The 56,288-nt window shown below is 72.9% G+C and carries 51 protein-coding genes and 5 tRNA genes (1 of these 56 running past the window's edge); 27 read left to right on the top strand and 29 right to left on the bottom strand.

Features of this window, described 5'->3' with window-relative positions; all coding sequences use genetic code 11:
* Positions 1-120 precede the first annotated feature (120 nt).
* Both ACZ58X_RS31070 and ACZ58X_RS31075 read right to left on the bottom strand, forming a co-directional pair.
* Positions 121-939 carry an ABC transporter permease gene (locus ACZ58X_RS31070; RefSeq protein ID WP_470336903.1) on the bottom strand — a complete coding sequence of 273 codons (819 nt, stop codon included), beginning with the start codon at positions 937-939 and terminating at the stop codon, positions 121-123.
* Positions 936-2,015, bottom strand: a complete 1,080-nt coding sequence (locus tag ACZ58X_RS31075; RefSeq protein WP_470337020.1) for an ATP-binding cassette domain-containing protein — start codon at positions 2,013-2,015, stop codon at positions 936-938. Before ACZ58X_RS31075 ends, ACZ58X_RS31070 begins: the two co-directional genes overlap by 4 nt.
* A gap of 462 nt (positions 2,016-2,477) precedes the next feature.
* Here ACZ58X_RS31075 and ACZ58X_RS31080 point away from each other — a divergent pair, with 462 nt between their 5' ends.
* Both ACZ58X_RS31080 and sbnB read left to right on the top strand, forming a co-directional pair.
* Positions 2,478-4,709 carry an MMPL family transporter gene (locus ACZ58X_RS31080; protein WP_470336904.1) on the top strand — a complete coding sequence of 744 codons (2,232 nt, stop codon included), beginning with the start codon at positions 2,478-2,480 and terminating at the stop codon, positions 4,707-4,709.
* A gap of 72 nt (positions 4,710-4,781) precedes the next feature.
* Positions 4,782-5,789 carry a 2,3-diaminopropionate biosynthesis protein SbnB gene (gene sbnB, locus ACZ58X_RS31085; RefSeq protein ID WP_470336905.1) on the top strand — a complete coding sequence of 336 codons (1,008 nt, stop codon included), beginning with the start codon at positions 4,782-4,784 and terminating at the stop codon, positions 5,787-5,789.
* Between the two features lie 170 nt (positions 5,790-5,959).
* Here the strand turns inward: sbnB and metG are convergent, their stop codons facing one another.
* The 5 genes from metG to ACZ58X_RS31110 form a co-directional block, all read right to left on the bottom strand.
* Positions 5,960-7,681 carry a methionine--tRNA ligase gene (gene metG, locus ACZ58X_RS31090; RefSeq protein WP_470336906.1) on the bottom strand — a complete coding sequence of 574 codons (1,722 nt, stop codon included), beginning with the start codon at positions 7,679-7,681 and terminating at the stop codon, positions 5,960-5,962.
* A 133-nt stretch (positions 7,682-7,814) separates the two neighbouring features.
* Positions 7,815-8,015: a DUF397 domain-containing protein gene (locus tag ACZ58X_RS31095; RefSeq protein ID WP_360242465.1), complete on the bottom strand. Its 201-nt coding sequence runs from the start codon at positions 8,013-8,015 to the stop codon at positions 7,815-7,817.
* Positions 8,012-8,860: a helix-turn-helix domain-containing protein gene (locus ACZ58X_RS31100; protein ID WP_470336907.1), complete on the bottom strand. Its 849-nt coding sequence runs from the start codon at positions 8,858-8,860 to the stop codon at positions 8,012-8,014. Before ACZ58X_RS31100 ends, ACZ58X_RS31095 begins: the two co-directional genes overlap by 4 nt.
* Before the next feature lie 534 nt (positions 8,861-9,394).
* Positions 9,395-9,997, bottom strand: coding sequence for a GNAT family N-acetyltransferase (locus tag ACZ58X_RS31105; RefSeq protein ID WP_470336908.1), 603 nt, complete (start codon positions 9,995-9,997; stop codon positions 9,395-9,397).
* A gap of 125 nt (positions 9,998-10,122) precedes the next feature.
* Complete coding sequence (locus ACZ58X_RS31110) at positions 10,123-11,406, bottom strand: adenylosuccinate synthase (protein ID WP_470336909.1); 1,284 nt, start codon at positions 11,404-11,406, stop codon at positions 10,123-10,125.
* A 126-nt stretch (positions 11,407-11,532) separates the two neighbouring features.
* On the opposite strand from ACZ58X_RS31110, the gene ACZ58X_RS31115 reads away from it, so the two are divergent.
* The 3 genes from ACZ58X_RS31115 to purM all read left to right on the top strand — a co-directional run bounded on the left by ACZ58X_RS31115 (position 11,533) and on the right by purM (position 15,365).
* Complete coding sequence (locus tag ACZ58X_RS31115; RefSeq protein ID WP_470336910.1) at positions 11,533-12,372, top strand: diacylglycerol kinase; 840 nt, start codon at positions 11,533-11,535, stop codon at positions 12,370-12,372.
* Between the two features lie 240 nt (positions 12,373-12,612).
* Entirely contained in the window at positions 12,613-14,196 is a 1,584-nt protein-coding gene (purF, locus tag ACZ58X_RS31120; RefSeq protein WP_470336911.1) for an amidophosphoribosyltransferase, read from the top strand.
* A gap of 83 nt (positions 14,197-14,279) precedes the next feature.
* Positions 14,280-15,365: a phosphoribosylformylglycinamidine cyclo-ligase gene (gene purM, locus ACZ58X_RS31125; RefSeq protein WP_470336912.1), complete on the top strand. Its 1,086-nt coding sequence runs from the start codon at positions 14,280-14,282 to the stop codon at positions 15,363-15,365.
* 155 nt (positions 15,366-15,520) lie between these two features.
* Here the strand turns inward: purM and ACZ58X_RS31130 are convergent, their stop codons facing one another.
* Positions 15,521-15,778, bottom strand: coding sequence for a DUF3073 domain-containing protein (locus ACZ58X_RS31130; RefSeq protein WP_049654080.1), 258 nt, complete (start codon positions 15,776-15,778; stop codon positions 15,521-15,523).
* 407 nt (positions 15,779-16,185) lie between these two features.
* Entirely contained in the window at positions 16,186-17,343 is a 1,158-nt protein-coding gene (locus ACZ58X_RS31135) for a Glu/Leu/Phe/Val dehydrogenase dimerization domain-containing protein (RefSeq protein ID WP_470336913.1), read from the bottom strand.
* Between the two features lie 208 nt (positions 17,344-17,551).
* Here ACZ58X_RS31135 and ACZ58X_RS31140 point away from each other — a divergent pair, with 208 nt between their 5' ends.
* On the top strand, positions 17,552-18,448 hold the full coding sequence (locus ACZ58X_RS31140) for a DUF8083 family protein (RefSeq protein ID WP_470336914.1): 897 nt from the start codon (positions 17,552-17,554) through the stop codon (positions 18,446-18,448).
* A gap of 487 nt (positions 18,449-18,935) precedes the next feature.
* Positions 18,936-19,142, top strand: a complete 207-nt coding sequence (bldC, locus tag ACZ58X_RS31145) for a developmental transcriptional regulator BldC (RefSeq protein ID WP_014137253.1) — start codon at positions 18,936-18,938, stop codon at positions 19,140-19,142.
* Positions 19,143-19,490: 348 nt separating this feature from the next.
* Here the strand turns inward: bldC and ACZ58X_RS31150 are convergent.
* Positions 19,491-19,564 (bottom strand) — tRNA-Asp (locus ACZ58X_RS31150).
* Between the two features lie 132 nt (positions 19,565-19,696).
* A complete protein-coding gene (hrpA, locus tag ACZ58X_RS31155; RefSeq protein ID WP_470336915.1) occupies positions 19,697-23,677 on the bottom strand; it encodes an ATP-dependent RNA helicase HrpA in 3,981 nt (1,326 codons plus the stop codon).
* A gap of 185 nt (positions 23,678-23,862) precedes the next feature.
* Between hrpA and ACZ58X_RS31160 the strand changes: the two genes are divergently transcribed.
* Positions 23,863-24,384 carry a SigE family RNA polymerase sigma factor gene (locus tag ACZ58X_RS31160; RefSeq protein ID WP_470336916.1) on the top strand — a complete coding sequence of 174 codons (522 nt, stop codon included), beginning with the start codon at positions 23,863-23,865 and terminating at the stop codon, positions 24,382-24,384.
* Entirely contained in the window at positions 24,381-25,430 is a 1,050-nt protein-coding gene (locus ACZ58X_RS31165) for a hypothetical protein (RefSeq protein WP_470336917.1), read from the top strand. The genes ACZ58X_RS31160 and ACZ58X_RS31165 overlap by 4 nt, the downstream gene beginning before the upstream one ends.
* Positions 25,431-25,458: 28 nt before the next feature.
* Here ACZ58X_RS31165 and ACZ58X_RS31170 read toward each other — a convergent pair whose 3' ends face one another.
* Positions 25,459-26,424, bottom strand: coding sequence for a LysR family transcriptional regulator (locus ACZ58X_RS31170; protein WP_470336918.1), 966 nt, complete (start codon positions 26,422-26,424; stop codon positions 25,459-25,461).
* A 401-nt stretch (positions 26,425-26,825) separates the two neighbouring features.
* Between ACZ58X_RS31170 and ACZ58X_RS31175 the strand changes: the two genes are divergently transcribed.
* Positions 26,826-27,746 (top strand): zinc-binding dehydrogenase, encoded by a 921-nt coding sequence (locus ACZ58X_RS31175; RefSeq protein WP_470336919.1) that lies wholly within the window; start codon positions 26,826-26,828, stop codon positions 27,744-27,746.
* Positions 27,747-27,769: 23 nt separating this feature from the next.
* On the top strand, positions 27,770-28,816 hold the full coding sequence (locus ACZ58X_RS31180) for an alpha/beta hydrolase family protein (RefSeq protein ID WP_470336920.1): 1,047 nt from the start codon (positions 27,770-27,772) through the stop codon (positions 28,814-28,816).
* Positions 28,817-29,169: 353 nt separating this feature from the next.
* Here the strand turns inward: ACZ58X_RS31180 and ACZ58X_RS31185 are convergent, their stop codons facing one another.
* From ACZ58X_RS31185 to ACZ58X_RS31200, 4 genes are all read right to left on the bottom strand, one after another.
* On the bottom strand, positions 29,170-29,727 hold the full coding sequence (locus ACZ58X_RS31185) for a hypothetical protein (RefSeq protein WP_470336921.1): 558 nt from the start codon (positions 29,725-29,727) through the stop codon (positions 29,170-29,172).
* 23 nt (positions 29,728-29,750) lie between these two features.
* Positions 29,751-31,397 (bottom strand): alpha/beta hydrolase, encoded by a 1,647-nt coding sequence (locus ACZ58X_RS31190; protein WP_470336922.1) that lies wholly within the window; start codon positions 31,395-31,397, stop codon positions 29,751-29,753.
* Positions 31,394-31,705 (bottom strand): hypothetical protein, encoded by a 312-nt coding sequence (locus ACZ58X_RS31195; RefSeq protein ID WP_470336923.1) that lies wholly within the window; start codon positions 31,703-31,705, stop codon positions 31,394-31,396. The genes ACZ58X_RS31190 and ACZ58X_RS31195 overlap by 4 nt, the downstream gene beginning before the upstream one ends.
* Positions 31,706-32,230: 525 nt before the next feature.
* Positions 32,231-32,446 carry a hypothetical protein gene (locus ACZ58X_RS31200; RefSeq protein WP_470336924.1) on the bottom strand — a complete coding sequence of 72 codons (216 nt, stop codon included), beginning with the start codon at positions 32,444-32,446 and terminating at the stop codon, positions 32,231-32,233.
* Positions 32,447-32,515: 69 nt separating this feature from the next.
* Between ACZ58X_RS31200 and ACZ58X_RS31205 the strand changes: the two genes are divergently transcribed.
* Entirely contained in the window at positions 32,516-33,406 is an 891-nt protein-coding gene (locus ACZ58X_RS31205) for a hypothetical protein (RefSeq protein WP_470336925.1), read from the top strand.
* 110 nt (positions 33,407-33,516) lie between these two features.
* Here the strand turns inward: ACZ58X_RS31205 and ACZ58X_RS31210 are convergent.
* From ACZ58X_RS31210 to ACZ58X_RS31225, 4 genes are all read right to left on the bottom strand, one after another.
* Positions 33,517-33,590: transfer RNA gene (locus ACZ58X_RS31210), tRNA-Phe, on the bottom strand.
* Between the two features lie 27 nt (positions 33,591-33,617).
* A tRNA-Asp gene (locus ACZ58X_RS31215) sits at positions 33,618-33,691 on the bottom strand.
* Positions 33,692-33,746: 55 nt separating this feature from the next.
* Positions 33,747-33,819: transfer RNA gene (locus ACZ58X_RS31220), tRNA-Glu, on the bottom strand.
* 128 nt (positions 33,820-33,947) lie between these two features.
* Positions 33,948-34,289 carry a metallopeptidase family protein gene (locus ACZ58X_RS31225; RefSeq protein WP_470336926.1) on the bottom strand — a complete coding sequence of 114 codons (342 nt, stop codon included), beginning with the start codon at positions 34,287-34,289 and terminating at the stop codon, positions 33,948-33,950.
* 70 nt (positions 34,290-34,359) lie between these two features.
* Between ACZ58X_RS31225 and crcB (ACZ58X_RS31230) the strand changes: the two genes are divergently transcribed.
* The 6 genes from crcB (ACZ58X_RS31230) (at position 34,360) to ACZ58X_RS31255 (ending at position 39,729) form a co-directional block, all read left to right on the top strand.
* A complete protein-coding gene (gene crcB / locus ACZ58X_RS31230) occupies positions 34,360-34,833 on the top strand; it encodes a fluoride efflux transporter CrcB (protein ID WP_470336927.1) in 474 nt (157 codons plus the stop codon).
* Entirely contained in the window at positions 34,830-35,234 is a 405-nt protein-coding gene (locus ACZ58X_RS31235) for a DUF190 domain-containing protein (protein WP_470336928.1), read from the top strand. The genes crcB (ACZ58X_RS31230) and ACZ58X_RS31235 overlap by 4 nt, the downstream gene beginning before the upstream one ends.
* Positions 35,231-35,605: a fluoride efflux transporter CrcB gene (crcB, locus tag ACZ58X_RS31240; protein WP_470336929.1), complete on the top strand. Its 375-nt coding sequence runs from the start codon at positions 35,231-35,233 to the stop codon at positions 35,603-35,605. Before ACZ58X_RS31235 ends, crcB (ACZ58X_RS31240) begins: the two co-directional genes overlap by 4 nt.
* 133 nt (positions 35,606-35,738) lie before the next feature.
* Positions 35,739-36,389: a hypothetical protein gene (locus tag ACZ58X_RS31245; protein ID WP_470336930.1), complete on the top strand. Its 651-nt coding sequence runs from the start codon at positions 35,739-35,741 to the stop codon at positions 36,387-36,389.
* Between the two features lie 195 nt (positions 36,390-36,584).
* Entirely contained in the window at positions 36,585-38,672 is a 2,088-nt protein-coding gene (locus ACZ58X_RS31250) for a DEAD/DEAH box helicase (protein ID WP_470336931.1), read from the top strand.
* A 223-nt stretch (positions 38,673-38,895) separates the two neighbouring features.
* Positions 38,896-39,729: a TIGR02452 family protein gene (locus ACZ58X_RS31255; protein WP_470336932.1), complete on the top strand. Its 834-nt coding sequence runs from the start codon at positions 38,896-38,898 to the stop codon at positions 39,727-39,729.
* Between the two features lie 82 nt (positions 39,730-39,811).
* Here the strand turns inward: ACZ58X_RS31255 and ACZ58X_RS31260 are convergent, their stop codons facing one another.
* A complete protein-coding gene (locus tag ACZ58X_RS31260) occupies positions 39,812-40,147 on the bottom strand; it encodes a hypothetical protein (RefSeq protein ID WP_470336933.1) in 336 nt (111 codons plus the stop codon).
* Between the two features lie 89 nt (positions 40,148-40,236).
* Positions 40,237-41,331, bottom strand: coding sequence for a hypothetical protein (locus tag ACZ58X_RS31265; protein WP_470336934.1), 1,095 nt, complete (start codon positions 41,329-41,331; stop codon positions 40,237-40,239).
* 58 nt (positions 41,332-41,389) lie between these two features.
* On the opposite strand from ACZ58X_RS31265, the gene ACZ58X_RS31270 reads away from it, so the two are divergent.
* Positions 41,390-41,854: an RICIN domain-containing protein gene (locus ACZ58X_RS31270; protein ID WP_470336935.1), complete on the top strand. Its 465-nt coding sequence runs from the start codon at positions 41,390-41,392 to the stop codon at positions 41,852-41,854.
* A 21-nt stretch (positions 41,855-41,875) separates the two neighbouring features.
* Here the strand turns inward: ACZ58X_RS31270 and ACZ58X_RS31275 are convergent, their stop codons facing one another.
* The 3 genes from ACZ58X_RS31275 to ACZ58X_RS31285 form a co-directional block, all read right to left on the bottom strand.
* Positions 41,876-42,571: a tyrosine-protein phosphatase gene (locus ACZ58X_RS31275; RefSeq protein WP_470336936.1), complete on the bottom strand. Its 696-nt coding sequence runs from the start codon at positions 42,569-42,571 to the stop codon at positions 41,876-41,878.
* Positions 42,572-42,679: 108 nt separating this feature from the next.
* Positions 42,680-43,441: an SDR family oxidoreductase gene (locus tag ACZ58X_RS31280; protein ID WP_470336937.1), complete on the bottom strand. Its 762-nt coding sequence runs from the start codon at positions 43,439-43,441 to the stop codon at positions 42,680-42,682.
* 10 nt (positions 43,442-43,451) lie between these two features.
* Positions 43,452-44,669 (bottom strand): DNA glycosylase AlkZ-like family protein, encoded by a 1,218-nt coding sequence (locus ACZ58X_RS31285; protein ID WP_470336938.1) that lies wholly within the window; start codon positions 44,667-44,669, stop codon positions 43,452-43,454.
* 112 nt (positions 44,670-44,781) lie between these two features.
* On the opposite strand from ACZ58X_RS31285, the gene ACZ58X_RS31290 reads away from it, so the two are divergent.
* From ACZ58X_RS31290 to ACZ58X_RS31305, 4 genes are all read left to right on the top strand, one after another.
* Positions 44,782-45,552: a nucleotidyltransferase domain-containing protein gene (locus tag ACZ58X_RS31290; RefSeq protein ID WP_470336939.1), complete on the top strand. Its 771-nt coding sequence runs from the start codon at positions 44,782-44,784 to the stop codon at positions 45,550-45,552.
* A gap of 48 nt (positions 45,553-45,600) precedes the next feature.
* Positions 45,601-45,673, top strand: a tRNA-Lys gene (locus tag ACZ58X_RS31295).
* A 1,010-nt stretch (positions 45,674-46,683) separates the two neighbouring features.
* Positions 46,684-47,451 (top strand): AfsR/SARP family transcriptional regulator, encoded by a 768-nt coding sequence (locus tag ACZ58X_RS31300; RefSeq protein WP_470336940.1) that lies wholly within the window; start codon positions 46,684-46,686, stop codon positions 47,449-47,451.
* A 328-nt stretch (positions 47,452-47,779) separates the two neighbouring features.
* The gene (locus ACZ58X_RS31305) at positions 47,780-48,358 is read left to right on the top strand and encodes a flavodoxin family protein (RefSeq protein ID WP_470336941.1); all 579 of its coding nucleotides are present in this window, start codon (positions 47,780-47,782) and stop codon (positions 48,356-48,358) included.
* A gap of 113 nt (positions 48,359-48,471) precedes the next feature.
* On the opposite strand, the gene ACZ58X_RS31310 is transcribed toward ACZ58X_RS31305, so the two are convergent.
* From ACZ58X_RS31310 to ACZ58X_RS31325, 4 genes are read right to left on the bottom strand one after another with little or no spacing between them, the layout of a single operon-like run.
* Positions 48,472-49,395, bottom strand: a complete 924-nt coding sequence (locus tag ACZ58X_RS31310) for an alpha/beta hydrolase (RefSeq protein WP_470336942.1) — start codon at positions 49,393-49,395, stop codon at positions 48,472-48,474.
* Positions 49,392-49,835: a lipocalin-like domain-containing protein gene (locus tag ACZ58X_RS31315; protein WP_470336943.1), complete on the bottom strand. Its 444-nt coding sequence runs from the start codon at positions 49,833-49,835 to the stop codon at positions 49,392-49,394. The genes ACZ58X_RS31310 and ACZ58X_RS31315 overlap by 4 nt, the downstream gene beginning before the upstream one ends.
* Positions 49,832-50,995 carry a DUF6081 family protein gene (locus ACZ58X_RS31320; protein WP_470336944.1) on the bottom strand — a complete coding sequence of 388 codons (1,164 nt, stop codon included), beginning with the start codon at positions 50,993-50,995 and terminating at the stop codon, positions 49,832-49,834. Before ACZ58X_RS31320 ends, ACZ58X_RS31315 begins: the two co-directional genes overlap by 4 nt.
* Before the next feature lie 44 nt (positions 50,996-51,039).
* Positions 51,040-52,188, bottom strand: a complete 1,149-nt coding sequence (locus ACZ58X_RS31325) for an acyl-CoA dehydrogenase family protein (RefSeq protein ID WP_470336945.1) — start codon at positions 52,186-52,188, stop codon at positions 51,040-51,042.
* Between the two features lie 248 nt (positions 52,189-52,436).
* On the opposite strand from ACZ58X_RS31325, the gene ACZ58X_RS31330 reads away from it, so the two are divergent.
* From ACZ58X_RS31330 to ACZ58X_RS31345, 4 genes are all read left to right on the top strand, one after another.
* Positions 52,437-52,913, top strand: coding sequence for a flavin reductase family protein (locus tag ACZ58X_RS31330; protein WP_470336946.1), 477 nt, complete (start codon positions 52,437-52,439; stop codon positions 52,911-52,913).
* Positions 52,914-52,930: 17 nt separating this feature from the next.
* Positions 52,931-54,856, top strand: a complete 1,926-nt coding sequence (locus ACZ58X_RS31335; RefSeq protein WP_470336947.1) for a flavin-containing monooxygenase — start codon at positions 52,931-52,933, stop codon at positions 54,854-54,856.
* Positions 54,857-54,924: 68 nt separating this feature from the next.
* Positions 54,925-56,064 carry an acyl-CoA dehydrogenase family protein gene (locus ACZ58X_RS31340; protein ID WP_470336948.1) on the top strand — a complete coding sequence of 380 codons (1,140 nt, stop codon included), beginning with the start codon at positions 54,925-54,927 and terminating at the stop codon, positions 56,062-56,064.
* 93 nt (positions 56,065-56,157) lie between these two features.
* On the top strand, positions 56,158-56,288 hold the start of the coding sequence (locus ACZ58X_RS31345) for a methyltransferase (protein ID WP_470336949.1). It continues 889 nt past the right edge of the window; 131 of the gene's 1,020 nt are visible here — the first part of the coding sequence; the start codon lies at positions 56,158-56,160; its stop codon lies off the right edge, out of view.

Below are 56,288 nucleotides of genomic sequence, written 5' to 3' on the forward strand. Positions count from 1 at the left end.
CGCCAACACAAAAAAGAGAAAGCACCCCACCCCCCCCCCCCCCCCCCCCCCCCCCCCCCCCCCCCTTCCCCCCCCCCCCCCCCCCCCCCCCCCCCCCCCCCCCCCCGGCCGGGTGGTGCGTCAACGCGTCACCGCGGTGCGGTAGACCCGCAGGTTGACCGGGATCAGCACCGCGAGCAGGGCCGCCACCACGATCACCGCGAGCAGCACCGGGTGCCGGTCCGGCAGGCTGCCGCCGACCACCGTCGGGGCGTTGCCCCACAGCTCGCGGCAGGCCGAGGCCACCAGGCTGACCGGGTTCCACTCGGCCACCGCGCGCAGCCAGGCGGGCAGCCCGGACAGCGGCATGAACGAGTTGGACAGGAATGACAGCACGACCAGGAACAGCGCCGAGATGCCGTTGATCGCCTCGGCGTTGCGCATCAGCATGCCGACCAGCGCGCCCAGCCAGAGCATCGCGTAGGCGAAGGCCAGCACCAGGACGAAGCCCAGCGCCGCCGAGCCGACGTCCTTGTGGATCCGCCAGCCGACGCCCAGGCCGGCCAGGGTGACCGCGAAGGTGGCGGCCGCGGCGGTCAGCAGGTCGGCCGCGGTGTGGCTGACCAGCACGGCGGAGCGGCCCATCGGCAGCGAGCGGAAGCGGTCGATCAGCCCGGTGCGCAGGTCGGTGGCCACGCCCAGCGCGGCCACGCCGACGCAGGTCAGGCCGACCTGGGCGAACACCCCGGCCATCACGTAGTCGTGGTACTCGCCGGAGCCGGTCACGGTCACCACGCTGGCGAACAGGTAGCCGAGCACGACCACCATGGTCACCGGGGTCAGGGTGATCGCGATGATCTTCTCCGGCGTGCGCCGCAGGTGCCGCAGGTGGCGGCCGATCAGCGCGGCCGTGTCTCCGAGGGCCGTGCCGAGGCCGGCCGAGGCGCCGATGTCGCTCACTGCTCGTCTCCCGTCCGTCCGGCGGCGGCCGCCACCGGTTCCCGTTCGTCCTGCTCGCCCGCTTCGCCCTGTCCGGCCCGCGGCTGCGGTGCGCCCGGTGCGAGCGCCGGCGCGGCCTCCTCGGGGGCCCGGCCGACCTGGGTGCCGCGCCCGGTCAGGTGGAAGAACACGTCGTCCAGCGAGGGACGGCGCAGCGCGAAGTCCGTCACCGGCACCCGGGCCGTCTCCAGGGCGACCGCGGCGGCGGCGATGGTGCCGATGCCGTCGGCCAGTTGGACGGTGATCCGGCGCCCGGTGCGGTCCACTTCGGGCTGGGCGGCGGCCACCGGGGCGAGCACGGCCAGGGCCTGGGCGATGGCCGCGTCGGTGCCGACGCCCACCTCCAGCCACTCCTCGCCGACCTTGCGCTTGAGCTCGTCCGGGGTGCCCTCGGCGATCACCGTGCCGCTGTCGATGACCAGGATCCGGTCGGCCAGGAAGTCGGCCTCCTCCAGGTACTGGGTGGTGAGCAGCACGGTCACCCCCTGGGCGACCTGTTCGCGGACCATCTCCCAGAGCACCAGCCGGCTCGCCGGGTCCAGCCCGGTGGTCGGCTCGTCCAGGAACAGCACCTCGGGCCGGCCGATCAGCGCGGCGGCCAGGTCCAGCCGGCGGCGCATGCCGCCGGAGTAGGTCTGGGCCGGCTTCTCGGCGGCGTCCTCCAGCTCGAACCGGGCGAGCAGCTCGGCCGCCCGCTCCCGGGCGCCCTTGCGCCCCAGGTGCAGGAGCCGGCCCAGGAGTTCGAGGTTCTCGCGACCGGTGAGCAGCCCGTCGACGGCGGCGTACTGACCGGCCAGGCCGATCCGCCGGCGCACCTGGCGCTGCTGGCGCACGACGTCGAAGCCGGCCACCTCGGCCCGCCCCTGGTCCGGTTCCAGCAGGGTCGCCAGCAGCCGGACGGTGGTGGTCTTGCCGGCGCCGTTGGGGCCGAGCAGGCCGAGCACGGTGCCGGCCGCGACCTCAAGGTCCACGCCCCTGAGCGCGTGGTGCTCGCCGTATCTCTTGCCGAGTCCGGTCGCCCTGATTGCGGTGTCCATCATTCATTCCCCCTTCCACGGAGGTCTGTGGATCGTTCGGAAAGCAGACGCCGGAGCACATTCCGGCGCGGAATCGTGAAATTCAGTGGAATCGTTCGGAGTCGGCCCTCGGGCCCGGTCGGGTACTCGCGCACTCGACGACCGGTCGGTCGCACGGGGCGGTCGGCCGACTTTCCCGAATCATCGGCCCGGCGTCACTCGAATGTGGTCCGCTCGAATGGTTGTCCCTCAACGAGGACCGACCGTAGCACCGGGGAAACGGGGCCGGTAAGGGGCTCCGGCCCGGCTCCGCTGGCAGCAGCTTGCCACCGCAGGATGCTGCAACTCCCAGGGGCTCCACAGCCGTTCGCGAGGGCCTACGGTCATGGGTATTCCCCCGGTCCCCCTCAAGCCGGTGAGGACACATCCAACCCGTCTGTCGCCACCGCGGCTTGATCATTGCCGCCGATCGCAGGAGAGGTAATGGCACGTCAAAGCAATTTCGCGGCCCGGCTGGGCGAGTGGAGTGCCCAGCACCGCAAGACCGCCGTCTTCGGCTGGATCATCCTGGTCGTCCTGGTCACCGTGCTCGGTGGCATGGTCGGCCAGAAGAGCCTGACCCAGGCCGACTACGGGACCGGGGAGTCCGGCAGGGCCGCCCAGGTCCTCAAGGACGCCGGGATCAACGACCCGGTCAACGAGCTGATCCTGGTCCACAGCGACGCGCTGACCGCGGACTCCGCGGAGTTCCGCGGCGCCGTCCAGGCCACCGCCGACGCGGTCAACAAGACCGGTCTCGCGGAGAACCTGCGGGACCCGTACACCACCCAGGCCTTCTCGGCCGACAAGCACTCGGCGCTGATCATGTTCGCCGTCATCGGTGACCCGGACACCGCGGCCGACCGGATCGACCCGGTGATCACCGCCGTCCAGGACACCGCCAAGGCCCACCCCCAGGTGACCCTTGGCGAGTTCGGCGGCGCGACCGCCCTCAAGGGCATCAACGACAGCCTCGGCGACGACTTCACCCGCGCCGAACTGACCGCCCTGCCGGTCGCGTTGGGCATCCTGCTGGTGGTCTTCGGCGCCTTCGTGGCGGCCGTGCTGCCGGTCGCCCTGGCGGTCACCGCCTGCATCGGCGCGCTCGGGCTGCTCGCGCTGAGCAGCCAGGCGGTGCCGGTGGACGGCATGACCAACTCGGTGATGTTCCTGATGGGCCTCGCCGTCGGCGTCGACTACTGCCTGTTCTACCTGCGCCGCGAGCGCGAGGAGCGGGCGGCCGGCCGGGACAAGGCGACCGCGCTGCGGATCGCCGCCCACACCTCCGGCCACTCGGTGATGGTCTCCGGCCTCACCGTGATGATCGCGATGGCCGGCATGTTCCTCTCCGGGCTGACCGTCTTCGAGGGCTTCGCGATGGCCACCATCGAGGTCGTCGCGGTCGCGGTGGTCGGTTCGATGACCGTGCTGCCGGCCCTGATGTCGATGCTCGGCGACAAGGTCGCGGCCGGCCGGATCCCGTGGATCAGCAAGCGCCGGCAGGCCGCCGCGGCGAGCCCGAAGCCCGCCAACGCCCTGCTGCGCGGTGTGCTGGCCCGCCCGGGGATCTTCGCGCTGCTGTCCGCCGCGGTGCTGCTGGTGCTGGCCCTGCCGGCGCTCGGCATGAAGACCGAGAAGCTCGGCATGGACAAGCTGCTGCCCTCGGACAACCCGCTGGTCTCGGTCTCGCAGCGGATCGACCGCGAGTTCCCGGGGTCGCCCTCGCCCGCCACCGTGGTGGTCAAGGCCGACAACATCGACTCGCCGCAGGTCGCCAAGAGCATCGAGGACTTCAAGCAGGCCGCCCTGGCCTCCGGGAAGACCGGCAACCAGATCGACGTGCGGTACTGGAAGGACAAGAACATCGCCCAGATCAGCGTTCCGCTGGCGGGCAACGGCACCGACGCCACCTCCAAGGCGGCCCTGTCGGCGCTGCGCGGGCAGATCGTGCCGCAGACCTTGAAGACCGTTCCGGGCACCACCGCGCTGGTCGCCGGTGACCTCGCCTTCTCGGTCGACTACAACGACCAGCTGGACCGCAGCATCGTCCCGGTGTTCGCCTTCGTCATGGGCGTCACCTTCCTGCTGATGCTGTTCTCCTTCCGCTCGCTGACCATCTCGATCACCTCGATCCTGCTCAACCTGCTCTCGGTGGCGGCCGCCTACGGCGTGATGACCGCGGTGTTCCAGCACGGCTGGGGCGCCTCGCTGGTGGGCACCAAGGCGCCGGGGGCGATCGAGTCCTGGATGCCGCTGTTCGTCTTCGTGGTGCTCTTCGGCCTCTCGATGGACTACCACGTGTTCGTGGTCTCCCGGATCCGCGAGGCGTACCTCTCGGGCAAGTCCAGCCGGGAGGCGGTCGGCCTCGGCATCCGCAACACCGCCGGGGTGGTCACCAGCGCCGGTCTGATCATGGTCGCGGTGTTCGCGGTCTTCGGCACCCTGGGCATGCAGGACTTCAAGCAGCTCGGCATCGGCCTGGCGGTCGCGGTCCTGCTGGACGCCACCCTGGTCCGCGCGGTGCTGCTGCCCGCGGTGATGGCCCTGCTCGGTGACGGCAACTGGTACCTGCCGCGCTGGCTGGGCGGCGGCCGGACCAACCGCGCCGCGCACGCCGCCGGGGCGAACCCCGTCGCCGGCCAGCACGAGCCGGCCGGTAGCGCCTACGTCGGCTGACCCGGCCCCGCCCGCCCCTCCGCACCGCCCGATCCCCGCCCGCACCGGGCGGACCCGACTGGAGCCACCACCGTGTTCGAGTTCAGAGTCATCGACGGCACCACCGCCCGCGAGGTCATCGCGGGAGCCCGCCCGCGGATCGTCCAGGAGGTCCGGGAGACCTACCTGACCCACGGCGCCGGCGAGTCCGTGAACCCCGACAGCTACTTCCTGCGGTTCCCGGCCAAGCCGGACGCCCGGATCATCGCCCTGCCGGCCTACCTCGGCGGCGGCGTCGGAGTGGCCGGGATCAAGTGGATCAGCAGCTTCCCGGCCAACATCGAGCGGGGCTTCCCGCGCGCCTCGGCCGCCCTGCTGCTGAACGACTACGAGACCGGCTACCCGTTCGCCGTCCTGGAGGCCTCGCAGATCAGCGCGGCCCGCACCGCGGCCTCCGCCGTGCTCGCCGCCGAGGTGCTCAGCGGCGGCCGTACGGCGGGCCGGCTGGCGGTGATCGGCGCCGGCATCATCGCCCGCAACATCCTGGAGTTCTTCGGCGCCCAGCAGTGGGAGATCGACGAGCTGGTGGTGCACGACCGCAAGGCCGAGTACGCCCGGGCGCTGGTCGACCACGCCGACGCCGAACTCGGCTACCCGGCCAAGGTGGTGGAGAGCCTGGACGAGGCGCTCAAGGGCGCCGACGTGGTGGTGCTGGCCACCACCGCGGGCGAGCCGTACATCCTCGACCCGGAGACCTTCGCCCCCGGGCAGCTGGTGCTCAACATCTCGCTGCGCGACCTCGCGCCGGAGATCATCGGCGGCGCGTACAACGTGCTCGACGATGTCGAGCACTGCATGAAGGCGAACACCTCTCCGCACCTGGCCGAACAGCTCTACGGCAACCGGGAGTTCGTCACCGGCACGCTGGCCCAGGTGATCGAGGGCGAGGTCGCCGTCGGCACCGACCGTCCGGTGGTCTTCTCGCCCTTCGGCCTCGGCGTGCTCGACCTGGCGGTCGGCGCGCTGGTGCACGACGAGGCGGTGGCGTCCGGCCGGGCGACCGAGATCCCGGGCTTCTTCGCGGAGACCACCCGCTGGTAGCCCCCCACCCCGGGCCCGCCCCACCGGGCCCGCCGACCCCCGGGCCCGCCCCCCACGAAGGGCCCGGCACCACCGACGAGGGCCCCGACCGCCGACCGGCGGCCGGGGCCCTCGCGGGGTTCCGCCCTCGTGGTGTTCCGCCCGCGCCGGGGCTCAGCCTGCGCCGGGGCTCAGCCCTCGGAGCCGCCGAAGCGCGCCGTCCAGGCCGCCAGGTCCTCGTCGGTGATCTTTGCGAACAGCACCGGCGGCACGGTGAACGGCGTCCCGGCGGGGACGAGGTCCAGCGCCCGGGCCTGGTCCGCGGTGATCCAGGTCCGGGTGTCCCCGTCCAGCGCGAAGGCGCCGCGCATCGCGGCCGCCGCGGTCGGGATGAACGGCTCGGACACCACCGCGTACAGGTGGATCAGGTTCATCGCCGTCCGCAGGGTCAGCGCCGCCGCCTCCGGGTCGGTCTTCACCTGGAGCCAGGGCGCCTTCTCGTCCAGGTAGGCGTTCCCGGCGCTCCACAGCGCGCGCAGCGCCTGCGCGGCCTTGCGGAAGTTGAGCGCCTCCAGCTGGGCCTCGTACTCGGCCAGCAGGCCGGCGGTCTGCTCGCCGAGCCGCTCCTCGGCGCCGCCCGGCGCGGCCCCGGCCGGGACGTCGTCGCCGAAGCGCTTGCGGCTGAACGAGAGCACCCGGTTCACGAAGTTGCCGAGGGTGTCGGCGAGGTCCTTGTTGACCACCGAGGCGAAGAGGTCCCAGGTGAAGCTGGAGTCGTCCGACTCGGGGGCGTGCGCCATCAGGAAGTAGCGCCAGTAGTCGGCGGGCAGCAGCTCCAGCGCGACGTCGGTGAAGATGCCGCGCTTCTGGCTGGTGGAGAACTTCCCGCCGTAGTACGTCAGCCAGTTGAAGGCCTTGACGTAGTCGACCTTCTTCCACGGGCGGCGCGAGCCGAGGATCGTGGCCGGGAACATCACGGTGTGGAACGGGACGTTGTCCTTGGCCATGAACTCGGTGTAGCGGACGGTGTCGTCGGCCTCGTACCACCAGGACTTCCAGTCCCGCGGCTGCCCGGCCGGGGCGGCGTCCGCCCACTCCTTGGTGGCGCCGATGTACTCGATCGGGGCGTCGAACCAGACGTAGAACACCTTGCCCTCGGCGGCCAGTTCGGGCCACACGTCGGCCGGCACCGGGACGCCCCACTCCAGGTCGCGGGTGATCGAGCGGTCCTGGAGGCCCTCGGTCAGCCACTTGCGGGCGATCGAGGAGGCCAGCACCGGCCAGTCATCGCCGTGCGCGGCGATCCAGGCCTCGACCTCCTCGGTCAGCTTCGACTGGAGCAGGAACAGGTGCCTGGTCTCCCGGACTTCGAGGTCGGCGCTGCCGCTGATCGCCGAGCGCGGCTCCAGCAGGTCGGTCGGGTCCAGCACCCGGGTGCAGTTCTCGCACTGGTCGCCGCGCGCCTTGTCGTAGCCGCAGTGCGGGCAGGTGCCGACGATGTAGCGGTCCGGCAGGAAGCGGCCGTCGGCGTTGGAGTACACCTGGCGGATCGAGCGCTCCTCGATGAAGCCGTTGCGCTGCAGCTCGCGGGCGATCTCCTGGGTGATCTCCCGGTTCTGCGGCGAGGAGCTGCGGCCGAAGTGGTCGAAGGACAGTCCGAAGCCGTCGTACACCGCCTTCTGGGCGTCGTGCGCCCGGGCGCAGAACTCGGCGACCGGCAACCCGGCCTCCTGCGCGGCCAGTTCGGCGGGCGTGCCGTGCTCGTCGGTGGCGCAGATGTACAGCACCTCGTGCCCGCGTTGGCGCAGGTAGCGGGCGTGGACGTCCGCCGGGAGCATCGACCCGACCATGTTGCCCAGGTGCTTGATCCCGTTGATGTACGGAAGGGCGCTGGTGATCAGGTGCCGAGCCATCCTCGGATGCTCCGATTTCTCCCGCACGCGCACCCCACCCGGAGTGCGGTGCCAGGCGCAGGGGTCCACTGTGGGCTGCCCAGCCTACCGCCGCCCGTCCCGGCGCCGGGCCCGTGACGGGGGCGCCGCGGCCTCACGGACGGGTGAAGTCGGCGTACCGGTCGAACTCCCCGGCCTTGACCCCGCGGACGAACGCCGCCCACTTGCGCGGCGTCGTCCGCACGACCACCTCGGGCAGGTCCGACTCGCGGATCTCCACCATGCCGCCCGACGCCCTGACCTCCACGCAGTCGGTGCTCTCGCCGCTGGCCGACGCCTTGCGCCACACGTTCATGCGAAATCTTTCAGTATGACCTGGATGAAGTCCCGGGAGTCGTCTGCCCCGAGCGCGATCGCCGCGGTCTTCTCCTTGATCTGTCGGTAGGACGACAATTCCGCCTCGGAGTGCACGAACTTCGGCCCGTGCACGAGCTCGATCTGGACGGTGTCGAGCTCCGGGACGGGCCCGCGCGCGAGATACGGGCTCTCCGAGGAGCCGGTGTACGTGGGCACACTGAACGGGATCACCCGGATCTCCAGTCCGGGCCGTTCGGAATTCGCCAGCAGGCTCCGCAACTGGTCGCGCAGCACGGCGGGGCCGCCGAACTGCATCCGCAGCGCGGATTCGTGCAGGATCGCGCTGTACGGCTTCGGACGGTCGACGAAGATCTGCTGGCGTCGAATCCGGAATTCCCTCCGGACCTGCGCCTCCTGGCGGTGCTGGGCGGGGAGCCGCTCGAACACCGCGGCCGCGTAGTCCGGGGTCTGCAGCAGCCCGGGGATGAAGGTGCTGTTGAGGATGGAGAGCGACGTGGCGTGGTGCTCCATCTCGGCGATGTCGATGATCCCGCTGGGCATCCGGCCCCGGTAGCCGTCCCACCAGTACTTGCGGCGGTCCTGGGTCATGGCGAGCAGCGCGTCCAGGTACGGTCCGTCGGGGCAGCCGCAGGTGCGCGCCCAGATCCGGAGCCGTTCGGCGCTGATGCCCGACTTCCCGTTCTCCATCTGGGAGATCTTGGGCAGGTCGGTGCCGATCGTGGCGGCCAGGCTCTTGGGCGTCACGCCCACGCGTTCGCGCATCTTGCGCAGCTCGATCCCCAGGCGCTGCTGGCGGACGGTCGGCGACAAGCGGGGTGGCATGACTCTCTTCTCCGGATCGCGGCTTCGGTCGATGCTTCCGGTGAAGTGTGACGTGCACACCGGGCCCTAGCTAGCGAATTGGGGGATACCCCACGATGGAGTGAACGTCCAGTCCCTCGGTAGCAACTCTGGCACCCTGACCCTATGGTCGTCCGTGTCACTCGCTGACTTGTTGTCCCCTAAACAGTCGCCAAGTCGCCTATCGGCCCTGCCAATCAGCCGTAAATACACCCAGATGCACGGTCAGGGCGTTCGGCATCACCGACCGGAGACAGCCGTGCCCCTTCCTCCCCCTCCCGGCCCTGCGCACCTGCGCCCCCACCGCGCCCACCTCCCCCAGCGCATTTCCGCACCCCGGTGAATGCCCTTCTGGTCGCCGGATTGTCCGCCCTCCTCCTCGCCGTCCTATTCGTCGGCTGGCTGGTCTGGCTGGTCAACATGCAACCCCGGGAACTCCGCGCGACAAAACGGGAGTTGATCCCCCGCCATTCCACCCCGGCCGAGCACGAATAACCCCCGGCCCGGGGCCCGCCGTCAGCCGCGGGCGAGGCGGGCGGTCAGGCGGGCCTTGGCGGGGGGCCACTCGTCGGCGAGCATCGAGAAGTAGGCGCTGTCGCGCCAGGTGCCGGTGGGGCGGAGGCGGTGGCGGCGCAGGACGCCCTCGAACCGGGCGCCGAGGCGCAGGATGGCGTTGCGGGAGCGCTCGTTGAGGGCGTCGGTCTTCCAGTAGACGCGGCCGGTGCCGAGGTCCTCGAAGGCGTGGGTGAGCAGCAGCAGCTTGGCCTCGGTGTTGACCGCGGTGCGCCAGACGGCGCGGCCGTACAGGGTGCCGCCGATCTCGACGGACTCGTCCGCGGGGTTGATGTCGTGGTACCCGGTGATGCCGACGGCGGTGCCGGTCGCGAGGTCGACTGCGGCGAACCACACCGAGTCGCCCCGCTCGGCCCCGGCGATGCGGGTGTCGAGGATGCGGCCGAGCTCCTCCTCGGAGGCCGGCGGGAGGTCCATGGTCCAGCGCCAGACCTCGGGGTCGGGGCCGACGGCGGCCCAGAGGCCGGCGAGGTGGTGGCGCCCCAGCGGCTCCAGGCGGAGGTGGCGGCCGGTGAGGGTGGTGGCGGTGGGCGGCTTCGAGGTCATGCCCCCGAACGTAGCGCGACTCTGCACTAGATGCAATGGATTTATGTACTAGTGCAATGAGGGGAGGGCAAAGGGAAGGGCCCCGCGGGACGGTGCGTCCCGCGGGGCCCTCCGGAGGAACCGGCTCAGATGAACGAGTTGATCTGGATCGTCTCGTCCCGGCCCGGGCCGACGCCGATGGCGGAGATCGGCGCGCCGGACATCTCCTCCAGCGCCTTCACGTAGGCCTGGGCGTTCTTCGGCAGCTCGGCGAAGGTCTTCGCCTTGCTGATGTCCTCGGTCCAGCCCGGCAGCGTCTCGTAGATCGGCTTGGCGTGGTGGAAGTCCGACTGGTTGTAGGGGAGCTCCTCGACCCGACGGCCGTCGATCTCGTACGCGACGCAGACCGGGATCTGCTCCCAGCCGGTCAGCACGTCGAGCTTGGTGAGGAAGAAGTCGGTGAGGCCGTTGACCCGGGTCGCGTAGCGCGCGATGACGGCGTCGAACCAGCCGCAGCGGCGGTCGCGGCCGGTGGTGACACCGCGCTCGCCGCCGATCCGGCGCAGCGCCTCGCCGTCCTCGTCGAGCAGCTCGGTCGGGAACGGGCCGGAGCCGACGCGGGTGGTGTAGGCCTTGAGGATGCCGATGACCCGGTCGATCTTGGTGGGGCCGATGCCGGCGCCGGTGCAGGCGCCGCCCGCGGTCGGGTTCGACGAGGTCACGAAGGGGTACGTGCCGTGGTCGACATCGAGCAGGGTGCCCTGGCCGCCCTCCAGCAGGACGACCTTGTCGGCCTTGAGGGCCTCGTCCAGGACCAGGGTGGTGTCGGCGAGGAAGGGCCTGATCTTCTCCGCGTAGCCCAGGTACTCCTCGACCACCAGGTCGGCCGGGATGGCGCGGCGGTTGTAGAGCTTGACCAGGATCTGGTTCTTGTCGTGCAGCGCCGCCTCGATCTTCTGGCGCAGGATCGACTCGTCGAACAGGTCCTGGACGCGGATGCCGACGCGGTTGATCTTGTCCGCGTAGGTCGGGCCGATGCCGCGGCCGGTGGTGCCGATCCGGCGCTTGCCGAGGAAGCGCTCGGTGACCTTGTCGATGGTCCGGTGGTACGGGGTGATCAGGTGGGCGTTGCCCGAGATCAGCAGCTTGGAGGTGTCGATGCCGCGCTCGTTCAGGCCGGCCAGCTCGGAGAGCAGCACGCCCGGGTCGATGACGACGCCGTTGCCGATGACCGGGGTCACGTTCGGGCTGAGGATGCCGGAGGGGAGCAGGTGCAGGGCGTACTTCTGGTCGCCGATGACCACCGTGTGACCGGCGTTGTTGCCGCCCTGGTAGCGGACGACGTAGTCGACGGAGCCGCCGAGGAGGTCGGTGGCCTTCCCCTTGCCCTCGTCCCCCCACTGAGCGCCAACGAGCACGAGTGCCGGCACAGGCGTACACCCCTTCCGGTTGGGGCATCCTGCGTAGGCCGCAGTCTGCCCCGAGATAGACGAAGCCCCTGGCGCAATGGCGCAAGGGGCTCTTGCACCGAGAGATTACCTGAGGAAGGACCGGTCGTGTCGTCCCTGTCCACGCCTGGAACCGGCGGTCCCGAGCCCCTGCTGCTGCTGCTCGACCCGGTGGCCCGGCAGACCGACGGGGAGTCGGTGCGGATCGCGAAGGACGTGCTGTGCGGGGGTGCGGACGTCAAGGTGGCCTATCCGGACAACCCGACCGAACTCGACCGGATGCTTTCGCACCGGGGTCGTCGGCGACCGGTGGTGATCGGTTCCGATCTCGCCCTGCAGCGGGTGCTCCAGGCCCTGCACCGCCAGCGTGAGCTGGGCGCGGATCCGGTGGGCATGGTTCCGGTGGGCCGGGCGGAGGAGCTCGCGGCGGCCCGCGCGCTGGGCGTGCCGGAGGAGCCGGTGCGGGCCGCTCGGGCGGTGCTGTCGGGGGCGCCGCGCACCTTCGACCTGCTGGTGGACGACGGCGGCGGGGTGGCGCTCGGCGGGGTGCGGATCACCGGCGGCGGTGCCCGTCGCTCCGGGGGCCGTCCGGGTGGTTGGCGTTCGCTATGGGCGAAACTGGCTGCGGCCGAGCAGGCGAACGCACTCACCTCCGACGCGGTCGACCACAGCCCCCGGGTCCGGGTCGAGGCGGACGGCCGGCTGCTGGCCGACGTGCACCGCCCGGTCCGGCTGGTGGAGCTCACCCTCACCGGCGCCGACGGCGTCGGCGTGCTGGAGGTGGTGGTCCGCGCGCCCGGCGCGCTGGTGCGGGTCCGGGCGGCCAGCGTCTCGGTGGTCGGGCGCGGCTTCGGCTACGAGGCGGACGGCCATCCGGTCGGCCCGGTCCGGGCCCGGACCTGGACGGTGCACCCGGGCGCCTGGGGCCTGCTGCTGCCCGCCGCGTGACCTCCGGGTGAACCCCGGGTGAGCAGGCTCACGTTCGGAGCCGCCCGGCGACCACCGCTGCGCACACGGAGAGCCCCAACAGGCGCGAACCGCAAGGCCAACCGCCGCTCGCCGGAATTCCCCCACCCGAATTCCCGGCTCCGTAAGGGGTTTTGTCTACGCGCGTTACTCCGCGATCGCCGCCCGGAGCGGACCTCCCGGGTACCGGAAGCCCTGGTCAACTGCCCTAGACTCGAAGGCGTGCCACGTGGTGACGGAAGACTCAACCACGATCTTCTTCCCGGTGAGAAAGGCCCCCAGGACGCTTGCGGCGTCTTCGGTGTCTGGGCTCCCGGCGAGGAGGTCGCCAAGCTCACGTTCTTCGGCCTTTACGCCCTGCAGCACCGCGGTCAGGAATCCGCGGGCATCGCAGTGAGCAACGGCTCCCAGATTCTCGTCTTCAAGGACATGGGACTCGTCTCCCAGGTCTTCGACGAGGCCTCGCTGGGGTCGTTGCACGGGCATATCGCCGTCGGACACGCCCGCTACTCGACCACCGGGTCCTCGGTCTGGGAGAACGCCCAGCCGACCTTCCGCGCGACCGTCCACGGTTCGCTGGCCCTCGGGCACAACGGAAACCTGGTGAACACCGCCGAACTGGCGGCCATGGTCGCCGAACTGCCCGGCGAGGAGCACGTCTCGCGCTCCGGCCGGACCGCCGCGACCAACGACACCGACCTGGTGACCGCCCTGCTGGCCGGCCACCCGGACCTCTCCATCGAGGAGACGGCCAAGGTCGTGCTGCCGAAGGTCAAGGGCGCCTTCTCGCTCGTCTTCATGGACGAGCACACCCTCTACGCCGCCCGTGACCCGCAGGGCATCCGCCCGCTGGTGCTCGGCCGGCTGGAGCGCGGCTGGGTGGTCGCCTCCGAGACGGCGGCGCTGGACATCTGCGGCGCCTCCTTCATCCGCGAGGTCGAGCCCGGCGAGCTCATCGCCATCGACGAGAACGGCATGCGCACCTCGCGCTTCGCCGAGGCCAAGCCCAAGGGCTGCGTCTTCGAGTACGTCTACCTGGCCCGCCCCGACACCTCCATCGCCGGCCGCAACGTGCACCTCTCCCGGGTGGAGATGGGCCGTCGGCTCGCCGTGGAGGCCCCGGTCGAGGCCGACCTGGTGATAGCGACGCCCGAGTCCGGCACCCCCGCCGCGATCGGCTACGCCGAGGCCAGCGGCATCCCGTACGGCTCCGGCCTGGTGAAGAACGCCTACGTGGGCCGCACCTTCATCCAGCCCAGCCAGACGATCCGCCAGCTCGGCATCCGGCTCAAGCTGAACCCGCTGCGCGAGGTCATCGCCGGCAAGCGCCTGGTGGTCGTGGACGACTCGATCGTCCGCGGCAACACCCAGCGCGCGCTGGTGAAGATGCTGCGCGAGGCGGGCGCCGCCGAGGTGCACATCCGGATCTCCTCGCCGCCGGTGAAGTGGCCCTGCTTCTTCGGCATCGACTTCGCCACCCGCGCGGAGCTGATCGCCAACGGCATGACCATCGAGGAGATCGGCCGCACGCTCGGCGCCGACTCGCTCGCGTACATCTCGATCGACGGCATGATCGAGGCCACCAAGCAGCCCAAGGACAAGCTCTGCCGGGCCTGCTTCGACGGCGAGTACCCGATGGAGCTGCCCGACCCGGCGCTGCTCGGCAAGCTCCTGCTGGAGGCCGAGATCAAGGGCGGCCAGCAGCAGCCGGCCGTCCGCGGCAAGCCGACCAGCGGCAGCGACCTGGACGGCGTCCAGTCGCTGCTCGGCGGGGCGGGCGCGGCCGACGCGCTGCGCCGCCCGTAGCGAACGCACGGTGGGGTCCCGCGAACCGGGGCCCCACCGCTGTTTCCGAACCACCCCCACCTGACCCGAAAGGGCCGCACGCAGTGACCAGCAACCAGAACGGCGCCACCTACGCCGCCGCCGGTGTCGACATCGAGGCGGGCGACCGCGCCGTCGAGCTCATGAAGCAGTGGGTGAGGAAGGCCAACCGCCCCGAGGTGGTCGGCGGTCTCGGCGGCTTCGCCGGCCTCTTCGACGTGTCCGCCTTCAAGAACTACGAGCGGCCGCTGCTGGCCTCGGCCACCGACGGCGTGGGGACCAAGGTGGCCATCGCGGCCGCCATGGACAAGCACGACACCATCGGCCACGACCTGGTCGGCATGGTCGTGGACGACATCGTGGTGTGCGGCGCCGAGCCGCTGTTCATGACCGACTACATCTGCGTCGGCAAGGTCGTCCCGGAGCGGGTCGCCTCGATCGTCAAGGGCATCGCCGAGGGCTGCGCCCTGGCCGGCTGCGCCCTGGTGGGCGGCGAGACCGCCGAGCACCCGGGCCTGCTCGGCCCGGACGAGTACGACGTCGCGGGCGCCGGCACCGGCGTGGTCGAGGCCGACGCGCTGCTGGGCCCCGAGCGGGTCCGGGCCGGCGACGTGGTGATCGCGATGGCCGCCTCCGGCCTGCACTCCAACGGCTACTCGCTGGTGCGCCACGTGCTGCTGAACGAGGCCGGCTGGAAGCTGGACCGCAAGGTCGAGGAGTTCGGCCGCACCCTCGGCGAGGAGCTGCTGGAGCCGACCCGGATCTACTCGCTGGACTGCCTGGCGCTCACCCGCGCCACCGAGGTGCACGCCTTCTCGCACGTCACCGGCGGCGGCCTGGCGGCCAACCTGGCCCGGGTGATCCCGGACGGCCTGCACGCCCGCCTGGACCGCGGCACCTGGACCCCGCTGCCGGTCTTCCGGACCGTCGCCGAGGTCGGCAAGGTGGCCACCCTGGAGATCGAGAAGACGCTCAACATGGGCGTCGGCATGGTCGCCGTCGTCCCGCCGCACTCGGTGGACGTGGTGCTGTCGATCCTGGAGGACCGCGGCGTCGAGGCCTGGCTGCTCGGTGACGTGGTCGAGCGCACCGACGAGCACGGGGCCGGCGCGGCCCTGTACAACGCCTACGAGGGCTTCACGACGGGCTGACGGCCGGTCGGACGCGAAGAGGGCCCCTCCGGCGCACCGGAGGGGCCCTCTGCACGTTCCGGCGGCCCCGGCCCGCGCCGAGCGGGCGAACAGCGAGAACGCCGAAGACCGGTCCGGCGCCCGGGGGCGTCAGGACCGGTCAGGCGAAGCTGCGGTTACGAGCGGCGGGAGGCCTGCGACGGCCCGGTGCCCGGCTCGGTGTCGCCGTCGTCGTCGAGGTCGGCGTAGCGGGCGGCGTACTCCGCGTACGGGTCGTCGTCCTCCTCCTCCTCGATCGGCTCCGGCTCGATCGAAGCGGTGGACGGCGATACGCCCAGCTCGTTGGACAGACGGTTAGCGTCGAACCCGCCGCTGTTGTACTTCAGCTCGCGGGCGACCTTCGTCTGCTTGGCCTTGGCCCGGCCGCGCCCCATGGGTCGACCCCCTCAACGATGGGGCTCACGGCCCCGAGTCTGACACGTGTTCATGATCAGGACCGGCCTGCCCGAATGGGAGGACCGTCCCTTGGAGCATTAACGGTACCTGTTTCCGCCGCTGGACGGTACGTCGTGGTTGTGACGTGGCGCGCACCGACTGCACCCGAGACCAGGTCTTCCCAGGTCAGGGGAGGTTTTGCGGCGTGCTTCGCGCTGTCCGGAGGTGTTCGGGGTCCGTCGTTCCAGGACCGATTATCCCCCCTAGGGGGACCTCGGATCACCCGTTCGGGCGGAGAAGTGAGAATCCGGTTCCACATCGTGATGCGCGGGGGGCCGAAGGTGTCGGCCCCCCGCGCGTCCTCCGCCCGGAGGGGGTCCGGGCGGAGCCGGACCGGGCCGGCGGATCAGCCGCGGCGCGAGCCCGGCAGCAGGACCGTGCGCAGCGCGCTGATCTCGCGCATCCGCTTCTCGGCCAGGCGGTCCGCGGCGACGGCCGGCGGGATGCCGTCGGAGGCGGCCCGGGTGAAGATCTCCAGGGTGGTGTCGAAGATCTTGGTGGCCTTGTTCTTGGCCCGCTCGAAGTTGAAGCCGTCGATCTCGTCGGCGACCTGGATCACGCCGCCGGAGTTCACCAGGTAGTCGGGGGCGTAGAGGATGCCGCGGTCGGCCAGGTCCTTCTCGACGCCCGGGTGGGACAGCTGGTTGTTGGCCGCGCCGCAGACGATCGAGGTGCCGAACCCGCCGAGCGCGGCGACCACGTCGTCGGTCAGCGCGCCGCCGAGGGCGCACGGGGCGTAGACGTCCAGTTCGGCCTGGAGCAGGGCGGTGGTGTCGGCGACCACCTCCACCTCCGGGTGGGCGGCGCGCACCCGGTTGACGGCCGCCTCGAAGGGGTCGGTGACGACGACGGTGGCGCCGTCCGCGACCAGGTGGCCGACCAGGTAGTGGCCGACCTTGCCGACGCCCGCGACGCCGACCCGCTTGCCGCGCAGGGTCGGCTGGCCCCAGCGGGCCTGGGCGCTGGCGCGCATGCCCTGGAAGACGCCGAAGGCGGTCAGGATGGAGGAGTCGCCGGCGCCGCCGTGCTCCGGCGAGCGGCCGGTCACGAACTCGGTCTCGCGCGCGACGACGTCCATGTCCTGGACGTAGGTGCCCACGTCGCAGGCGGTGATGTAGCGGCCGCGCAGCGACTCGACGAAGCGGCCGTAGGCCCGCAGCATCGCCTCGTTCTTGTCCTTGTTCGGGTCGCCGATGATGACGGCCTTGCCGCCGCCGAGGTCGAGCCCGGCCAGCGCGTTCTTGTAGGACATGCCGCGGGACAGGTTGAGCGCGTCCTCCAGGGCCGCCTCCTCGGAGGCGTACGGGAAGAAGCGGGTGCCGCCGAGGGCGGGGCCGAGCGCGGTGGAGTGGATGGCGATGATCGCCTTGAGGCCGGAGCTGCGGTCGTGGCAGAGGACGACCTGCTCGTGGCCGTCGCCGGGGGCGCCGTCCTGCTCGGTCCGGAAGATCCTGCTGAGCACACCGGGTGCGGGGTGCGTGGCGGGGGTCTGTACGTCGGTCACTGTGGTGACTCCAGTATCGAGGGCCCGCTGCTGTGGTGCGGGCGTCTGGGGCGAAAGCGTAGTCGCGCGCGCGGGCCTGATCAGCCCTCTTGTCCGAGCTTGTGCCCATTGTCCGAGGAGTGAGACGCCGGGGGTGTGTCAGTGCGGGCGCGAACGGTTCGGGGTCGCGCCCTCCCCGGGCCGGGCGGCGCGTGCGACCATGCAGGACGTGACCGTCGTACGCACCTCCGTACTGCCGCCCTACGCGGCCCACCTGCGGGTCTACGAGCCGCTGGCGGCCTACCCGGAGCCCGAGCGGGCGCACTGGCAGGCCTACGCCGCGGAGCACGGGCCGGACGCCGCGGCGGCCGAGCAGTCGGTCGCGGCGGCGGTGCTGGAGGAGCAGCGGGCCGCCCTGGTGGAGCTGGCCGCCCGCACCCCCCGGGCGCTGCCGGAGCAGGAGAGCGGCCGGGCGTACCTGCGGACCGTGGACGGCGTACTGTACGTGTGCCCGTGGGCGACCAGGCTGCGCAGTTGGCAGGCCCTGGAGGAGCTGCGGGCGGGGGCCCCGGTGGCGCTGGTGGACACCGCGGTGCCGCCGGTGACCCGGGCGGCCGCCGAGGCGGACCGGGAGCGCTGGCTGGCCGGGCACCCGGACGCCCGGCCGTGGATCCTCACCAGCCGGTGGGAGGTCCCGGTGCGCTGGTTCCTGCCGTTCGGGGACGAGGACCGGTGCTTCGTTCCGGGGGGAGCGGGCACGGAGGAGGGGGAGCGGGGGAGGCCGGCGGCGCTGTTCTACCTGGTGCCGATGGCCCAGGCCCGGCGCCGGGTGGCGCGCGCCTACCGGGCGCTGCGCGAGGCGGTGCCGGACGGGGAGCTGGTGCGCGGGGCGGAGCGGGTCGGGCGGTGGCTGGAGGAGTTCCACCCGCGCTCGCTGGTGGAACTGGACTACGGGGGGCTGGTGCATCTGCTGGGGCCGGAGCGGTTGTTGGCGGACCGTTCGGCGGGGGAGCTGGAGGAGGGGCTGCGCGCGCTGCGGGCGGGGGACACCGCCGAGGCGCTGCGGGCGTACGGGGAGCTGACGGGGCGGTGGCAGCGGGTGCTGGCGCTGCGGCACGCGAACTGAGGTCCGACCGCCCGTGTATGACTGTCAGAGGTCTTTGGTCCACAACGGCGCCGACCAAGGTCCCGGTTCGGGTCAATAGCTGTCGAACGTGACACTACTCACCGTTGACGCGAACTTACCCCTATGTGCAAAAATGGGACAACCAGCCCAACTTCACGTGAGCGTGCCCACTTTTGGGTGGTTCTGGAGTCGATGCGTGCTTTGCGGGGAAACGGAGGGTCTGGTCCCCTCGTAACCGGATGTCACGGCCGCGTGACTGTCCGTTATGGGGTGGTCCATCGCCATCCGTCGGCCTTGAACCCGTGAGGGGTCAATTTTGGCGGTTTGGTCGATAGGGCTGGACGGATGGTGTAGTTGTAGACACCAGGACAAGCCGTTCGTCCTATAACCGACTCGGCCCGTCTATGCCATTTCGGGCATCGCGGGCCAAGGTGCAGAATTTGAAGGATAGAACCGCCCTGGTTCGGTTCTCCCGAGGAGGCCGCTCATGACCGCTCGTACCCCTGATGCTGAGCCGCTGCTGACGCCGGCAGAGGTTGCCACCATGTTCCGCGTGGACCCGAAGACGGTCACCCGCTGGGCCAAGGCCGGCAAGCTCACGTCGATCCGCACGCTCGGTGGTCACCGCCGCTACCGTGAGGCGGAGGTGCGCGCTCTGCTGGCGGGGATTCCCGCTCAGCGCACTGAGGCCTGATAGGCCAAAGGCTCTTTCGAAGGGGCTGCTTACCGGACTCCGCCGGGTCCGGTAAGCAGCCCCTTTGTCGTACCCGGCGACGACCCCCCGGTGGTCGGAATGCTGAACTCCGGATAACGATTCGGTGCGCATGGTGCGGGGGGGATTTACAGTGAATAACAGTGCAATTTTACATATTAAATTAGTGGAGTCCGGAACGGGTCGTTTCAGGGCCGGTTTCCGGGGGGCGCGAGTGACGACCGTCACGCGTTCAACCACTTGTGGTCTAGACCTAGTGCGGAGTAAGGGCCGTACGGCCAAACGCGAAAGGCCCGGAACCTTGACGGTTCCGGGCCTCTCGCACTGCGGCGATCCCGACGGGACTTGAACCCGCGACCTCCACCTTGACAGGGTGGCGAGCTAACCAACTGCTCCACGGGACCAGAGTTTTCTGATCTCGTTCACTCGCTTGCTGCGCTGCGAACAAGACAGACTGTAGCCCATGGTGGGCCCCCAGGTCGAACTGGCTCCTGAGGGCCCCACGGCGCACCCGCAGCTCAGCGGTGCCGCCCGGGTCACAGCGTGGCCCGGGCCGCCTCCATCGCCTTGGTGATCCGCTTCTCCGAGACCGGGCTCGGCGTGCCCAGCCCCTGGGCGAAGAAGCTGACCCGCAGCTCCTCGATCATCCAGCGGATCGCCCGCACCTCCTCGGAGGGCTGCTGCCCGGCCGGCACGGCGGCCAGCAGCTCCCCGTACGCCTGCTGCACCTGCTGGACCTTCAGCAGCTGCTGGGCGTCCCGCTGCGGGTGGTTGGGCAGCGCCTCCAGCCGGCGGTCCACCGCCAGCAGGTAGCGCTTGAGGTCCGGCAGCCGCTGCCAGCCGGTGGCCGTCACGAAGCCCGGGTGGACCAGCGAGGCCAGGTGCAGCCGGACGTCGTTCACCGCGTTCAGCAGCACCGGGCTGCTCACCGACTTCAACCGGGTCGAGGCCTTGTGGAAGGCGATCAGCGCGGTCGCCGTCTTGAGCGTGGTGTCCGCGGACAGGTCGTACAGGTCCGCCCGCACCTTGTCGTGCAGCTTGCCGAACGCCGCCTCGTCCCAGGCCGGGCCGCCGGACAGCGTCATCAGCCGGTCCGTCGCGGCGGCCACGACGTCCTCGAACAGGGCCGCGATCGAGCCGTGCGGGCTGTGCGAGAGCGCCAGCTTCGCCTGGTTGCCCAGCCGGCCCTGGATCGACTTGGCCGGGGAGGTGGTGGTCAGCATCAGCAGTCGGCGGGTGCCCTCCCACATCGCCTGCGCCTGCGCCTGCGGGGTGTCGAACAGCTTCACGCCGACCGTGGCGCCCTCGTCCACCAGCGCCGGGTAGGCGCGCAGCGAGTGGCCGCGGGAGCGCTGCTCGAAGGTGCGCTGGAGCACCGGCAGCCCGGCCGGCCAGGCGGTCAGCCCGCCCTGCTCGATGCCCCGGCCGGAGGCCGCCGAGGAGAGCGTCTCCTTCAACTTGGGCTTGAGCCCGATCCGCAGCTCCTCCAGGTCCTTGGACTCGGCGAGCCGGCGCTTCCCGTCCACCACCCGGAAGGTCACCTTGAGGTGGTCCGGGACCCGCTCGTCGTCCCAGGCCTCCGGGGGCACCGTGACGGCCGTCAGGCGCTTGAGGGCGTGCTCCAGGGACGGCAGCAGCGGCTCCTGGCGGTCCTTCACCGCGCGCAGCGCCGCCCGGGCGAAGTCCGGGGCCGGCACGAAGTTGCGCCGGATCGCCTTCGGCAGCGACTTGATGTACGCGGTGACCAGCTCCTCCCGCAGACCGGGGATCTGCCAGTCGAAGCCCTCCGCGGTGACCTGGTTGAGCACCGGCAGCGGGATGTGGACGGTGACGCCGTCCGCGTCGCTGCCCGGCTCGAACTGGTAGGTCAGCTTGAAGCGCAGCTTGCCCTGCTGCCAGTGGTCCGGGTAGTCGGCCTCGGTGACGCCGTCCGCGGCGTCGTTGATCAGCATCGACTTCTCGAAGTTCAGCAGGTCCGGCTGGTCGTGCCGGGCCTTCTTCCACCAGGAGTCGAAGTGCCGGGTGGAGACGACGTCCTCGGGCAGCCGGGCGTCGTAGAAGTCGAACAGGGTCTGGTCGTCCACCAGGATGTCCCGGCGGCGGGCCCGGTTCTCCAGCTCCTCGACCTCGCCGAGCAGCTTGCGGTTCTCGGCGAAGAACTTGTGGTGGGTCTCCCAGTCGCCCTCGACCAGCGCGTTGCGGATGAACAGCTCGCGACAGAGCTCCGGGTCGATCCGGCCGTAGTTGATCTTGCGCTGGGCGACGATCGGCACCCCGTAGAGGGTCACCTTCTCGTAGGCCAGCACGGCACCGGACTTCTTCTCCCAGTGCGGCTCGCTGTAGCTGCGCTTGATCAGGTGCGCGGCCAGCGGCTCGACCCACTCGGGCTCGATCTTCGCGTTGATCCGGGCCCACAGCCGGGAGGTCTCCACCAGCTCGGCCGACATCAGCCAGCGCGGCGGCTTCTTGAACAGGCCGGAGCCCGGGAAGACCGCGAAACGGGCGCCGCGGGCGCCGCCGTACTCGCGCTTCTCGACGTCGAACAGGCCGATGTGGGAGAGCAGCCCGGCCAGTAGCGACTGGTGGATCCGGTCCGCGTCCGGCTCGGCGTCGGGATGGGGCTCCTCGATCGTCACGCCCAACTGCTTGGCGACGGTGCGCAGCTGGGTGTAGACGTCCTGCCACTCCCGTATCCGCAGGTAGTTGAGGAACTCGGACTTGCACATCCGGCGGAACGCCGAGGAGGACAGCTCCTTCTGCTGCTCCCGGACGTAGCGCCACATCGCCAGGTAGGACAGGAAGTCGGAGGTCTCCGAGTGGAACCGGCGGTGCCGCTCGTCGGCGGCCTGGCGCTTCTCGGCGGGGCGCTCGCGCGGGTCCTGGATGGACAGCGCGGCGGCGATCACCATGACGTCCCGGACACAGCCGTTCCGGTCCGCCTCCAGCACCATGCGGGCCATCCGCGGGTCCACCGGGAGCTGGGCCAGCTTGCGGCCGAGCGCGGTCAGCCGCTTGCGCGGGTCCTTCTCCTCCGGGTCCAGCGCGCCCAGTTCGTGCAGCAGGTGGACGCCGTCCTTGATGTTGCGCGAGTCCGGCGGGTCCAGGAACGGGAAGGCGGAGATGTCGCCCAGACCCGCCGCGGTCATCTGCAGGATCACCGAGGCCAGGTTGGTGCGCAGGATCTCGGCGTCGGTGAACTCCGGGCGGGAGAGGAAGTCCTCCTCCGAGTAGAGCCGGATGCAGATGCCGTCCGAGGTGCGGCCGCAGCGGCCCTTGCGCTGGTTGGCGCTGGCCTGGCTGATCGCCTCGATCGGCAGCCGCTGCACCTTGGTGCGGTGGCTGTAGCGGGAGATCCGGGCGGTGCCCGGGTCGATCACGTACTTGATGCCGGGGACGGTCAGCGAGGTCTCGGCCACGTTGGTGGCCAGCACGATCCGGCGGCTGTTGGAGCGCTGGAACACCCGGTGCTGCTCGGCCGAACTGAGCCGGGCGTACAGCGGGAGGACCTCGGTGTTGCGCAGTTTCAGCTTGGTGAGGGCGTCGGCGGTGTCGCGGATCTCGCGCTCGCCGGAGAGGAAGACCAGGATGTCGCCCGGGCCCTCGTCCTGCAGCTCCTGGGCGGCCTCGCAGATCGCCTGGATCTGGTCGCGGTCGCGGTCCGCCTCGTCGGTCTCGTCGTCGCCGTCCTCCAGGACCGGGCGGTAGCGGACCTCGACCGGGTAGGTGCGGCCGGAGACCTCGATCACCGGGGCGTCGCCGAAGTGCCGGGCGAAGCGCTCCGGGTCGATGGTCGCGGAGGTGATCACGACCTTGAGGTCGGGGCGGCGGGGGAGCAGCTGCTTGAGGTAGCCGAGCAGGAAGTCGATGTTGAGGCTGCGTTCGTGCGCCTCGTCGATGATCAGGGTGTCGTACTGGCGCAGGTCCCGGTCGGTCTGGATCTCCGCCAGCAGGATGCCGTCCGTCATCAGCTTGACCAGGGTGTCCCGGCCGACCTGGTCGGTGAACCGGACCTTCCAGCCGACCGCCTCGCCGAGCGGGGTGTCCAACTCCTCCGCGACGCGATCCGCCACCGTACGGGCGGCGATCCGGCGCGGCTGGGTGTGGCCGACCAGACCGCGGACGCCGCGGCCCAGCTCCAGGCAGATCTTCGGGATCTGGGTGGTCTTGCCGGAACCGGTCTCACCGGCGACGATCACCACCTGGTGGTCCCGGATCGCCGCCAGGATGTCGTCCTTCTTCTGGCTGACCGGGAGCTCGGCGGGATAGGTGATCTTCGGCACGGCGGCCCGGCGCTGCTCGACCAGCAGCTCGGCGCGGTCGATCTCGGCGGCGATCTCGGCGGCGATCTGCTGACGGGCCTCCGGCTTGCGGACCCGGCGGGCCCCCTCCAGCCGGCGCCCGATCCGCACCTCGTCGCGCAGGGTCAGCTCGGGCAGGCGGGCGGCCAGCTCACCGATTCCGGGACCCTCGGCGGGAACGGAGGCGGACTGGACTGCGGGAGAACTCACTGCGGGCATCCCTCTAGGTTCGCAAGGAGGCACGGCGGAGCGCACCTCGGTTTTCGAGCCCCTCCAGTGTCACAGCCGCCGGTGCGGAATCGCGAACGCCGGGCGCCCCGGTGGCGCGGGCCGCGCGGAACGCGTCCGGCGGGCCAGGCAACGATCTACGGCGGTTCCGGACTCTGGAGGGAGAGGAGGTGCTCATGGGAGCCCACGAGACCGCACGGGACGACGAGTTCCGGGCGTTCACCGGCAGTGCGTGGTCACGGCTGCTGCGGACGGCCTACCTGCTGGCGGGGGACCGGCACGGCGCCGAGGACCTGGTCCAGCAGGCGCTGGAACGGGCCTACGTGCACTGGAACAAGGTCCGGGCGGCCGACGACCCGAACGCCTACGTGCGCCGCATCCTGATCAACGAGCACGCCCGGCGGTACCGGCGCAGACCGGCCGAGTACCTGGTCGAGGCCTTCCCCGACCGGCCCGCCCCGGCCGGCCCCGACCCGGACGACCGGGCCGTGCTGCTCACCGCCCTCGCCGCCCTGCCGCCGCGCCAGCGGGAGGCCGTCGTGCTGCGGTACTGGGAGGACCTCAGCGAGTCCCAGACCGCGGCCGCGATGAACTGCTCGGTCGGCACGGTGAAGAGCCAGGCCGCCCGGGGGCTGGCCAAACTGCGGGAGTCCTCCTCACTCAACGGACTGACCAGCATCGGAGGTAGCAGCAGATGAGCACGGAGTCCATGCCCGGGAACGAGGACGTGGAGGTGGCCGAGGCCGCGGTCTCGTGGGAGCTGGGCGAGCTGGCCGAGAGCGTCGAGGCCGGGCCGGTGCCGTACGACCGGCTGCTGGCCGGCGGGCAGCGGCGGCTGCGGCGGCGCCGGCTGCTGACCGGGGCGGCGGTCGCCGGGCTGGTCGTGGCGTTCGGCGGGGCGGGGACGCTGCTCGGCGGCCCGGGCACGGTGTTCGGCGGGTACGGGCGGGGCGCCGGCAGCGCCTCGGTGGCGGCCGTCCCGCCGGCGGCCGTCTCCCCGGCGGCTCCGGGGGCGGGTGCTCCGGAGGTCGTCGCTCCGGGGGCTCCAGGGGCCCCGGGGGGGTCGGCGGCCGCGGGGGCTGCGGGGCCGTCGGCGGGCATCCCGACGGCCACCCCGACCGCTTCGGTCTCCCCGGTGGCCTCGGCCGTTCCGTCCCGGGCCGGCCGGGATCCGTTCACGCCGGTCCGGGTCAAGGTCGGCGAGGGCACGGCGAAGGGCCACGCCCTGGAGGCCTGGGTCGCCCTGTGGCCGGCCGCCCCCACCGCGGAGGACGGCCTCCGGCAGGGCCGGCTGATCGGCGAGGAGCGGCTCGCCGCCGACCCGCGCCTCCCGCCGACCCCCCAGCAGGGCGCCGGCCAGGCCTGGAACCCGGCCACCGACCGGGCCGACGTCTACCTGGTCGTGGACGGCAAACGGCAACCGGGCGACTACGTGGATCCGGTCCCCGCCCCGGGCGGGGTGGAACCGACCGGCACCGACGGCGTCATCGGCGGACTCATGCTCAACCGCGTCGTCGGGACGGCCGGCAGCCCGGACATGGTGGTCGTCCCGGTCCGGCCCGAGGTCGCCAGGGTCGTGGTCGACTGGAGGACCGGCGGCTCGGTCGAGGCCGAGCCGGTCGCGGTCGGGGACTCCGCGGTCCGTTGGTACGCCGTCGTCCGCAGACCGGGCTCCACCGACAACACCGTCGTCTCCTACGCCGCGGACGGGTCGGTGCTGCAGACCCAGAAGACCTGGTGGTGAGCCGGCCCCCGGCACCGGACCGGGGGACTCACGGCTGGAGCGCGGCCTCGTCGGCGTCGGGGAGCCAGTCCCGGGCCGGGTCGTACTCCAGCCACCGGCTGCGGGCCGCCTCCGCCGTGAACGCCCTTAGCAGGAAGTCCAGTTGGCCGTCCCGGTCGGCCTCCCGGCCGGAGCGCCAGAGCAGCGACCAGGCGTAGAGGGGGGTAGGGCCGGCCAGCGGGACGGTCCGCACGCCCGGGCGGTCGGGCAGCGGGCCGTCGGCCGGCACGAGCGAGAAGCACGTCGGATCCGCGGCGACCTGGTCCAGGAAGTGCTCCAGGCCGAGGTTGGTCGAACCGACCCGGCCGTCGATGCCGAACCGGGCGGCGAAACGGGTCAGGAAGTCCAGGCGGTCCACCGCCGCCGGGTAGCGCAGCACGCTGCCGCGCAGGTCCGTCGGGGCCAGGGTGTCGCGGCCCGCCAGCGGATGGTCGACGCTCAACAGCGCGTCCACCGGCTCGAGTCGGACCAGGCGGTGCGTCAACCCGGCGTCGGCGCCGTCCGGCAGGGCGTGCACCCGGCCGAACCCGGCATCCGACTCGCCGCGCAGCAACGCCGCCGCCACCGAGGGCAGGTCCCGGCCCGGCACCGGCTCCACCTCCAGCCCCGGCGCCGCGTCCACCGCCTGGGCGAGCGTGCGCATCGGCGCGTACAGATGGCCCCACACGTCGATCCGCAGGGGCCGTCCGGCCCCGGTGCCGGACACCGTCGCCACCGCCCGCTCGCCCTGCGACAGCAGCCGCCGGGCCGGCTCCAGGAACCGTGAACCGGCGGCGGTCAGGGCCACACCACGGGCGTCCCGCTCCAGCAGGCGCACGCCGAGGGCGGCCTCCAGGCGGGCCACACGCTTCGACAGGCCCTGCTGGGTGATGCCCAGGCGGGCGGCGGCGCGGCCGAAGTGGAGTTCTTCGGCGGTCGCGGTGAAGGCTCGTACCTGTGCCAGATCCAGATCCACCTCGGCACCTTAACGGGGGGCCGCTGTGCGGGGGCTGGGGTTCGGGGTGGGCTTTCGGGAGGGTGGGTGACGCCGGGGGCGGTTCCGGGGGTGGGCGCTCCGGGGGCTGGATGATTTTCCGACCGCCGACCCTCATCGAGGGGGGCTGGGCGCCGTTGGCGGTCTGAAAATCACCCGTCACGCCCCCTTCCGCACCCACCCCCTCCACCGCCCCCTCCCGCAGCGCGTCCCTCTCGCCTTGGTCGGGTGAGGGGTGAGGGGGAGGTGGGTGGGTGGTGGAGGTGGGGGCGGGGGCTCGTGGGGTGACAACTGGTGGTTGTGGGCGGGGGCGGGGGGTTGTTGGACCGGGTGGGGGTGGGCGGGGTGGGGTGGGGGTCTGCCGAGTGGATGGGAGTGCGGGGATGAAGGCGCTGGTGGCGACGGGGGAGTCGGGGGAGTCGGTGCGGTTCGCGGAGGTGGCGCAGCCGCAGCCGGGGCCGGGGGAGGTGCTGGTGAAGGTGGAGGCGTTCTCGGTGAACCGGGGGGAGACGTTTCAGCTGGAGGCGCCTCAGCCGGGGTGGCGGCCGGGGAAGGACGTCGCGGGGCTGGTGGTGCAGGCTGCGGCCGACGGGTCGGGGCCCGCGGTGTGTCGGCGGGTGGTCGCCCATCCTCCGGCGGGTGGGTGGGCCGAGTACGTGTGCGTGCCGGTCGGGTCGGTGGCCGAGTTGCCGGACAGTCTGGACGCGGTGCGGGCGGCCGCGTTGCCGTTGGCGGGCCTGACCGCGCTGCGGTTGCTGCGGGCGGTGGGGGCGGTGGCCGGGCGGCGGGTGCTGATGACCGGGGCTTCCGGTGGGGTCGGGCACTACGTCACCGAGTTGGCCGCCGCGGCCGGGGCCGAGCTGACGGTGGTCACCGCCTCGCCGGAGCGCGGTCGTCGGCTGGCCGAGCTGGGGGCGGCCGAGGTGGTGCACGACGTCGGGGCGGCGCGCGGGCCGTACGACCTGGTGCTGGAGTCGACGGGGGGTGCGAACCTGCCGGCGGCGCTGGCCCGGCTGGCCCGGCGGGGCACCCTGGTCTGGTTCGGGCAGGCCTCGCGGACGCCGGTGACCCTGGACTTCTTCGACTTCTTCAAGGGCCCGGAGTCGGCCACCCTGCGGCACTTCCACTACGCCGACTCCGACGTCCCGTACGGCCCGGACCTGGCCACCCTGGTGCGCCTGGCGGCGGCCGGCCGGCTGACCCCGGAGATCGGCCGGATCGCCCCCTGGGGCGACACCGCGACCACCCTCACGGACCTGCGCGACCGCCGGATCCGCGGCAAGGCCGTGCTGACCCTCGCCTGAAACCTGAACGGAGAAAACCCATCGTGTCCTTCTTCGAGACCCCCGGCCTGCTGCCCGCGTACGTGGCGGACGCCCGCCCGCGGGCCCACGGAGCCGGTATCGACCTGTACGAGTACGACCGGGTGACCGCCGGGCTGGCCGCGCTGGAGGAGTGGCCGGACGCGTTCGGCGGCACCGGCCGCCGGTACGTCGCCGAGGCCGAGCGGGCCGCGGCCGAGGGGCGGACGGTGACCGCCGGCACCGCCTACCGCTGCGCCGCCCGCTGGTTCCACGCGGCCGGGCTGATGCCGCACCCCGACCGGGCCGCCGCCGCGCGGCTCGCCGCCGAGGCCGACGAGGCGATGCGGCGGTCGTTGGCGCTGCTGGAGCCGGACGCCCGGCGGGTCGAGGGCGAGGGCTTCGCGGGCTGGCTGCGCCGGCCGGCGGCGGTCCGGGGAGGGGCCCCGGTGGTGCTGGTGGTGCCGGGCATGGACTCCTCGAAGGAGGAGTTCCACACCCTGGTCGAGGCCCTGCTGGCCCGGGGGGTCGCCGTGCTGGCGATGGACGGGCCCGGCCAGGGGGTGCTGGCGGCCACCAGCGCGCCGGAGCCGGACTACCACCGGGTGGTGGGCCGGGCCCTGGACGCGCTCGCCGACCAGGAGGGCCTGGACCTCGCCCGCACCGCCGTGATCGGCCTCAGCCTGGGCGGCTACTACGCGGCGCGGGCCGCCGCCCACGAGCCCCGGCTGCGCGCCGCCGCGACGGTCAGCGGACCGTACCGGCTGGACTGGGCGGAGCTGCCCCCGTTCGTCACCGAGACGTTGGTCCAGCGCTGCGGGAGCCCCGAGGCGGCCCGCGCCTTCGCCGACCGGCTGGACCTGACCGCGCTCGCCCCGACGATCACCCTCCCGCTGCTGGTGGTCGAGGGCGGCGAGGACCGCATCCCGGGCGTCACCAACGCCACCGTCCTCGCCGAGCACGCCCCGAACGCCGAACTGCTGCTCGTCCCGCACGGCAACCACCTGCTCGGCACCGCCCTGCCCGACTGGCTCCCGGCCACCGCCGACTGGCTCGCCACCCGGCTGGCCTGACGCTCAACCGGCTTCCCGGGCGGGCGAGTTCGGGAAACGCGAGAGGCCCCGGAGAGTGAACTCTCCGGGGCCTCCACTGGCTGTGGCCAGGGCCGGGGTCGAACCGGCGACCTTCCGCTTTTCAGGCCACGCCGGGGCGGTGGGATGCCCCAGTTTGGGTGATTCTGCCGTCCGTGGACGGCTGACCCTGGACGCCGCCATCCGAGCCGGTTGGCGTCAGCGCCGGCGTCAACCGGCGCTCGACTCAAGTCGCTCATTCCTCCAGGGTGCGGCTGTGCAGTCGCACAGCCGCACCGCACCGGAGGGACGGGAAGCACGTGCTTGCGGATGGGCGTTGCAGCTGGCGGGACCCATCAGGGGGCGGGGGCGGGCGATGCGGACGGGGGCATCAGGCACGGGGTGGTGACGCTCAGGACCATGCGGTCGTTTCCCGCGGTGCTGGCGACGTCGACGACGTACCGGCTGTTGGGGTGGCGTGCGCTGACGGTGGAGTCCGGTTCCGAGCCTTGGGTCTCCTGATACTCGGTGATCTTGAGGCCCTCGCTCGTGAGCCGGTCGCGGACCTTGCGGACGACGTCGTTGTGCTGGGCGTCGGGGACGTTGCTGTGGACGCCGTAGATCAGGATGTAGCGGTCGTCGGGCGCGGTCTCGCCGTTCTTGCCGATGCACGAGGTGAAGACGGGGTCGGCGGGTTCGTCGTTGATCCGGATCCCGGCCGTCTGGGCCAGGTGCTCGGTGAGCTGCTTCGCCCAGTCGAGCGTCTCCTGGCGGGATTTGACGGGCAGGGGATCGTTCTTCCCTGTTCCGGGGCTGGACATGCAGGCTCCGAGGGTCGTGGCCATCAGCGCCGTCGCCAGGAGCCGCTTCAGCCGGGTACCGGTGACTGGCGGATGGGTGGTCAGGTTGCGCATGGGGGCTCTTTCCGGCTGGCGGTTCAGTGGGGTATCGAACCCCAGATCGGATCCTCCTTCCATGCGGTGTGGGGCGGCTTTCCAGCGATGATCTTGCCCTGGTTCTTCAGGCTGTCCGAGCCCTCGTCCCAGTAGCCGCCGTGTCCGGACGTGTCGATGTGGATGTTGTTCCCACCGAATCCCGCGATGTGCGGGCTGGGGCCGAGCGAGAAGCCACCGACCGCGCGGGTGGGGTCGTCGGTCGCCTCGCCGATCCAGAGGTGATCGGGGTTGACGTTCAACTGCTCGGCGGTGAGCACGCCCATGCCCGGGCTGCCGAGGGTGACGATGTCGTCGGCGTCCAGGCCATGGCTTCCTCCGCTGTCGGCGACGCCCACGGCGAAACTGCCGTAGCTGTGCGCGATGTAGCTGAGGTGGGTCCTCGGCTCGCCGTGCGCCACCCTGAGGCCGTTGGAGAAACGGCGCATGTCCTCGGCGCCGTCGAGTCCGCGCATGGGGCTGGACGCCCCTGTGAGGCTCTCTGGGGCGTCGTAGCCGAGGTAGGAGATGACCGAGACGGTTTCGCCGGCCTTGGCGTACTGCTTGCCGTAGCCCTGCAACTGCCGGATGCGGTCGATCTGGCCCGGCACCCCGTTGATGTCGGTGTTCGTCCCGGGCACGAACACCGAGGTGTGGCTCGCCTTGTCGGGGTTGCCGGTCGCAACGATCGCGCGTCCGTCTCCCCCGTACGCCTCGGGGGCGATCGCGAGGAGGAACAGCTGGTGTTCCTCGTCCTTCGCGTCGGCGTTCTCCTCCAGCTTCTTCTTGATCTCCGTCAGCGCGGCCTTGCGCTTGTCGTACGTGGTCTGGTCGAGGCCGAAGGAGGCGGGCGTCCCGGCCTGGAGGGCGTCGAGCTTCTGGTCGAGGACGAGGCGGTTGGCCTCATCGCGGGCACTCGCCGGAATGCCGTCCAGGTTTCCGACCTGGGCCGCGTTCAGGGCGAGGTAGGTCTCCTGCTGGTCGGGCGTGAGGCCCTTCCACCAGTCGGCGTTCTTCTGCGGGTCCTTGCCGTCGGGGATGTACGGATCGGCCAGCCCGAGGTCCTTCATGACGTCGGCGACGTCGGTGCGGGTCTCGGCCATGGCACCCTTTCCCCGCTGGTCGCCGAGGATGTCGGCGCCAAGGTGGCCGAGGGCCTTGTTGCCCTGGTCGCTGGCCGTCTGGGCGTCCTTGATGGCCGCGTCGATCCGCTGCTGGAAACCGGCTTTGAGATCCGCGAGGCTGCGGCGCGCGGCCTGCGCGTCGGGGTCGTTGTGCTCGCCTGGACCCTCGGGCGGGAGGTCGACGATCCCCTCGGCGGACACCGTCAGCTTGGCGTCCTGGGCGCGGTGTACGGCGTTGATCAGGTTGGTCTGCGCCTGGTACATCCGGTCCGCGACCGTGTTCAGGGCCAGCGCGGCGGCCTCCGCCTCGACCCGGACGATGCCGAGCCGCTGCTCGGTCAGGTCCATGAACGGGAAGGCAGCCTCGGCGTCCGCGCCCTTCCACCCCCGGCGCAGCGGGCCGTTCACCTGGTTGCGGTGCCGGGTGGCCGTGGTCTCCATGCTGTGGGCGAGCGCCTTCCACGCCTTCGCGGTGTCGCGCAGCCCGTGCGGGTCGAACGCGACCAACAGTTCGTAGACACTGCTCACTGCGTCGCCTTTTGCTGGCTCCAAGCGCCTGCGGTTGCCTGCTCGTTGTGCGCGTGGGCGTTGGCGTTGGTCTGCAGGTTGGCGCTGGTGTCGGTGAGTCGCTTCCGGAGCGCGTCAAGCGGCGCTGCCCAGTCGCTGCCGAGCTTCCCGAGCCCTGGGGCTATCGACCAGCCGGTGAGCCGACCAGAGGCGGTGGTGGCTGAAGTCAGCGCGTCTTGAACAGGTTTGGCGACCTCCTTGGCGAGGTCCTTCGCCACCCCTGAGGAGGCGGTGAGCGCTTGTGGATCAACGGTGACTGTGTCGGCCATGGTGATTCCCCCCGAATCAGATGACGAGTGTGCGCACGGACCGGTCCGACGGTACTTCGTTGGTGTGGCGTTAAGCATCCATGCAGACACTCAGATGATATGAGCACTATGGGGATGGTGTGGTACGGCACCAGCCTTCTGCCCGCTCATCCCGAGGCCTGCCGCCCTCACCCGGAGGAGGGGAACGGCGAAGGTGCCTGCCTGGCCTCAGCCCGAGGTGCGGCCCGGGCTGACCGCAAGGAGGGCGGAGAGCCAGACGACCAGGGCGATGGCGGCGAACAGGGTTGACCCCGATCACCGCCGCCCGCACCGCCGACCTTGCCCCCGCACTTCTTCACCCACGGCCTCGAACTCGACCGCGCCGCCGTCGACGCCAGCCCTGAGCCGCCTCGGGAGGTCTCATAGCCTCGCGTTCTGTGCATCAGTCCGCTCGGTGCCCGGCAAGACCCAATGGGTCTCGCCGGGCACCGGTTTACGCGGCTTCCCCGGAGTCGACACCGTCTGCGATCGGCACTGGGTGGGCGACTACCCCTCGCGGCTGCTACAGCACCTGGACTTGGTCTTGAAGATCCTGCCACCGATGGCCGGGTCGATGGTGTCGCCGATACCCAGGAGCCCGACCAAGGCCCGCGCGTCCGCGAGGGTCACCTTCCCCGTCTGGGTGAGTTTGCACCCCAAGCCGATCCAGCTGGCGAGACCTCGGATCTGCTCGACAGCTCGTGGCCGCTCGGCGTCCGTCATCGCTTCCTGTCCGTCCTGGGCTTGGCGGATTTCATCATCGGGATCGGCATTCCCGCTAGGGTCGCAGCGATGAGCGAGTACCAGTACTACGAGTTCCTGGCGATCGACCGGCCGCTGACCGGCGAGGACCAGGAGCAGCTGCGGTCGCTGTCCACCCGGGCCCGGATCACCGCGACCAGCTTCACCAACGAATATCACTGGGGTGACTTCCGCGGAGACCCTCGGCGGATGGTGGAGCGGTACTACGACGCTCACCTCTACCTGACCAACTGGGGCACTCACCAGGTGATCCTGCGCGTGCCCAAGGGACAGCTCGGCCTGCGGGCAGTGGAGCCGTACTGCTTCGACGAGTGCGTCGAGGCATGGACGACCAAGACCCACCTCGTCCTGGACCTGCGGAGCGAGGACGAGGGCGGGGACTGGGAGGAGGTCGCCGAGGACTCGCTCGGTGCCATCGCCGGGGTGCGGGCCGAGCTGCTCTCCGGGGATCACCGCGCTCTCTACCTTGCATGGCTGTCCGCCATCGGCGCCTGGGCACTCCAGGACGACGACGAGGAGGCTTACCAGGCAGCGGTCGAGCCCCCGGTCCCGGCCGGGCTCGACCGGCTCACCGCACCGCAGCGGGCGCTCGCGGACTTCCTGCGTGTCGACACCGACCTGCTGGCGGTCGCCGCCCAGGCCAGCCCGCCCGCCCCCGCACCTCGGAAGAGGCCCGGCAAGAAGGAGTTGGCGCCGCTGATCGCCGCACTTCCCGAGAAGGAGAAGGACGACCTCCTGCTGCGCCTCGCGCTGGGGGATGAGCCTCAGCTGGGAGCCGAACTCCTGCGCCGACTGCGCGGCGAACCGTCTGCCGTGACTGTGCCGGGCCAGCGCACCGCCGCCGAACTGCTGGACGCAGCGCACGCCAGCGCAGCGGTGCGGCCAAGTGCACCATCGAGGTCTTTGCCCAGCCGCCGGTGAAGGCGGGCCGGAGCAGAGCAGCGACCGTCCGCTGTGCCGTTGGCGTCGAACGGCACGAAAATGCCCCCGAAGCTGTCTGCTTCGAGGGCATCGTGCCTGGTCAGGCGATGTGGCCAGGGCCGGGGTCGAACCGGCGACCTTCCGCTTTTCAGGCGGACGCTCGTACCAACTGAGCTACCTGGCCGTACTGCACCGTCTCTTGCGAGACGAGCGATCCCGACGGGACTTGAACCCGCGACCTCCACCTTGACAGGGTGGCGAGCTAACCAACTGCTCCACGGGACCTTGTGGTGGCGGACCACCAAGGTCTTGCGGCACTGCACTTTACTACGGTACTGCGTGCCCCCAACGGGATTCGAACCCGTGCTACCGCCTTGAAAGGGCGGCGTCCTGGGCCACTAGACGATGAGGGCTTGTGGTCCGTTCGGCTGTTTCCAGCGTTCCGGGGACGTCGAGAAGCATATGGGATGCGGGGCGGATCGCCAAAACGGGTTTGGGCCGGGTGGGGGCGGGGCGTCCGGAGGGGCCCGCGGCGGCGGGGTCAGGACCAGCCGAGTTCGTCCAGCTCGTGGTCGTCGAAGCCGAAGTGGTGGGCGACCTCGTGGATGACGGTGGTGCGGACCTCCTCGACCACCTGCTCGCGGGTCTCGCAGTGGCGCAGGGTGGGGCCGCGGTAGATCAGGATGCGGTCGGGCAGGACGCCGGCGTACCACTCGCCGCGCTCGGTGAGCGGGGTGCCCTCGTAGAGGCCGAGGAGTTCCGGGTCGGCCGGGTCGGGTTCGTCCTCGACGAAGACCGCGACGTTGTCCATCATCGCCGCGAGCTTCGGGGGGATCTGGTCGAGGGCGTCGGCGACCAGCGTCTCGAACTCATCCCGGGTCATCTCCACCGGATCATTGTCGGGTCTGGGGTGACGGTGTGCCAGGCGGCGGACAGCGGTGTTTGATGGGCCCGTGACGACCTCGGAGGACGCGTTGGACGACACCGCGGCGGCGACACCGACGCTCCCGCGTCCGTCGGTGCTGCGCGGGCAGGGGCCGGCCGTGGCGGTGGTCGCGGTGGGCGGGGCGATCGGGGCGCTGGCGCGGTACGGGGCCGGGCTGGGCTGGGGGACCGGCCCGTCGGCCTTCCCCTGGACGACGCTGCTGATCAACGTGGTGGGCTGCGCGGTGATCGGGGTGTTCCTGGTGGTGGTCACCGAAGGGCGGCCGGCGCACCCGCTGCTGCGCCCGTTCTTCGGCACCGGGGTGCTGGGCGGGTTCACCACCTTCTCGACGTACGCGGTGGACGTCCGCCGGCTGCTGGAGGCCGGGCGGCTCGGGCCGGGGCTGGCGTACCTGGGGCTGACCCTGGCGGGCGCGCTCGGCGCGGTGTGGGCGGCCGCGGTGCTGACCCGGCGCGTGATCCACCGCGGCGGTGCCCGGTGAGCCGGCTGGGCGGGCCGGCGCTGCGGCTGACCGCCCTGGTCGGCGAGAGCGACACCTGGCACCACCGGCCGCTGTACAGCGAGATCGTGCACCGGGCGCGGGCGGCCGGGCTGGCCGGGGCGAGCGTGTTCCGGGGGATCGAGGGCTTCGGGGCCTCCTCGCTGGTGCACACGGCGCGGCTGCTGTCACTGAGCGAGGACCTGCCGGTGGCGGTGGTGATCGTGGACGAGGAGGAGCGGGTGCGGGCGTTCCTGCCCCAGTTGGAGGAACTGGTGGCGGAGGGGCTGGTGTTGCTGGACCGCTGCCAGGTGGTCCGGTACGCGGGGCGGGCCGCGGGCCCGGGTGCGGGCACGGGCACGGAGGCGGGCCCGGGTGCGGTCGCGGGGGAGTCGGGGGAGTGAACTGGCTGCTGGTGGTGGCGGGCGCGGTGGTCGGCGCCCCGCTGCGGTACCTGACCGACCGGGCGGTGCAGTCCCGGCACGACTCGGTGTTCCCGTGGGGCACCTTCACGGTGAACGTGTGCGGCTGCCTGGTGCTCGGCCTGCTGACCGGGGCGGTGGCGGCCGGCGCGGCCTCCTCGCACGTCCAACTGCTGGTCGGCACGGGCTTCTGCGGGGCGCTGACCACCTACTCGACCTTCTCGTACGAGACGCTGCGGCTGGCCGGGTCCGGCGCCGGGCGGTACGCGGTGGCGAACGTGGCCGGGAGCCTGGCGGCGGGGCTGGGCGCGGTGTACGCGGGGGCGGAGCTGGCCTCGGCGCTCTGGGGCTGAGCGGGCTCCCGAGGGGGCGGTCGCCGAGAACCGCGCCACCCACCCGTGTCCCGCCGCGCCCGGCGCGCGTTGGGCACCGAAAGCGGCCGCGCGCCAGTGGGCGGCCCGGGTGGGGCGATGGAGAGGGAGCTCGGTGGCTTCGGTGCGGGCGGCGCGTTCGGGCGCGGTGGTACGGGCGGCGGCGGTGCTGGCGGTGGCCGGGCTGGGGCTGACCGGGTGCATGTCGGTCGGTCCGGCGGCGGAGGAGAAGCACGGCGTGGCGCCGGTCGGGCAGGCCGGTCCGGCGGGCCGGCCGGGGGCGACGGGCGGCCCCTCGACGCCGGCCGGCAGCGGGCACCCGGGGGGTGCGTCAGGGCGCTCGGAGCACCAGGGGGGCTTGCAGGCCGAGAACGCGCCGGCCGGGGCGACGAGCGCCACACCGGGTGAGCTCGCGCCCGGCGCGAACGGCGCGGTGGCCGGGGTGGTTCCGGTGCCGGGGGCGGCCGCTCCCGAGGGCGCGCCGGGCGGCAGCGGTGCGTCGGGCGGCGCGAACACCAGCCCCGCGCCCCACCCGGGCGGTGCCTCGACCGGCGGCTCGGCGGGCACCGGCGGGACCGCCGGCACCGGGGAGGGCCGTTCCGGCGGCGGCACGGCCGGAACCCCGTCGGCCACCCCGAGCGGCCACCCGTCCGACACCCCGGCCCCGGAGCACACCACGCCGGCCGCGACCGTCCCGCCGGGCCCGCAGCCCTCGACCGGCAGCTCCGGATCTTCGGCCCCGAGCCCGGGTGCGGGTGCGCATTAGCGGCCTGGCCAGGGCATTTGCCTCCGATCCCGAGGTTCCTCTATGGTGGTAGATCGTTCGTTTGATTCATTTGATTGGCGCCCTATTCCCATCTGGCGCCCTTGGCGCGTTCCGGCGATCCGTGGCTGACCGCATAGAGGCGGTTGTGAAACAGAACCCCGGACTTTGGCGCGTGCCACTTCCGGAAGGTTTTGCATGTCTCTCGTTGACGACGCCCGCTTCGCCATGCCCGCGAACGAGGCTGCCGCCGATGTCACCGACACCACCGACACCACCGAGCTGACCGCCGAGGCTGCGGAGCTCGCCGCCGAGGTCACCGAGCTCACCGACGCCGCCGAGACCGTCGAGGAGGCGGCCGAGCCCGCCGAGCCGACCATCACCTTCGGCGACCTGGGCCTGCACGACGACGTCGTCCGTGCCCTCGCCAAGCGCGGCGTCACCACCCCGTTCCCGATCCAGGCCGCGACCATCCCGGACGCCCTGGCCGGCAAGGACGTGCTGGGCCGCGGCCGCACCGGCTCCGGCAAGACCCTCAGCTTCGGTCTGCCGCTGCTCACCCGCCTCGCCGACGGCGAGCGCACCCGCGCCAAGCACCCGCGCGGCCTGATCCTGGTCCCGACCCGCGAGCTGGCCATGCAGGTCGCCGACGCCCTGGAGCCCTTCGGCTCGGTGCTCGGCCTGCGCCTCAAGGTCGTCTGCGGCGGTACCTCGATGTCGAACCAGATCTACGCGCTGGAGCGCGGCGTCGACGTCCTGGTCGCCACCCCGGGCCGCCTGCGCGACCTGCTGAACCGCGGCTCGGCCAAGCTGGACGACGTCCAGACCGTCGTGCTCGACGAGGCCGACCAGATGGCCGACATGGGCTTCCTGCCCGAGGTCACCGAGATCCTCGACCAGGTGCCGGCCGGCGGCCAGCGCCTGCTGTTCTCCGCCACCCTGGAGAACGAGATCGACACCCTGGTGAAGCGCTACCTGAAGAACCCGGTCACCCACGAGGTCGACCCGTCGGCCGGCGCCGTCACCACCATGACCCACCACATCCTCGTGGTGAAGCCCAAGGACAAGGCGCCGATCACCAACGCGATCGCCGCCCGCAAGGGCCGCACCATCATCTTCGTCCGCACCCAGATGGGCGCCGACCGCGTCGCCGAGCAGCTGATCGAGGCCGGCGTCAAGGCCGACGCGCTGCACGGCGGCATGACCCAGGGCGCCCGCACCCGCGTCCTCGGCGACTTCAAGGACGGCTACGTCAACGTCGTCGTCGCCACCGACGTCGCCGCCCGCGGCATCCACGTCGACGGCATCGACCTGGTCCTCAACGTGGACCCGGCCGGCGACCACAAGGACTACCTGCACCGCTCGGGCCGCACCGCGCGCGCCGGCCGCTCCGGCGCCGTCGTCACCCTGGTGCTGCCGCACCAGCGCCGCGGCGTCTTCCGCCTGATGGAGGACGCGGGCGTCGACGCCAGCCGCCACATCCTGGACCACGCCTTCGACGCCGAGGTCGCCAAGATCACCGGCGCCCGTTCGCTGACCGAGGTCCAGGCCGAGAGCGCCGCCAACATCGCCGGTGCCGCCGAGCGCGAGCTCGCCGACATGACCCGCCAGCTGGAGCGCGCGCAGCGCCGCGCCACCGAGCTGCGCGAGGAGGCCGACCGCCTGGCCGCCCGTGCGGCGCGCGAGCGGGCCGACCTGGGCATCGAGGAGGAGGCCCCGGCCGCGTCCGAGGCCGGCGAGGAGGTCGCCCCGGCCGCTGCCGAGGCTCCGGCCGCCGCGCCGCAGGCCGAGGAGCGCACCCCGGCGTACCGCGAGGCGCGCAGCGAGCGTCCGGCCTTCGGTCGTGACCGTGACCGTGACGACCGCGGCGGCCGCTCGGGTGGCTTCAACCGTGACCGTGACGACCGCGGTGGCCGTTCCGGTGGCTTCAACCGTGACCGTGACGACCGTGGCGGCCGTTCCGGTGGCTTCGGTGACCGCGAGCGCTCGGGTGGCTTCAACCGTGACCGCGATGACCGCGGTGGCCGTTCCGGTGGCTTCGGCGACCGTCCGGCCCGCTCCTTCGGCGGCGACCGCCCGTCCTTCGGCCGGGACCGCGACGAGCGCGGCGGCAGCAACAGCCGTCCGTTCTCGCGCCGTGACGACCACCGCTCCGGTGGCCGTCCGCAGGCCGGCGGCGGCAGCGGCTTCAACCGTGACCGCGGCGGCTTCGGCGACCGTGACCGCGGTGGCTTCAACGGTGGTGGCTTCAACCGCGACGACCGCAAGCCGCGCTGGAAGAACTGACCTCGGACGAGGTCGTACGGCCCGGTCGGTGATCGACCGCCGGCCGGCTGACTGAACCACACACGAAGGGCCCGCTCCGTCCCCCGGAGCGGGCCCTTCGTGTTCCCCCGGTATCCCCCGATACCCCCCCCACACCTCGCTGCTGCTCGCCCCCCGAGGTGTTGTTCTGGAAGTGAGAATAACCTGTGGCGCGCGCTGAGGGTAGTCCCGTAGCGTCACGGACATGAGCAGCAGACTGCACGAAGTGGCACGGGTGAACGAGGAGATCGCCGCGCGGGGGAGCTACCGGACGGCCGGGGGCGAACTCGTGCAGCTGGGGGAGCGGTTGGCGGCCGCCCGGGCCGGCACGGTGTCGTACTCCCCGGCGGGGCTGGACGCGCTGCTGGCGGCCGGGGAGCGGGGGCCCGCGGGCGGGCCGGTCGAGGTCACGGCCGAGGGCAGCGTCGAGGCGGCCCGGCGGCTGGTCGCGGCCGGGGCCGGGCCGGTCGGGGTGCTGAACTTCGCCTCCGCGCGCAACCCCGGCGGCGGGTACCTGCGCGGCGCCCGTGCCCAGGAGGAGGACCTGTGCCGCAGCGCGCTGCTGTACAGCTGTCTGCTGGAGGCGCCGGACTACTACGAGGCGCACCGGGCCTCGACGGACCTGCGGTACAGCCACCGGGTCGTCGTCTCGCCCGGCGTGCCGGTGATCCGGGACGGCCGCGGCGACCTGCTGGCCCGGCCGTACCCGGTCACCTTCCTGACCTCGCCCGCCCCCAACGCCGGTCAGCTGGAACGGCGTTCGGCCGGTACGGACGTCCGGGGCGTGCTCGCCGAGCGGGCCGTCCGGGTACTCGCGGCGGCGGCCCGGCACGAGGTCCGCGCCCTGGTGCTCGGCGCCTGGGGCTGCGGGGTGTTCCGCAACGACCCGGCCCAGGTCGCCGAGGCCTTCGAGGGCGCGCTGGCCCGGTACGGCGGCGCGTTCGAGCGGGTGGTGTTCGCGGTCTGGGACCGCTCGCCGGTCTCGGCGAACCGGGCGGCCTTCGAGGCGCGGTTCGGCCCGGCGGTCGTCCCGTCCTGAACCGGCCGGCGGCCCAGCGCTCGCGCGCCGCGAGGCCCAGCGCTCCCGCGCGGTGAGGTTCAGCGCTCGCGCGCGGTGAGGTTCAGCGCTTGCGCGCGGACAGCACCGTCGCGGCCGTCGAAGCCGCCGCGACCACCCCGGTGACGGCGAACACGGACGGCCAGGCACCGATCCGCTTCGCCAGCGGGTGCGAACCGCCGAAGGCCGCCACGTACAGGCCGGTGAGCGCCGCCGCGGCCGCCGTGCCCGAACTGCGGCGCCACTGCGCGGCCGCGCCGGCACCGGCCACCGCCAGCACCGCGCCGCCCAGCTCGCGCCGGCCGCTCCAGCGGGCCACGCCGTAACCGCCGACCAGGCCGCTCGCCGCGGTCAGCGCGGCGGGCGCGGCGGATGCGAGCGCGTTCTGGACCTTCGCCATCGTCGACTCCACTCGTGGGGCTCGTAAGGACGTGTCGGCTTCCGACCCTAACCCGGTGGCCGGCCCGGCCCGCCGGGAGCCCGGCGGACTCAGCCGAAGGCCGCCGCGGTTGCCACCCCCGGCACCGTGCGGGCCAGCCGCCGCGCCGCCTCCGCCGGGTCGAGCACCCGCTCCAGCCGGAGGTCGCCCGGGACCTCCTGGAGGAAGCGCCCGGCCGACCAGCTGCGCTCGTACGGCAGCGGCTCCAGCACCAGGGTGCGCACGCCGTCCAGCAGCGGGACGTCGCTGGGCGTGCCCTCGTTCCACAGCCAGGAGCCGTCCGGGGCGACCAGGTTGAAGGCGCCGGTGGCGGTGAGCCGGCGGCCGTCCGGGAACGCCGTCCGGGCCAGCGCCACCACCTCCGGGTCCTGCGGGAGGCCGGGCAGGTGGCCGCCGCCGATCAGCACGTCGGCGAGCAGGGTGTGCAGCTGGAAGGTGTCGCTCAGGCCGCTCATCCGCAGCAGGTAGCCGGTGCCGGTGGGGCGGTCGAGGACCAGCAGCGGTTCGTCGTCGAGCACCAGCGCCAGGTGGGTGAGGCCCTTGAAGTCGTGCCGCTCGCCGCCGTACCGGTCGAACAGCTCCAGCAGCACCTCGGTGACGCCCGAGGCGCGGGCCTCGACCCGGACCGGCGGGTGCGCGTACACCGCCCAGGCGGCCTGCTGCCACAGGTGCAGCGTCCACCAGGCGGCCACGGCCAGGTGCGCCCGCCAGGGGTCGAGGTGCTCCGGGTGCTCGATCCGGGCGTGCGCCTCGGCCGGGTCGTCGGCCTCCTGGTCCGGCAGCGGCCCGCCGCCGGTCCGCGCCCAGTGCTCGACCAGCCGTTGGGCACCGGTCAGCGCCCCGCGCAGACCGGCCAGCACCGGGCCGGCGCAGGCCACCGGATCGGCACCGGACTCCACGCAGGCGCCCACCACCATCGCCAGGTGCGCCCGGGGGAACGGCGGCGCGTCCGGCAGCAGCGCGGCCAGCCGGGGGCCGGCCGCCCGCCGTTCGGCCGGGTCGGCCGGGCCGAACAGCGCGCCGACCAGGCCCAGGGCCGGGCCGAAGGCCTCGTCGTCGCCGGCCGCGACCGCCGCCTCCAGTCCGGCCACCGCCTCCAGGAGGGTGGGCTGCTGACGGGTCGGCGGAACGCTCTGGGTGGACATCCGCCGCAGCATAGGCGCAGCGGGCCGGGCTGTCAGCCGCGGGTGCGAGACTGCGGCCATGACGGACAGCGCCCCTGACAGCACGGCGGACCGGGCGGTCACCGACGGCCGCTACCGGATCCGCAACGTCGGCAGCGGCCTGCTGCTGGAGGTCGCCGAGGCCTCCCGGCGCAGCGGCGCCCGGATCCGCCTCGGCCCGGCCGACGGCACCGACGCCCAGCTCTGGCGGCTCACCGCCGTCCACCCCGGCGGCGCGCTCTTCCACATCGAGAACGCCGGCAGCGGCAAGCGCCTGGACGTGACCGGCGCCTCCCCGGACGACGGCGTCCCGATCCAGCAGTGGTCCGCCAACGCCTTCGGCGCCCAGGAATGGCTGCTGGAGGCCCACGTGGACACCCCGGGCACCTACACCGTCACCAGCTTCATCAGCGGCAAGCCGCTGACCGCCACGGAGGCCGGTGTCCAGCAGTGGGAGGACACCGACGCCCCGACCCAGTGGTGGCGGTTCGAGCGCCAGGACTGACGGGGGCCGGGGGTTGCTTCCTCAGGCCGTGAGGTTGGCCCGGAGGGCGGCGAGCTCGGCCTCGGTGGTGCCGTGGGCGGCGAGGTAGGCCGGGACGGTGCCGTGGTGGGTGCGGATCCAGGCGAGGGAGGAGGCGATGAGGCCGGCGTCGACCGGGCGGGAGACCCGCTCGGTGCCGGTCTCGTCGATGTACGGGGTGGGGCCGTCCTCCAGGCCGAGACCGGCGTTGGAGCGCAGGAAGTCGGCGGTGATGTCGGCGTCCGAGGCGCCCAGCAGGGACTGCAGCACGGCGACGGTGAGGCCGGTGCGGTCCTTGCCGACGGCGCAGTGCACGATCACCGGGACGGCCTCCGGGGCGGCCAGCCGGCGGATCACGGCGGCGAGCGAGGGACCGGCGGTCTCGGGCATGAAGGTGTAGAGCGCGGCCTGGTCCTCGGGCCACGGCCGGGTGAGGTCCTCGCGGTCGGCGGGCAGCGTCGGCAGGTTGAGGGACTCGTGGTCGAGACCGTGCCGCTGGTCCGGCCAGACCTCCAGCTCGAACGGGCTGCGCAGGTCGATCACCGTCCGCAGGCCGAGCTCCTTGAGCTTCCGGGCGCCCTCCTCGGTGAGCGTGTGGAGGGAGCCGGAGCGGTAGAGGACGCCGCGGCGCAGGGCGCCGATCCCGCCCGCGTCACGGAAGTTGCGCACACCGGGGATGTCGATGAAGGCAGCGGTCATGGCCCCCACGGTACGGGCGCGGACGGAGCGGGGGGAAGGAAACCGGAGAGGACCGTTCGCCGAATCCCCGCCCCCGGGCCGGGGCCGTCAGCGCCCGCCGGAGCGCCGTCAGCGCCCGCCGGAGACCTCCAGGAACGCCCCCGTGGTGTACGAGGCGGCCGGGGAGAGCAGGAACAGGATCGCCTCGGCGACTTCCTCGGGCTCCCCGCCGCGCCGCATCGGCAGGCCGGGGGCGACCCGGTCGACCCGGCCCGGTTCGCCGCCGAGCGCGTGGATGCCGGTGTGGATCAGGCCCGGGCGCACGCAGTTGACCCGGATGCCCTCGGCCGCGACCTCCAGGGCCAGGCCGCGGGTCATCGAGTCCACCGCGCCCTTGGCCGCCGCGTAGTCGACGTACTCGTTCGGCGAGCCGATCCGGGAGGCGGCCGAGCCGACGTTGACGATCGCGCCGCCGCGTCCGCCGTGCCGGGTGGACATCCGGCGGACGGCCTGGGCCGCGCACAGGAACGGGCCGGTGATGTTCGCCGCCCAGATCCGGTTCAGCCGCTCCTCGTCGATGTCCTCCAGCCGGCACTGCCGCTCCAGCGTGCCCGCGTTGTTCACCAGCCCGGTGAGCGGGCCGAGTTCGGCGTCCACGGTGGCGAACAGCCGCTCCACCTCGGCGCTGCGGGAGACATCCGCCCGCACGGCGATCGCGGTGCCGCCGTCGGCCCGGACGGCGTCCACCACGGCGGCGGCCGAGGCCTCGTCCGTCCGGTAGTTGACGCACACCCGGTAGCCGCGGCGGGCGGCCAGCAGGGCGGTGGCGGCGCCGATGCCGCGGCCGGCGCCGGTGACGAGCAGGACTCCGTCGGTGCTGGTGGTCGACATGGGCCGTACGCTACCCGGCCGGCCACCCGCGCGCGGCGGCCTCCCGCAGCGCGGCGACCTTCGGGGCGCGGCTCCTCGGCGAATCGAGGCCGAACCCGCGGGCGTCGCCCAGTTCGTCCCGGACGAACGCCTCGGTGCGGGCCACCGCGGCGTGCAGCGCGTCGTCCGGCGGGACGAAGGACTGGTGGACGATCTCGGCCCGCTCGGTGTCGTACTCCCACAGGCCGACGATCCGGCCGCGGTCCAGCACCAGGTGGGTCTGCGGGTCGGCCTCGCCGCCGAAGGCGCGCCCGGCCCGGCCGGCGGGCAGCGGGCGGGCGGCGTCGGCGGGGTCGAGCAGCCGGGACAGGTCGCGGTGCAGCAGGTGGATGCCGTCGATCCCGGCCAGCAGGGTGTAGTGCGGTTCGGCCGGCCGCTCGAATCCGGCGAACTCCTCGGCGAGTTCGGGCGGCAGCAGCAGCTCCGAGCCGGGGGCGACCGGCACCGGGCCGGCCTCGGCGACGGCCCGGCGGGCGGTGGCCGCGGAGAAGCCGGAGAACCAGCGGAAGTGCCCGAGGGTGGCCGGCCCGGCCCAGGAGAAGTAGCGGCGGGCGAGGTCCACGGCGTCCCCCGCGACCGGCTGGTCCCAGCCGACGTAGCCGTAACGCTGCTGGTCCAGGCGGCCGTTGACGGGCACCCGGCGGATCCGGCCGCGCGACTGCAGCAGCCCGAGGGCGAGCGGCAGGGTGGTGGCCAGGCCGCGCTTGCGGCCCGGCTCGCCGAGCGGCCGGACGGCGTCGCCGACCTTCTCCCGGATCGTGGTCGGATCCAGCGGCCCGCCGTCGGCGAGCGCCCGCTCGATGGCCAGGCAGAGCTGCTCCACCTCGTCCCGGCCGACCCCCAGGTGCTTCGCCGCGGCGGTCAGTTCGCCCTCCGGGGCGGCCGCGCCGACCGCCAGGCCGAGCGCGAAGTCGGCGGCCGGCAGCAGGTACGTACAGCCCCGGGCGGACGGCAGCTCGTGCACCGCCAGGTCGGCCACCGCCGCGTCCACGGCCGCCCGACCCAGCCCGGCCCGGGCGAACAGGCCCAGGTACGGGGCCGCGCCGCCGACCGAGCGGGCCCAGCCGGTCGCGGCCAGCACCTCGGCGGCGGACGCGCCGGGGTGCGGGCGGTCCAGCCACTGCCGGTGAGACCACCAGGCCCGCAGCTTCTCGACACCGACGGGTTCCGCGTGGGGATCGTGCTCCATGGGGCCAGTATCGGCGGCCGGGCGGGCCCCGGACCGGAAATCGCTCGCCCGGCGCGGCCCGTTCCGGAGAGGATGCGGTACCCGGCGGAACCGGTGATCGAGAGGAGGACGCATGACCGACGCACCCGGCACCGTACTGCTCTCCGGCACCGTGCTGCTCTCCGGCATCGTCGGCTCGACCGCCTACGGCTTCGCCCACGCGGGCTCCGACGTCGACCGGCTGGGGCTGTTCGCCGTCCCCACCGAGGAGTTGCACGGCCTGCACCGCCCGGCCGAGTCGCACGTCACCACCGGGCCGGACGTCACCCTGCACGAGGCCGCCAAGTGGTGCCGCCTGGCGCTGTCCTGCAACCCGACCGCCTCCGAACTCGTCTGGCTGCCCGAGGAGCTGTACGAGACCGCGACCCCGCTCGGGCGGGAACTGGTCGCGATCCGGTCCAGCTTCCTCAGCGCCCCCGCCGTCCGCCGGGCCTATCTCGGTTACGCGGACCAGCAGTTCCGCAAGCTGCTGACCCGGGACACCACCGACCCGGCCACCCGCCGGCGGGCCGCCAAGCACGCCCGGCACCTGGTCCGGCTGGTCGAGCAGGCCGTCCGGCTGCACCGCACCGGCCGCAACCTGATCCGGCTGCCCGACCCGGAGCGCGTCCGCGCGCTCGGCGAACGCATCGCCGACCGCCCCGCCACCGCCGAACAGCTGCTCGCCGAGGCCGCGGACCGGCTCGGCCGCCCCGGCGTCCTGCCGGATGCCCCCGACCCCCGCCCCGCCGAGGCCTGGCTGCGCCGCGTCCGCGCCGCCCACTACGCCCCGCCCCGGGCCGCACCCGTGGCACCCGGCGCGCCCACCCAATCCACTGGCGGAGCCCTGGGGCCCACCGGGTAGGATCACCGTGGCCCTCTCCACCCGGGATCCTCCGGGGCGCGGGGCCGCGGGCCACTAGCTCAATTGGCAGAGCTGCGGACTTTTAATCCGTAGGTTCAGGGTTCGAGCCCCTGGTGGCCCACCGTCCAGACCCCGGGAAGATGCCATCTGACCTGGGTCTTCTTCATTCCTCTCCGCGCGATCGCGGCAATTCCTGACCGTGTGCAGCCAGCGGCACGACCGCGGTGTGGTCGTGGTGCGGCCGTGCTGCGCCCGCGACTGCGGGCCGAGCACGAACGGAAGTTGATGCGACATCAGTTCAAAGGTCGCGCATTCGGATGTGAACATGTCGGGAAAGCACCCGCGCGGCACGGCCCGAACCGGTGTGCGGTGTTCCGTGACGCGAGGCCAATCAGCTGATGTGAATGGGGAGTTCGACGAGCCGTCCCACGACGGTCGGCGAATACCGTCCGCTTCCGTTCGGAGGGGCGCGAAGGGTGTGAAGGGGGCGCTTGAACAGCCGGAACGGACCTTCGCGCCGGTCGGCGCAGAGAGCGTCGACGGCCGGTTGTCGAGCCCCTGGATCTTGTGACGTTGGTCACGTCCGAACCCCCGGGCCGGGACGGCGAGTTCGGACGGATCCGCGGGGTCGTGTGCGTACGGTGACCGCGAAGAGGTGGGGAATCCGGGCGTCCGGGCGCCGGTTCCGGGGGTGCGGAGGGGCCCTCAGCACGGATGATGCCGGCGGGGCGGTTTCGGCGGGGCGAGCGGTGGGCCGGGTGGAATTGCGGTGGGTAGTCACGGCGATATCCGGAACCCGGTCCTCGATTTTTTCTCGATTGCGGTGAATCGGGCGATATCGCAGGGATGCGCGCTTCGAGTGGCATGCTGGTACGGGGGCGGGACGCGCCGGAGTGAAGGCCTAGGAATGGGCGTCGCGTCGGTTAATATGCCAATCAGTGGTCATCATCGAAAATGACCCGACGGCCGGGGTCGGCGGACTCGGCATCCTCTTGCGGCGGCGATTGAACCGACTTAGGGCAACGAGCCGTTCAGTCGTCGCGGAATCGACACCTGGCAGCTCACGGGGGGGACATGCTGGAAATCGCTTTTCTCGGGCCGACGGTAATTCGGTTGAATGGTGAATCAATCTTGCCCAGTGCGGGCAAGCCGCGTCAGTTGCTGACGCTGCTCGCCCTGCGGGCCGATCGTGCCGTCCAGGTCCCGACGCTCATGGCCGAGATCTGGGACGAGTCCATCCCGCGCAGCGCCGCCACGACGCTGCAGACCTACATCCTCCAGTTGCGCCGCAGGATCGCCCAGGCGCTCGGGGAGGGCAAGGAGCAGGCCGCCGGGACCGCCAAGGACGTGCTGGCCACCCGGTTCGGCAGCTATCAGCTCACCTGTCCGGTCGAGAGCAGCGACCTCAGGGAGTTCGACCGGCTGGCGGCCCGGGGGCGCGACGCGATGGAGCGGTGCGACCCGCGGACGGCGTCGGCCGAACTGGCCTCGGCGCTCGTGCTGTGGCGCGGGCCGGCCTTCGCGGACGTGACGGTCGGGCGGTCGCTCGAAATGGAGACGCTGCGACTGGAGGAGGCGTTCCTCCAGGTCCAGGCCCTGCGGATCGAGGCGGACCTGCAGCTCGGACGGCATTCCGAGCTGATCGGCGAACTCCGGATGCTCACCGCGCAGCACCCCATGGACGAGGGCTTCTGCGCCCAGTTCATGACCGCGCTGTACCGCTCGGGCGGCGCCTGGCGGGCCCTGGAGGCCTACCAGCGGCTGCGCCGGACGCTCGACGCCGAACTCGGCGTCGAGCCGTCACCGCGGCTCCAGCGGCTGCACCTCGCGGTGCTGCGCAACGAGCCGCTGCGGGACGCGCCCGGCGTGGGCATGGTGCCGATGCGGCGGGCGGGCTAGCCGGCCGGGAGCGGCGCGGCGGCAGGGCAGGACACGGCGGGGCGGGACACGGCAGGGCGGATCGGCGTCGGGTAGCGGCCGATCCGCGACTGGGCCCGCGCGGCCCCCGTGCGGCCGACGTCGGAGAACGGGAACCCGGGACGGCCATTCGGCCGGCCCGGGTTCCCGCGGTTCGCCCCGAACGGCCGGATGCGGCGGAATTGCGTCAATCCTTTCGGGTAGGTCGGACCGGACCAAAGGCTAGTACCCACTCCTCCATGGGACTGCGAGGCTATTCCGGGCACCGCCGAAAAGGGCGGGCCGAGGTGTGAATGGTGGAGGAGCGGATATGACTGACGGCACGATTTCCGTTGCGATTGCGTACCACAGCGGCTACGGGCACACCCAGCGGCTGGCCGAGGCGGTTCGGGAGGGTGCGGCGGGTGTGTCGGGCGTGACGGCGGAATTGATTTCGCTGGACGAACTCGGCGACGAGGTGTGGCAGAAGCTGGACGCGGCCGACGCGATCATCTTCGGCTCGCCGACCTACATGGGCTCCGCCAGCGGCAAGTTCCACGCCTTCGCGCAGGAGAGCAGCGGTCGCTGGTACGCCCAGACCTGGAAGGACAAGATCGCCGCCGGTTTCACCACCTCCGGCGCGCTGAGCGGCGACAAGCTGCACACCCTCCAGTACTTCACGCTGCTCGCGGCCCAGCACGGCATGCACTGGGTCAACCTCGACCTGCTGCCCGGCAACGGCGACGACGAGCTGAACCGGATCGGCGGCTGGCTCGGCGTGATGGCGCGGTGCCCGGGTGACGCGGGGCCGGAGGAGCTGCCGAAGTCCGACCTGCTGACCGGTGCCCACCTCGGGCAGCGCGTCGCCGAGCACGCCGCGCTCCTGCGCCGGGCACGTACCGCCGGCTGATCCGGCCGCAGGCGCGTCGGCCGGACCCCCTGTGCCGGCCGGACGCGGCGGTGGCCCCGGGCAGTCGCGACTGCCCGGGGCCACTGGCCTGTCCGGAGTGCCCCGCGCGGCCGTCAGTCGAGGAGACCCCGGCGGAGGACGGCGAGCTGCTCGTCGACCATGCGGCGGGAGACGGCCGAGTCGATGCCGATCGAGGCGTGGAACGTCCCGGGGTAGTGGACGAGTTGGGTCCGTACCCCGGCCCGGATCAGCCGGAGCGCGAAGTCGAGGCCCTCGTCCCGCAGCGGGTCGTACTCGCACACGCCGACGAAGGCGGGCGGCAGGCCGGCCAGCTCCTCGGCGCGGGCCGGTGCGGCGTAGCCGGACGCGGGGGCGCCGCCCAGGTAGTGCCGCCAGCTGGTCTCCAGGTTGGGGCGGTCCAGCATCGGGGTGTCGGTGAAGGCCCGGGCGGACACCGTCTCCAACCGGTCGTCGAGCTGGGGGAACAGCAGGTAGAGGAAGCGCAGGGCCGGGCCGCCGCGGTCGCGGGCGAGCAGGGCGGCGGCGGTCGCCAGCGCGCCGCCCGCGCTGTACCCGGCGGTGCCGATCCGGTCGGGGTCGACACCGAGCGCGGGCGCCTCGGCGGCCAGCCACTCCAGCGCCGCGTAGCAGTCGTCCAGGGCGGCCGGGTACGGGTGCTCGGGGGCGAGCCGGTAGTCGGGCGAGACCACCACGGCGCCGACCCGGTCGGCGATCCGGGTGGCGGCGATCCCGGGGGTGTCGAGGTCCCCGGTGACGAAGCCGCCCCAGTGCGGGAAGAGCAGGGCGGGCAGCGGGCCGGGCCGGTCGAGCGGCCGGTAGGTCCGGACGGTCAGGGCGGGGCCGCCGGGCACCGGGACGAGGCGGTCGGCCACCTCGACGGGACGCTCGGGGCGGTAGGCCGTCTGGGCGGCCATGATCGCGCGCATGCTGGTGCGCGCGGCCTCGGGGTGCCGGTAGTCGGGCGGGCGCAGGCGCGGGACGAGCGGGGCGAGTTCGGGGTCGAAGGCGTAGCTCACGCGGTGCCCCCGGCCGTGCGGGACCAGGTGAGCACCCGGCGCTCGGCCGGGCCGCCGGCCGCTCCGGCCGAGCCGGCCAGGGTGAGCACGTCACCGGTGAGGGTGAGGTCGCGCAGCTGCCGGCTGCCCACCAGGTACGGGTGGGAGCTGACCGCGACGTCGTGGACCACCCGGGTGCCGGGGGCACCGTCGTCGGCGAGGTGCCAGCTGCCCGCGTACCCCATGAAACGGCCGGGGCCGGCCGGCGGGCCGTCGGTGCGCATCATGCTCACCGACACCCGGCCGTCGGCCGAGTAGATCAGCAGGCCGCGCGGTGCGGGGCCGAGCGGGCCCTCGCTGAACCCGCCGTCGTTCTCGGTGAGGTAGGAGTCCAGCTGCCAGGCGCCGACCAGCAGCTCGGCGGTGGTGGGGCCGGTGGTCGGGCCGGTGGTCGGGCTCACGCCGCACCGCCCGGGGAGCGGCGGGCGGAGACGGTGTAGCCGCCGGCCCGCAGGGCGGTGCCCTGGCCCCACAGCCGGCTGCCCGGCAGGGCGGCGTCGTCCACGAAGCGCTGCGGGGCCGGGGTGTCCACGGCCGGGTCGAGGTAGTGGTCCGCCTCGGGGGTCAGCCGGACCAGGCCCGAGCCCGGCCGGCCCGCCCGCGCGGCGTCCAGGATGTTGAACATCCCCAGGCCGAAGGCGAGTTGGCGCGGCGTCACGAGCTGCTCGGTGCCGCCGTGGTCCAGCAGCATGTACCGCCGGCCGGCCGGCAGCCGGTAGCCGATCCGGTCCACCCGGAACACCTCCCGGCCGTCCAGGTGCCAGGTCGCCAGGCCGCGGGAGCGGTCGTAGGAGATCCGCAGCAGGTGGCTCTCGGACGGGCAGCGGCGGGCGACCGGCACCGCGTAGAGGAAGGCGGCGTAGTCGCCGAGCTGGGGGCGGTTGTGCGGCAGCCGCTCGTACCCGGCGTAGATCCCGCGGTCGGTGAGGAAGAAGTCGAAGGCGACGCCCGTCTCCAGGTCCTGGACGGGCATCGCCGGCGCGGCCAGCCGGAGGTCGTCGGCCGGGTCGAGGACGGCGGCGCCGAAGGGGTGGTCGGCCGTGCCGTAGGAGGAGGCCGACAGGACGGCCTCGCCGGAGAGCTCGGTGTCCGGCTCGGCGTCGAAGCCCAGCACGCCGGAGGCGGCCTGACGGTTGGGGTAGGCCAGCCACTTGACGTGGTCCATGCTCCCGGGGAAGCCGCTCGGGTCGTTCGGGCCGACGGTCACGGCGAAGGCGGGCTCGCCGGTCCTCGGGTTGGTGGCGCCGGAGACGACCGTCAGGCCCCGGCGGTCGGTGGTGGCGACGCCGTCGCGGCCGATCGTGGGGCCGAACGGCAGGAACGCCCAGTGGGCGTCGGGCCCTTCGGTCGAGAAGCCGTTCGCGAAGTCGTCCCGCCAGAGCACCCGGCGGCGCGCGGCCGATCCGGAGGCGTCGGGCTCCGCGGTGCCGCCGGCCGTGCCGCCGACCGGGTCGGCCGCGGCGGTGCCGACCAGGCCGGTGGCGGTCAGGGCCGTGCCCGCGAGGGCGGTGGTGGTCAGGACGGTCGTGGAGCGCAGGACCTGCCGACGGCTGACGGTCATGGGTGTCCTCCTGTGAGGGGTCGGCCAGTGAGGGGGCGGGGGGTTCAGAGCTCGATGACGTGCCGCGAGAAGGCGACCGACGCGGACTCCACCTGGAGGCCCTGATGGCCGGCCAGTGAGTTGACGTCCCGCCAGAACCGCTGCAGCGGGCTGCGCACGGACTGGCCGGTGGTGCCGATGGTGCGGAACAGCCGGTTGACGACGCCCACCATCGACTCGGTCGCCATCGCGCAGTCCCGCCAGTTCCGCATGGTCAGCAGCGGGCTCAGCGCGCCGGCCCCGTCCGCGGTGCGGGCGGCCCGTTCGAGCAGCAGCTCGGCCGCGTCGATCTCGGTGGCGCTACGGGTCAGCGTGACGTCGTAGGAGGCCCGGTTGAAGGCGGGCATCCCGGCGTGCGCCCGCTGCGGCCCGGCCGCCGCCGCCCGGATCTTGGGCGTCACGGAGCCGGTCCACGCGGCCAGCGCGCCCTTGGCGGCGCCCAGCGCCGGGGTGGCGAACATCATCGTGGTGGCCTGCATCGGCACCGCGTGGCAGGCCGCGTCGGAGTCCGCGGCGCGGCCGGTGAAGAGGTCCTCCCGGCTCATCGACCGGGCGTCCGGGACCAGGACGTCCTCGACCGTCACGCTGTTGCTGCCGGTCGCGGCCATGCCGACGCTCTGCCAGGTGTCCTCGGTCCGCCACGCGGCGCGCGGCACCGCGAAGACCCGGGCCTGCGGCTGCCCGCCGTCCTCGGCCGGCACCATGGCGGCCAGCAGCGCCCAGTCGGCGTAGTCGATCGCGCTGACGAACGGCCAGGTGCCGGCCAGCCGGTAGCCGCCGGGCACCGGGCGGGCCGTGCCGAGCGGCGTCAGGGACGCGACCAGCAGGGCGTCCGGGCCGTCCGCCCAGACCTCCCGGCCGCCGGCGGCGGGCAGGTGCGCGGCCATCCGCGACACGTGGGCGGACAGCGACGCGCACCAGGCCGTCGCCGTGCAGCCCTCGCCCACCGCGCTCACCGCGCGGTTCAGGTCGAGGAAGGTGCCCTCGTCGCCGCCGCACGACTTGGGCACGAAGTGCCGGGCGAAGCCCGCCGCGACCAGCGCTCCGGCCACCTCCGGGTCGAGCCGGCGGGCGGCCTCGGCCCGGTCGGCGCGCTGCGCCGCCAGTGCGCCCGTCTCGCGGGCGGCCGACACGAGTTCGGACGTCAGGTCCATGGTGGTTGCTCCAGGGTCGGGACCGGCCGCAGCCGGTCGGGCGGGCGGCTCCCGGAACGCTCTCCGCCCGGGTTCGAGGACCGCTTGAGCCCGGCTGGAGCGTCCGGCCGCCGCCCGGATCCCCTCGATCGGGGTTCGAGCGGCAATCGAGGCAGCGCCCGGAGGCTGTACGTCGTGCCCAGCCCGCCGTCGGCCGGACGGCCCGGGCGGCGCGCGTGACGAGTCGGGTTCGAACGGGGCGGAGTCGGATGACAGACCAGTTCAAGGACGTGATGGCCCGGTTCCCGACCGGGGTCACGATCGCCACCACCACGGACGAGGACGGGACCCCGCACGGCCTCACCATCAGCTCGTTCTGCTCGGTGTCGCTGGAGCCGCCGCTGGTGCTCGCCTGCGTGGCCAAGTCGGCCACCTGCCACCCGGTGTTCGAGCGGACGGGCCGCTTCGCGATCAGCATCCTGCACCAGGACCAGTCCGACCTGGCGCTGCGCTTCGCCGACCGCACCGCCCGCAAGTTCGGCGGCGGCGGCTTCCTGCGCACCGACCGCGGCAACGTCGTGGTCACGGACGCGCTCGCCACCCTGGAGTGCACCGTGCACAGCCGGCACGACGGCGGCGACCACACCATCCTGGTCGGCGAGGTGGTCGACCAGACGCTCGCCGCCGAGGGCGTGCCGGTGGTCTACGTCGACCGCCGGTTCGCCGCGCTGGCCCCGACGTCCTGAGACCGGAGGCAGCTGCCATGGCGGACACCGCCCGACCGATCACCGCCGACGACGCGACCCTGCGCCGGCACCTGGCGGACGCCGACGTGCCGGCGCTGCTGATGACCGTCGCGCACCTCACCGGGGACCTCTCGCTGCTGCGCGACGACCTGCGCGCCCCCGGCTGGCTGTTCGCCCCCCAGGGCGGGCTGAGCCCCGACCGCGCGGCCGAGGCCCGGGAGAGCGCCCTGGCGGCCCTCGCCCGGCTGCGGGACGGCGGCGACGCGGCGGGCGCCGTGCCCGCCCCGCCCGGCCCCGAACTGCTGCGGGCGATCACCTCCTGGGCGATGGAGCGCGACACCGAGGACCTGGTGCCGCTGCTCGCCGAGGAACTCGTGCTGCCCGGCCACGGGCCCGACTCCAAGGCGCCCCGCTGGACGGCGGACGGGCTGCGCCCCGGCACCGACTTCCGGGTGGTCGTCGTCGGCGCCGGGTTCAGCGGCCTGCTCGCCGGGTACCGGCTGGCGCAGGCCGGGATCCCGTACGTGATCTACGAGAAGAACGCGGACCTCGGCGGCACCTGGTTCGAGAACACCTACCCGGGCTGCCGCACCGACGTGGCCAGCCACCTCTACAACTACTCCTTCGCGCCCAAGCACGACTGGCCGGACCACTTCTGCCGCCAGGACACCGTGCTGGAGTACCTGCGGGACTTCGCGAAGGCCTCCGGGGTCGGCGAGCACATCCGCTTCGGCACCGAGGTGACCGAACTACGCTGGGCGGACGAGGAGTCGCGCTGGTACGTCACCGTCGCGGGGCCGGACGGCACCGCCGTCGAGCGCCACCACGCGGTGGTCAGCGCCGTCGGCCAGCTGAACCGGCCGCGGCTGCCCGAGCTGCCCGGGCGGGAGTCGTTCGCCGGGCCGGCCTTCCACTCGGCCGCCTGGGACCACTCGGTGGACCTGGCCGGCAAGCGGGTGGCGGTGGTCGGCACCGGGGCCAGTGCCTACCAGCTCGTGCCGGAACTCGCCGGGACCGCCGCCGAGGTGCTGGTGTTCCAGCGCAACGCCCCCTGGATGCGCCCCACCCCGCACTACCGGGAGCCGATGCCCGCCGGGGCGTCGTGGCTCTTCGAGCACCTGCCGTACTACGCGCAGTGGTACCGGTTCTGGCTGTTCGCGCCGGGGCTGCACGGCATCCTGGAGGGCTGGATCGTCGACCACGACCACCCGCCCACCGAGCGGGCCGTGTCCGCCCGCAACGAGCAGCTCCGGGCGGCGCTGCTGGCCTCGATGGAGGCCCAGCTGGCCGACGCGCCCGAGCTGCGCGACCTGGTCGTCCCGAACTACCCGGTGGGCGCCAAGCGGGTGCTCCGCGACGACGGGCGCTGGCTGGCCGCGCTGCGGCGGGACGACGTCCGGCTGGTGACGGCGCCGCTGGAGCGGGTCACCGCGAGCGGACTCGTCGCGGGCGGGGAGCGGCTGGACGTCGACGTCATCGTGTACGCCACCGGCTTCGAGGCCTCCGACTTCCTGGCGCCGATGCGGATCACCGGCCGCGGCGGGCTGGACCTGCGGGAGGCCTGGCGGGACGGGCCGCGGGCCTACCTCGGCATCACCGTGCCGGAGTTCCCCAACCTGTTCTGCCTGTACGGGCCGAACACCAACCTGGTCGGCCAGGGCGGGAGCATCGTCTACTTCTCCGAGTGCGCCGTCGGGTACGTGCTCGACGCGATCCGCCTGCTGCTGGCGAGCGGGCGCGACGCGCTCACCGTCCGCGCCGACGTCCACGACCGGTACAACGCGTGGGTCGACGGCGCCAACGCCGAGCGCTCCTGGGGCTGGACCGGGGTGGCCGGTTGGTACAACGAGGGCGGCCGGTCCGCCGTCAACTGGCCCTTCTCCGCCCAGGAGTACTGGGCGCGTACCCGGGCGGTCGACCCGGCCGACTACGAGCCGCGGTGACCGCCGCACCCGGTCCGGCCGCACCGGGCCCCGTCCGACCACCACTGACCGCGAGGGAAGGGCACGCCATGCAGGACACCCCGGAGCGGCGGCTCGCCGCCGCCCGCTCGATCGCCCGGCAGGCCGGCGAGCTGGCCGAGGAGACGGACCGCGCCCGCCGGATCGGCCCCGACGCCGTGAAGGCGATCGCCGAGGCCGGCTTCATGCGGCACTTCGTGCCGGCGCGGTTCGGCGGCCGGGCCGGCGGCTTCGGCGAACTCCTGGACACCGTGCCGGTGATCGGCGCGGCCTGCCCGGCGACCGCCTGGTGCGCCTCGCTGTTCGCCGGCTCCCCGCGCTTCCTGTCGTTCTTCCCGGAGGAGGGCCGGGCCGAGGTCTGGGCCGACGGGCCGGACGCGGCGGTGATCGCCTCCGTCATCCCGTTCGGCGAGGCCGTCCCGGAGGGCGACGGCCTGCGGGTGACCGGTCGCTGGCCCTACATGAGCGGCATCGACCACGCGGACTGGGTCGTCGTCTGCGCGAAGGTGCCCGCGGCCGACGGCGGACAGCAACTGCTGCTGGCCGTGGTGCCGCGCTCGCAGTGCCGCGTCGAGGACACCTGGTCGAGCGTCGGTATGCGGGGCACCGGGAGCAACACCGCCGTGCTGGAGGACGTGTTCGTGCCGGCGGCCCGGATCGCCGACCGGGCCGCCGCCTTCGCCGGCCGCCCCGCCGACCCGGCGGCGGTGCCCCCGGTGGCCGGGCTGGCGCCGCTGCCGGCCGTGAACGGCCTCACCTTCGTGGCGCCCGCACTCGGCGCCGCCCGGGGCACCCTCGCCCTGGTCACCGAGGCGCTCGGCGGTCGCAGCCGCGCCGCCGCCGTACCCGGCATCCCCGGCGCGGCCGGCAACCAGGCCAGCTACGACATGCTGCTGGCCCGCTCCGCCGCCGAGATCGACGCGGCCGGGCTGCTGCTCGGCCGGGTCGCCGAACTCGCCGACGCGGACCGGGCACCGACCCCGGCCGAGACCGCCCGCAACGTCCGGGACAGCGCCTTCGTCGTGGACACCCTGGTCACCGCCGTCAACCGGCTCTACCGCGCGGCGGGCACCAGCGGCCAGGTCGCCGACGGGCCGCTCCAGCGGCTGTGGCGGGACGTCAACGCCATCGCGACCCACCAGGCGCTCCAGTTCGAGCCCGCCGCACGGCTGTTCGCGCAGACCCGTTGAACGCCGCCGGACCGCACACCCCCTGAACCACCGGACCACCCGGACCACCGGACCACCCGGACCACCGGACCACCGGACCACCGAGGAGCAGCCGTGACCACCACCCCCTCCCCCGAGCGCATCCTGCAGATCGGCCTGGGCTTCGAGTCGTCGAAGACCCTGCTGAGCGCCGTCGAGCTCGGGGTCTTCACCGAACTGGCCAAGGCCCCCGCCGACGCCGACAC

This window comes from Kitasatospora sp. NPDC040550, from assembly GCF_055594965.1.

Coding starts and splice junctions, on each gene's coding strand:
- ACZ58X_RS31075 (WP_470337020.1), bottom strand. CDS start 2,015: ATGGACACCGCAATCAGGGCGACCGGACTCGGCAAGAGATACGGCGAG.
- ACZ58X_RS31080 (WP_470336904.1), top strand. CDS start 2,478: ATGGCACGTCAAAGCAATTTCGCGGCCCGGCTGGGCGAGTGGAGTGCC.
- metG (WP_470336906.1), bottom strand. CDS start 7,681: ATGGCTCGGCACCTGATCACCAGCGCCCTTCCGTACATCAACGGGATC.
- ACZ58X_RS31095 (WP_360242465.1), bottom strand. CDS start 8,015: ATGAACGTGTGGCGCAAGGCGTCGGCCAGCGGCGAGAGCACCGACTGC.
- ACZ58X_RS31100 (WP_470336907.1), bottom strand. CDS start 8,860: ATGCCACCCCGCTTGTCGCCGACCGTCCGCCAGCAGCGCCTGGGGATC.
- ACZ58X_RS31105 (WP_470336908.1), bottom strand. CDS start 9,997: ATGACCTCGAAGCCGCCCACCGCCACCACCCTCACCGGCCGCCACCTC.
- ACZ58X_RS31130 (WP_049654080.1), bottom strand. CDS start 15,778: ATGGGGCGCGGCCGGGCCAAGGCCAAGCAGACGAAGGTCGCCCGCGAG.
- bldC (WP_014137253.1), top strand. CDS start 18,936: ATGACCGCTCGTACCCCTGATGCTGAGCCGCTGCTGACGCCGGCAGAG.
- hrpA (WP_470336915.1), bottom strand. CDS start 23,677: ATGCCCGCAGTGAGTTCTCCCGCAGTCCAGTCCGCCTCCGTTCCCGCC.
- ACZ58X_RS31160 (WP_470336916.1), top strand. CDS start 23,863: ATGGGAGCCCACGAGACCGCACGGGACGACGAGTTCCGGGCGTTCACC.
- ACZ58X_RS31165 (WP_470336917.1), top strand. CDS start 24,381: ATGAGCACGGAGTCCATGCCCGGGAACGAGGACGTGGAGGTGGCCGAG.
- ACZ58X_RS31175 (WP_470336919.1), top strand. CDS start 26,826: ATGAAGGCGCTGGTGGCGACGGGGGAGTCGGGGGAGTCGGTGCGGTTC.
- ACZ58X_RS31185 (WP_470336921.1), bottom strand. CDS start 29,727: ATGCGCAACCTGACCACCCATCCGCCAGTCACCGGTACCCGGCTGAAG.
- ACZ58X_RS31195 (WP_470336923.1), bottom strand. CDS start 31,705: ATGGCCGACACAGTCACCGTTGATCCACAAGCGCTCACCGCCTCCTCA.
- ACZ58X_RS31200 (WP_470336924.1), bottom strand. CDS start 32,446: ATGACGGACGCCGAGCGGCCACGAGCTGTCGAGCAGATCCGAGGTCTC.
- ACZ58X_RS31205 (WP_470336925.1), top strand. CDS start 32,516: ATGAGCGAGTACCAGTACTACGAGTTCCTGGCGATCGACCGGCCGCTG.
- ACZ58X_RS31225 (WP_470336926.1), bottom strand. CDS start 34,289: ATGACCCGGGATGAGTTCGAGACGCTGGTCGCCGACGCCCTCGACCAG.
- ACZ58X_RS31250 (WP_470336931.1), top strand. CDS start 36,585: ATGTCTCTCGTTGACGACGCCCGCTTCGCCATGCCCGCGAACGAGGCT.
- ACZ58X_RS31255 (WP_470336932.1), top strand. CDS start 38,896: ATGAGCAGCAGACTGCACGAAGTGGCACGGGTGAACGAGGAGATCGCC.
- ACZ58X_RS31260 (WP_470336933.1), bottom strand. CDS start 40,147: ATGGCGAAGGTCCAGAACGCGCTCGCATCCGCCGCGCCCGCCGCGCTG.
- ACZ58X_RS31265 (WP_470336934.1), bottom strand. CDS start 41,331: ATGTCCACCCAGAGCGTTCCGCCGACCCGTCAGCAGCCCACCCTCCTG.
- ACZ58X_RS31270 (WP_470336935.1), top strand. CDS start 41,390: ATGACGGACAGCGCCCCTGACAGCACGGCGGACCGGGCGGTCACCGAC.
- ACZ58X_RS31275 (WP_470336936.1), bottom strand. CDS start 42,571: ATGACCGCTGCCTTCATCGACATCCCCGGTGTGCGCAACTTCCGTGAC.
- ACZ58X_RS31280 (WP_470336937.1), bottom strand. CDS start 43,441: ATGTCGACCACCAGCACCGACGGAGTCCTGCTCGTCACCGGCGCCGGC.
- ACZ58X_RS31285 (WP_470336938.1), bottom strand. CDS start 44,669: ATGGAGCACGATCCCCACGCGGAACCCGTCGGTGTCGAGAAGCTGCGG.
- ACZ58X_RS31290 (WP_470336939.1), top strand. CDS start 44,782: ATGACCGACGCACCCGGCACCGTACTGCTCTCCGGCACCGTGCTGCTC.
- ACZ58X_RS31305 (WP_470336941.1), top strand. CDS start 47,780: ATGACTGACGGCACGATTTCCGTTGCGATTGCGTACCACAGCGGCTAC.
- ACZ58X_RS31320 (WP_470336944.1), bottom strand. CDS start 50,995: ATGACCGTCAGCCGTCGGCAGGTCCTGCGCTCCACGACCGTCCTGACC.
- ACZ58X_RS31325 (WP_470336945.1), bottom strand. CDS start 52,188: ATGGACCTGACGTCCGAACTCGTGTCGGCCGCCCGCGAGACGGGCGCA.
- ACZ58X_RS31330 (WP_470336946.1), top strand. CDS start 52,437: ATGACAGACCAGTTCAAGGACGTGATGGCCCGGTTCCCGACCGGGGTC.
- ACZ58X_RS31335 (WP_470336947.1), top strand. CDS start 52,931: ATGGCGGACACCGCCCGACCGATCACCGCCGACGACGCGACCCTGCGC.
- ACZ58X_RS31340 (WP_470336948.1), top strand. CDS start 54,925: ATGCAGGACACCCCGGAGCGGCGGCTCGCCGCCGCCCGCTCGATCGCC.